General features: G+C 76.4%; 61 protein-coding genes (1 of these 61 running past the window's edge). 18 read left to right on the forward strand and 43 right to left on the reverse strand.

Annotated elements, in window-relative coordinates; genetic code table 11:
* Positions 1–102: 102 nt before the first annotated feature.
* From ACI79L_RS18470 to ACI79L_RS18535, 14 genes are all read right to left on the reverse strand, one after another.
* Positions 103–468, reverse strand: coding sequence for a hypothetical protein (locus tag ACI79L_RS18470; protein ID WP_456938175.1), 366 nt, complete (start codon positions 466–468; stop codon positions 103–105).
* 116 nt (positions 469–584) lie between these two features.
* Positions 585–1,550, reverse strand: a complete 966-nt coding sequence (ccsB, locus tag ACI79L_RS18475; RefSeq protein WP_456938176.1) for a c-type cytochrome biogenesis protein CcsB — start codon at positions 1,548–1,550, stop codon at positions 585–587.
* Complete coding sequence (gene resB, locus ACI79L_RS18480; protein ID WP_456938177.1) at positions 1,547–3,181, reverse strand: cytochrome c biogenesis protein ResB; 1,635 nt, start codon at positions 3,179–3,181, stop codon at positions 1,547–1,549. Before resB ends, ccsB begins: the two co-directional genes overlap by 4 nt.
* Positions 3,178–4,017, reverse strand: a complete 840-nt coding sequence (locus tag ACI79L_RS18485) for a cytochrome c biogenesis CcdA family protein (RefSeq protein WP_456938178.1) — start codon at positions 4,015–4,017, stop codon at positions 3,178–3,180. The genes resB and ACI79L_RS18485 overlap by 4 nt, the downstream gene beginning before the upstream one ends.
* Positions 4,018–4,596 carry a TlpA family protein disulfide reductase gene (locus ACI79L_RS18490; RefSeq protein ID WP_456938179.1) on the reverse strand — a complete coding sequence of 193 codons (579 nt, stop codon included), beginning with the start codon at positions 4,594–4,596 and terminating at the stop codon, positions 4,018–4,020.
* Positions 4,593–5,225: a histidine phosphatase family protein gene (locus tag ACI79L_RS18495; protein WP_456938180.1), complete on the reverse strand. Its 633-nt coding sequence runs from the start codon at positions 5,223–5,225 to the stop codon at positions 4,593–4,595. The genes ACI79L_RS18490 and ACI79L_RS18495 overlap by 4 nt, the downstream gene beginning before the upstream one ends.
* The gene (hemL, locus tag ACI79L_RS18500; protein WP_456938181.1) at positions 5,225–6,607 is read right to left on the reverse strand and encodes a glutamate-1-semialdehyde 2,1-aminomutase; all 1,383 of its coding nucleotides are present in this window, start codon (positions 6,605–6,607) and stop codon (positions 5,225–5,227) included. Before hemL ends, ACI79L_RS18495 begins: the two co-directional genes overlap by 1 nt.
* Positions 6,604–7,149: a hypothetical protein gene (locus ACI79L_RS18505; protein WP_456938182.1), complete on the reverse strand. Its 546-nt coding sequence runs from the start codon at positions 7,147–7,149 to the stop codon at positions 6,604–6,606. The genes hemL and ACI79L_RS18505 overlap by 4 nt, the downstream gene beginning before the upstream one ends.
* 13 nt (positions 7,150–7,162) lie before the next feature.
* Positions 7,163–8,161: a porphobilinogen synthase gene (gene hemB / locus ACI79L_RS18510; RefSeq protein WP_456938183.1), complete on the reverse strand. Its 999-nt coding sequence runs from the start codon at positions 8,159–8,161 to the stop codon at positions 7,163–7,165.
* On the reverse strand, positions 8,158–9,687 hold the full coding sequence (locus ACI79L_RS18515) for a uroporphyrinogen-III synthase (protein ID WP_456938184.1): 1,530 nt from the start codon (positions 9,685–9,687) through the stop codon (positions 8,158–8,160). The genes hemB and ACI79L_RS18515 overlap by 4 nt, the downstream gene beginning before the upstream one ends.
* 103 nt (positions 9,688–9,790) lie before the next feature.
* On the reverse strand, positions 9,791–10,741 hold the full coding sequence (hemC, locus tag ACI79L_RS18520; RefSeq protein WP_456938185.1) for a hydroxymethylbilane synthase: 951 nt from the start codon (positions 10,739–10,741) through the stop codon (positions 9,791–9,793).
* Positions 10,738–12,093 carry a glutamyl-tRNA reductase gene (locus ACI79L_RS18525; RefSeq protein WP_456938186.1) on the reverse strand — a complete coding sequence of 452 codons (1,356 nt, stop codon included), beginning with the start codon at positions 12,091–12,093 and terminating at the stop codon, positions 10,738–10,740. Before ACI79L_RS18525 ends, hemC begins: the two co-directional genes overlap by 4 nt.
* Positions 12,090–12,776, reverse strand: a complete 687-nt coding sequence (locus tag ACI79L_RS18530) for a redox-sensing transcriptional repressor Rex (RefSeq protein ID WP_456938187.1) — start codon at positions 12,774–12,776, stop codon at positions 12,090–12,092. The genes ACI79L_RS18525 and ACI79L_RS18530 overlap by 4 nt, the downstream gene beginning before the upstream one ends.
* A 231-nt stretch (positions 12,777–13,007) precedes the next feature.
* Positions 13,008–13,259, reverse strand: a complete 252-nt coding sequence (locus ACI79L_RS18535) for a glutaredoxin family protein (protein WP_456938188.1) — start codon at positions 13,257–13,259, stop codon at positions 13,008–13,010.
* A 301-nt stretch (positions 13,260–13,560) separates the two neighbouring features.
* Here ACI79L_RS18535 and ACI79L_RS18540 point away from each other — a divergent pair, with 301 nt between their 5' ends.
* The 3 genes from ACI79L_RS18540 to ACI79L_RS18550 all read left to right on the forward strand — a co-directional run bounded on the left by ACI79L_RS18540 (position 13,561) and on the right by ACI79L_RS18550 (position 16,583).
* A complete protein-coding gene (locus tag ACI79L_RS18540) occupies positions 13,561–14,277 on the forward strand; it encodes a sigma-70 family RNA polymerase sigma factor (RefSeq protein ID WP_456938189.1) in 717 nt (238 codons plus the stop codon).
* 118 nt (positions 14,278–14,395) lie between these two features.
* On the forward strand, positions 14,396–15,574 hold the full coding sequence (locus tag ACI79L_RS18545) for a DUF5667 domain-containing protein (RefSeq protein WP_456938190.1): 1,179 nt from the start codon (positions 14,396–14,398) through the stop codon (positions 15,572–15,574).
* A gap of 94 nt (positions 15,575–15,668) precedes the next feature.
* Positions 15,669–16,583 carry an HAD family hydrolase gene (locus tag ACI79L_RS18550; protein ID WP_456938191.1) on the forward strand — a complete coding sequence of 305 codons (915 nt, stop codon included), beginning with the start codon at positions 15,669–15,671 and terminating at the stop codon, positions 16,581–16,583.
* A 162-nt stretch (positions 16,584–16,745) separates the two neighbouring features.
* On the opposite strand, the gene ACI79L_RS18555 is transcribed toward ACI79L_RS18550, so the two are convergent.
* The 5 genes from ACI79L_RS18555 to proC all read right to left on the reverse strand — a co-directional run bounded on the left by ACI79L_RS18555 (position 16,746) and on the right by proC (position 20,579).
* A complete protein-coding gene (locus ACI79L_RS18555; protein ID WP_456938192.1) occupies positions 16,746–17,657 on the reverse strand; it encodes a lysophospholipid acyltransferase family protein in 912 nt (303 codons plus the stop codon).
* Positions 17,650–18,768, reverse strand: a complete 1,119-nt coding sequence (locus ACI79L_RS18560) for an NAD-dependent epimerase/dehydratase family protein (protein WP_456938193.1) — start codon at positions 18,766–18,768, stop codon at positions 17,650–17,652. Before ACI79L_RS18560 ends, ACI79L_RS18555 begins: the two co-directional genes overlap by 8 nt.
* 10 nt (positions 18,769–18,778) lie before the next feature.
* Positions 18,779–18,877, reverse strand: coding sequence for a 30S ribosomal protein bS22 (locus ACI79L_RS18565; RefSeq protein ID WP_012854759.1), 99 nt, complete (start codon positions 18,875–18,877; stop codon positions 18,779–18,781).
* A 286-nt stretch (positions 18,878–19,163) separates the two neighbouring features.
* Positions 19,164–19,508 carry a helix-turn-helix domain-containing protein gene (locus tag ACI79L_RS18570; protein ID WP_456938194.1) on the reverse strand — a complete coding sequence of 115 codons (345 nt, stop codon included), beginning with the start codon at positions 19,506–19,508 and terminating at the stop codon, positions 19,164–19,166.
* 252 nt (positions 19,509–19,760) lie between these two features.
* Positions 19,761–20,579 (reverse strand): pyrroline-5-carboxylate reductase, encoded by an 819-nt coding sequence (gene proC / locus ACI79L_RS18575; RefSeq protein ID WP_456938195.1) that lies wholly within the window; start codon positions 20,577–20,579, stop codon positions 19,761–19,763.
* 105 nt (positions 20,580–20,684) lie between these two features.
* On the opposite strand from proC, the gene ACI79L_RS18580 reads away from it, so the two are divergent.
* Positions 20,685–21,254 carry a type 1 glutamine amidotransferase domain-containing protein gene (locus tag ACI79L_RS18580; protein WP_456938196.1) on the forward strand — a complete coding sequence of 190 codons (570 nt, stop codon included), beginning with the start codon at positions 20,685–20,687 and terminating at the stop codon, positions 21,252–21,254.
* 27 nt (positions 21,255–21,281) lie between these two features.
* Here ACI79L_RS18580 and ACI79L_RS18585 read toward each other — a convergent pair whose 3' ends face one another.
* Together ACI79L_RS18585 and ACI79L_RS18590 are read right to left on the reverse strand one after the other, a co-directional pair.
* Entirely contained in the window at positions 21,282–22,154 is an 873-nt protein-coding gene (locus ACI79L_RS18585; RefSeq protein WP_456938197.1) for a hypothetical protein, read from the reverse strand.
* On the reverse strand, positions 22,154–23,098 hold the full coding sequence (locus tag ACI79L_RS18590; RefSeq protein ID WP_456938198.1) for a Ppx/GppA phosphatase family protein: 945 nt from the start codon (positions 23,096–23,098) through the stop codon (positions 22,154–22,156). Before ACI79L_RS18590 ends, ACI79L_RS18585 begins: the two co-directional genes overlap by 1 nt.
* Before the next feature lie 40 nt (positions 23,099–23,138).
* Here ACI79L_RS18590 and ACI79L_RS18595 point away from each other — a divergent pair, with 40 nt between their 5' ends.
* The 3 genes from ACI79L_RS18595 to ACI79L_RS18605 all read left to right on the forward strand — a co-directional run bounded on the left by ACI79L_RS18595 (position 23,139) and on the right by ACI79L_RS18605 (position 27,089).
* Positions 23,139–23,957 carry a hypothetical protein gene (locus tag ACI79L_RS18595; RefSeq protein ID WP_456938199.1) on the forward strand — a complete coding sequence of 273 codons (819 nt, stop codon included), beginning with the start codon at positions 23,139–23,141 and terminating at the stop codon, positions 23,955–23,957.
* 97 nt (positions 23,958–24,054) lie between these two features.
* Positions 24,055–26,232, forward strand: coding sequence for a bifunctional MFS transporter/dTMP kinase (locus tag ACI79L_RS18600; protein WP_456938200.1), 2,178 nt, complete (start codon positions 24,055–24,057; stop codon positions 26,230–26,232).
* Positions 26,233–26,237: 5 nt separating this feature from the next.
* On the forward strand, positions 26,238–27,089 hold the full coding sequence (locus ACI79L_RS18605; protein ID WP_456938201.1) for a class I SAM-dependent methyltransferase: 852 nt from the start codon (positions 26,238–26,240) through the stop codon (positions 27,087–27,089).
* Positions 27,090–27,120: 31 nt separating this feature from the next.
* On the opposite strand, the gene ACI79L_RS18610 is transcribed toward ACI79L_RS18605, so the two are convergent.
* Positions 27,121–28,134, reverse strand: coding sequence for a helix-turn-helix domain-containing protein (locus ACI79L_RS18610; RefSeq protein ID WP_456938202.1), 1,014 nt, complete (start codon positions 28,132–28,134; stop codon positions 27,121–27,123).
* 102 nt (positions 28,135–28,236) lie between these two features.
* Here ACI79L_RS18610 and ACI79L_RS18615 point away from each other — a divergent pair, with 102 nt between their 5' ends.
* Positions 28,237–28,434, forward strand: a complete 198-nt coding sequence (locus ACI79L_RS18615) for a hypothetical protein (protein WP_456938203.1) — start codon at positions 28,237–28,239, stop codon at positions 28,432–28,434.
* Positions 28,435–28,444: 10 nt separating this feature from the next.
* Positions 28,445–28,666, forward strand: coding sequence for a DUF3072 domain-containing protein (locus ACI79L_RS18620; protein WP_456938204.1), 222 nt, complete (start codon positions 28,445–28,447; stop codon positions 28,664–28,666).
* Positions 28,667–28,706: 40 nt separating this feature from the next.
* Here ACI79L_RS18620 and ACI79L_RS18625 read toward each other — a convergent pair whose 3' ends face one another.
* Together ACI79L_RS18625 and ACI79L_RS18630 are read right to left on the reverse strand one after the other, a co-directional pair.
* Positions 28,707–29,387, reverse strand: a complete 681-nt coding sequence (locus tag ACI79L_RS18625; RefSeq protein WP_456938205.1) for a winged helix-turn-helix domain-containing protein — start codon at positions 29,385–29,387, stop codon at positions 28,707–28,709.
* Complete coding sequence (locus ACI79L_RS18630) at positions 29,384–30,610, reverse strand: sensor histidine kinase (protein ID WP_456938206.1); 1,227 nt, start codon at positions 30,608–30,610, stop codon at positions 29,384–29,386. Before ACI79L_RS18630 ends, ACI79L_RS18625 begins: the two co-directional genes overlap by 4 nt.
* Before the next feature lie 219 nt (positions 30,611–30,829).
* Here ACI79L_RS18630 and phoU point away from each other — a divergent pair, with 219 nt between their 5' ends.
* A complete protein-coding gene (phoU, locus tag ACI79L_RS18635) occupies positions 30,830–31,483 on the forward strand; it encodes a phosphate signaling complex protein PhoU (protein WP_456938207.1) in 654 nt (217 codons plus the stop codon).
* Positions 31,484–31,664: 181 nt separating this feature from the next.
* Here phoU and ACI79L_RS18640 read toward each other — a convergent pair whose 3' ends face one another.
* From ACI79L_RS18640 to mshA, 5 genes are read right to left on the reverse strand one after another with little or no spacing between them, the layout of a single operon-like run.
* Positions 31,665–32,435: a phosphoglyceromutase gene (locus tag ACI79L_RS18640; protein ID WP_456938208.1), complete on the reverse strand. Its 771-nt coding sequence runs from the start codon at positions 32,433–32,435 to the stop codon at positions 31,665–31,667.
* Positions 32,436–32,440: 5 nt separating this feature from the next.
* Complete coding sequence (locus ACI79L_RS18645; protein WP_456938209.1) at positions 32,441–32,743, reverse strand: hypothetical protein; 303 nt, start codon at positions 32,741–32,743, stop codon at positions 32,441–32,443.
* Between the two features lie 18 nt (positions 32,744–32,761).
* Complete coding sequence (locus tag ACI79L_RS18650; protein WP_456938210.1) at positions 32,762–34,354, reverse strand: MFS transporter; 1,593 nt, start codon at positions 34,352–34,354, stop codon at positions 32,762–32,764.
* Positions 34,351–34,968, reverse strand: a complete 618-nt coding sequence (locus tag ACI79L_RS18655; protein ID WP_456938211.1) for a YbjN domain-containing protein — start codon at positions 34,966–34,968, stop codon at positions 34,351–34,353. The genes ACI79L_RS18650 and ACI79L_RS18655 overlap by 4 nt, the downstream gene beginning before the upstream one ends.
* A 29-nt stretch (positions 34,969–34,997) precedes the next feature.
* On the reverse strand, positions 34,998–36,284 hold the full coding sequence (mshA, locus tag ACI79L_RS18660) for a D-inositol-3-phosphate glycosyltransferase (RefSeq protein WP_456938212.1): 1,287 nt from the start codon (positions 36,282–36,284) through the stop codon (positions 34,998–35,000).
* Positions 36,285–36,410: 126 nt separating this feature from the next.
* On the opposite strand from mshA, the gene ACI79L_RS18665 reads away from it, so the two are divergent.
* On the forward strand, positions 36,411–37,199 hold the full coding sequence (locus tag ACI79L_RS18665) for an SDR family oxidoreductase (protein ID WP_456938213.1): 789 nt from the start codon (positions 36,411–36,413) through the stop codon (positions 37,197–37,199).
* A 42-nt stretch (positions 37,200–37,241) separates the two neighbouring features.
* On the opposite strand, the gene ACI79L_RS18670 is transcribed toward ACI79L_RS18665, so the two are convergent.
* The gene (locus ACI79L_RS18670; protein ID WP_456938214.1) at positions 37,242–38,243 is read right to left on the reverse strand and encodes a UDP-N-acetylmuramate dehydrogenase; all 1,002 of its coding nucleotides are present in this window, start codon (positions 38,241–38,243) and stop codon (positions 37,242–37,244) included.
* Between the two features lie 59 nt (positions 38,244–38,302).
* On the opposite strand from ACI79L_RS18670, the gene ACI79L_RS18675 reads away from it, so the two are divergent.
* Genes ACI79L_RS18675 through ACI79L_RS18685 form a run of 3 tightly spaced genes read left to right on the forward strand, consistent with a single transcriptional unit; the run spans position 38,303 to position 40,275 of the window.
* Positions 38,303–39,160, forward strand: a complete 858-nt coding sequence (locus tag ACI79L_RS18675) for a class I SAM-dependent methyltransferase (RefSeq protein WP_456938215.1) — start codon at positions 38,303–38,305, stop codon at positions 39,158–39,160.
* Complete coding sequence (locus tag ACI79L_RS18680) at positions 39,157–40,014, forward strand: spermidine synthase (RefSeq protein WP_456938216.1); 858 nt, start codon at positions 39,157–39,159, stop codon at positions 40,012–40,014. Before ACI79L_RS18675 ends, ACI79L_RS18680 begins: the two co-directional genes overlap by 4 nt.
* Positions 40,015–40,065: 51 nt before the next feature.
* On the forward strand, positions 40,066–40,275 hold the full coding sequence (locus ACI79L_RS18685) for a PspC domain-containing protein (RefSeq protein WP_456938217.1): 210 nt from the start codon (positions 40,066–40,068) through the stop codon (positions 40,273–40,275).
* Positions 40,276–40,297: 22 nt separating this feature from the next.
* Here the strand turns inward: ACI79L_RS18685 and ACI79L_RS18690 are convergent, their stop codons facing one another.
* The 9 genes from ACI79L_RS18690 to murD all read right to left on the reverse strand — a co-directional run bounded on the left by ACI79L_RS18690 (position 40,298) and on the right by murD (position 47,897).
* Positions 40,298–40,582 carry a DUF2516 family protein gene (locus ACI79L_RS18690; RefSeq protein WP_387988361.1) on the reverse strand — a complete coding sequence of 95 codons (285 nt, stop codon included), beginning with the start codon at positions 40,580–40,582 and terminating at the stop codon, positions 40,298–40,300.
* A 122-nt stretch (positions 40,583–40,704) separates the two neighbouring features.
* Positions 40,705–41,445: a hypothetical protein gene (locus tag ACI79L_RS18695; protein WP_456938218.1), complete on the reverse strand. Its 741-nt coding sequence runs from the start codon at positions 41,443–41,445 to the stop codon at positions 40,705–40,707.
* The gene (locus tag ACI79L_RS18700) at positions 41,442–41,966 is read right to left on the reverse strand and encodes a helix-turn-helix domain-containing protein (RefSeq protein ID WP_456938219.1); all 525 of its coding nucleotides are present in this window, start codon (positions 41,964–41,966) and stop codon (positions 41,442–41,444) included. Before ACI79L_RS18700 ends, ACI79L_RS18695 begins: the two co-directional genes overlap by 4 nt.
* Positions 41,967–42,054: 88 nt before the next feature.
* A complete protein-coding gene (locus ACI79L_RS18705) occupies positions 42,055–43,038 on the reverse strand; it encodes an asparaginase (protein WP_456938220.1) in 984 nt (327 codons plus the stop codon).
* The gene (locus ACI79L_RS18710; protein ID WP_456938221.1) at positions 43,038–43,607 is read right to left on the reverse strand and encodes an RsiG family protein; all 570 of its coding nucleotides are present in this window, start codon (positions 43,605–43,607) and stop codon (positions 43,038–43,040) included. The genes ACI79L_RS18705 and ACI79L_RS18710 overlap by 1 nt, the downstream gene beginning before the upstream one ends.
* Complete coding sequence (gene ygfZ / locus ACI79L_RS18715) at positions 43,604–44,713, reverse strand: CAF17-like 4Fe-4S cluster assembly/insertion protein YgfZ (protein WP_456938222.1); 1,110 nt, start codon at positions 44,711–44,713, stop codon at positions 43,604–43,606. Before ygfZ ends, ACI79L_RS18710 begins: the two co-directional genes overlap by 4 nt.
* On the reverse strand, positions 44,710–45,165 hold the full coding sequence (locus ACI79L_RS18720) for a Fur family transcriptional regulator (protein WP_456938223.1): 456 nt from the start codon (positions 45,163–45,165) through the stop codon (positions 44,710–44,712). The genes ygfZ and ACI79L_RS18720 overlap by 4 nt, the downstream gene beginning before the upstream one ends.
* A gap of 25 nt (positions 45,166–45,190) precedes the next feature.
* A complete protein-coding gene (locus ACI79L_RS18725; protein ID WP_456938224.1) occupies positions 45,191–46,537 on the reverse strand; it encodes a hypothetical protein in 1,347 nt (448 codons plus the stop codon).
* Positions 46,530–47,897, reverse strand: a complete 1,368-nt coding sequence (gene murD / locus ACI79L_RS18730) for a UDP-N-acetylmuramoyl-L-alanine--D-glutamate ligase (RefSeq protein WP_456938225.1) — start codon at positions 47,895–47,897, stop codon at positions 46,530–46,532. The genes ACI79L_RS18725 and murD overlap by 8 nt, the downstream gene beginning before the upstream one ends.
* A 129-nt stretch (positions 47,898–48,026) precedes the next feature.
* Here murD and nhaA point away from each other — a divergent pair, with 129 nt between their 5' ends.
* Both nhaA and ACI79L_RS18740 read left to right on the forward strand, forming a co-directional pair.
* Positions 48,027–49,376 carry a Na+/H+ antiporter NhaA gene (gene nhaA, locus ACI79L_RS18735; protein ID WP_456938226.1) on the forward strand — a complete coding sequence of 450 codons (1,350 nt, stop codon included), beginning with the start codon at positions 48,027–48,029 and terminating at the stop codon, positions 49,374–49,376.
* 344 nt (positions 49,377–49,720) lie between these two features.
* Positions 49,721–50,419: a hypothetical protein gene (locus tag ACI79L_RS18740; RefSeq protein WP_456938227.1), complete on the forward strand. Its 699-nt coding sequence runs from the start codon at positions 49,721–49,723 to the stop codon at positions 50,417–50,419.
* A 2-nt stretch (positions 50,420–50,421) separates the two neighbouring features.
* On the opposite strand, the gene ACI79L_RS18745 is transcribed toward ACI79L_RS18740, so the two are convergent.
* Positions 50,422–51,354, reverse strand: coding sequence for an NAD-dependent epimerase/dehydratase family protein (locus tag ACI79L_RS18745; protein WP_456938228.1), 933 nt, complete (start codon positions 51,352–51,354; stop codon positions 50,422–50,424).
* Positions 51,355–51,483: 129 nt separating this feature from the next.
* Between ACI79L_RS18745 and ACI79L_RS18750 the strand changes: the two genes are divergently transcribed.
* Positions 51,484–52,167 (forward strand): TetR/AcrR family transcriptional regulator, encoded by a 684-nt coding sequence (locus ACI79L_RS18750; RefSeq protein WP_456938229.1) that lies wholly within the window; start codon positions 51,484–51,486, stop codon positions 52,165–52,167.
* On the opposite strand, the gene ACI79L_RS18755 is transcribed toward ACI79L_RS18750, so the two are convergent.
* From ACI79L_RS18755 to ACI79L_RS18765, 3 genes are all read right to left on the reverse strand, one after another.
* On the reverse strand, positions 52,164–53,855 hold the full coding sequence (locus tag ACI79L_RS18755; protein ID WP_456938230.1) for a DUF885 domain-containing protein: 1,692 nt from the start codon (positions 53,853–53,855) through the stop codon (positions 52,164–52,166). The genes ACI79L_RS18750 and ACI79L_RS18755 overlap by 4 nt on opposite strands.
* A complete protein-coding gene (locus tag ACI79L_RS18760) occupies positions 53,852–54,388 on the reverse strand; it encodes an FABP family protein (protein WP_456938231.1) in 537 nt (178 codons plus the stop codon). The genes ACI79L_RS18755 and ACI79L_RS18760 overlap by 4 nt, the downstream gene beginning before the upstream one ends.
* Positions 54,389–54,454: 66 nt before the next feature.
* Entirely contained in the window at positions 54,455–54,601 is a 147-nt protein-coding gene (locus ACI79L_RS18765) for a hypothetical protein (protein ID WP_456938232.1), read from the reverse strand.
* 66 nt (positions 54,602–54,667) lie between these two features.
* Between ACI79L_RS18765 and ACI79L_RS18770 the strand changes: the two genes are divergently transcribed.
* Positions 54,668–55,046, forward strand: partial view of a DUF4184 family protein gene (locus ACI79L_RS18770; protein ID WP_456938233.1) — the 5' portion only. Its footprint extends 359 nt past the window's final position; only the first 379 of its 738 coding nucleotides appear in the window; the start codon lies at positions 54,668–54,670; the stop codon falls past the right edge of the window.

The following is a 55,046-nucleotide window of genomic DNA, read 5'->3' on the forward strand; positions in this document are numbered from 1 at the left end:
GTGCCCCCCCGCCCCCCCCCCCCCCCCCCCCCCCCCCCCCCCCCCCCCCCCCCCCCCCCCCCCCCCCCCCCCCCCCCCCCCCCGCCCCCCCCCGGTCCGGGGCTAGGCCGCGCGGCCGCCGAAGAGACGGCGCCAGCCGCGCGGGCCCGGCGGCTCCGGCTCGCCGTCCGGCCCGGTCCCCGGCACGGCGGGCACGACGTCGATGCGCGCGGTCGCCTCGGGGCCCTCGGTCGCGTCGGTCCCGCCCGGCTCGGTCCCGGTCGCCTCGCCGGCATCGTCCGCCCGGTCCAGCGAGCCCGGCCAGCCGAGCCCGCCGCCGGTCGTGGTGTCCCCCGGCCAGCCCAGGTCGCCCTCGGTCCCCTGCGCGGTGACGCCGGGCGCGTGCCGGGTCGCCGGGGTGCCGGCGGCCAGCGCGGCCGCCACGATCGGGTCGGTGCCGACGCCGTCGGCGGCAGTGTGCCTACCCACGGCGTCCCCCCGCGCGTGCAGTCATGCGCCCATCGCAACACGCCGGGGCGGGAACGCGCGCCCGCACCCCCTCACGCGAGTGAGGGGTGGGACGGGTGGGGCGGACGGGTCGCAGGTCAGTTGACACCGCCGTAGCTGTGCAACCCGGACGACACCATGTTCACGTACAGCAGGTTGAAGACCATGACCCCCAGGCCGACCACGTTCACCCACGCCGCGGGCCGGCCGCGCCAGCCCGCCGTCGTCCGGGCGTGCAGGTAGGCGGCGTAGACGACCCAGGCGATGAAGGCCCAGGTCTCCTTGGGGTCCCAGCCCCAGAACCGGCCCCACGCGCTCTCGGCCCAGATGGCGCCGGCGATCACCGCGAAGGTCCAGATCGGGAAGCCGAAGACGGCCGTGCGGTGCGCGACCCGGTCCAGCGTGGCGGCCGAGGGCATGCGCGCCACCAGCCGCGACGACGACGGGTCGCCGCCGCGGGCCTCGAACCGGCCGCGGACCAGGTACAGCACGCTCGCGATGCCGCTGACGAAGAACACGCCGAAACCGAGGATCGCGGTCGACACGTGCACGGCCAGCCAGCTCGACCGCAGCGCCGCCACCAGCGGGGCGCTCTCCACGTAGAGGAACAGCCCGATCGCGACCAGGCTGACCACGACGGGGGCGAGGACGAACAGCCCCAGGTGCCGCAGGCCCGGCGAGCGGACGGCGAGGACGAGGAAGGCCACGACCGCGACCAGCACGACCGCGACGGCGAACTCGTACATGTTGCCCCAGGGCAGCCGCTCGACGGCCAGGCCGCGGGCGACGAGCACCCCGGCGTGGGTGAGCGCCCCGAGGGCGGTGAGCAGCATCGCCACCAGGCCCCAGCGGCGCACCGCCGGCGGGTCGTCCGTGCCGGCCGGGGCCGCCTCGGCGGCCACCGGCTCGTCGACCGGGGCGCCGGCGCCGACCAGCGCCCGGGCGCGGGCGGGCCGGCGGCCGAAGGCCAGCTGGGCGGCGAAGGCGACGACGGCGAGCGAGTACAGGCCGACGCTGACGGAGAACAGGGTGTCCGACAGGCCGGACAGCTGGTCGGCGGTCACGCGGGTGTGCCTCCGGTCTCGGGTGCGCCCCCGGACGGGGCGCGGGTCGGGGCGCGGGCGGCGAGGGCCGCCCGCAGGTCGTCGGTCAACGCCGTGAAGCGCGGTGCGCCGTCGCCGCTGCCTCGAGTCAGTCCACCGACCTCGAGCACGGTACCGCCGTCGGCGGAGAGCCCGGTGGCGCGGGCGAAGACCCGCTCCCGGCGCAGCAGCAGCATCCCGAGCAGGCCGGCGAGCACCGCGATCGCCGCGGCGAGCACCCACACCTGCCCCGGGTCGTGCGAGAACTGCAGGGCGGCGAACTCCTTGTAGCCGGTGAAGGTCACCGTCGTCCCGTCGGGCAGCGTCAGCGACTCCCCGACCGACAGGTTGCCGCGGCCCACCTCGGTGAGCCGGCCGCGCTCGATCTGCGAGGCGTCGAGCGAGTAGACCGACTGCGGCAGGCCGGAGTCCAGGCCGAGGTAGCCCTCGTAGGCCACCACCGCCACCTGCGGCGCCAGCGGGCGCGGGTCGATCGAGGTGAGGACCCCGCCCTGCGTCAGGCCGGTCGGCGCGAAGAAGCCCTCCAGCGCGAACTGGTCCTCGGTGCCGGCGCCCAGGTCGGGCAGCTTGAGCGCGCCCTGGCTGCCCATCATCCGCTGGTCGCTGGGGAGGAACGGCGCCGAGACGTCGTCGATGCTGAACCCGTCGGGCCGGGTCACGGTGAACGTCGGGCTGAACCCGTGGCCGGTGACGTAGACCCGGTCGCCGTCGACCCGCAGGGGGTCGTTGACGCCGATCGTCGTCGGCCGGCCCTCCTCGCCGGGGGCGCCGTAGGTGATGTCGGCGGTGAACGAGGAGGCGGTGAGGTCCTGCTCGTAGGTGGCGCGGAAGTCGTCGAGCCCGACGCAGATCGGCGTCAGGTCGCTGCCCTCGACCAGCGCGCCGGAGGAGTGGGTGTCGTACTGCTGGAACGAGTTGCAGAACCGCTGGCCCTCGGTGACCAGGATGCTGCCCTCGTAGCCCCACAGCTTGCCGCCGGCCAGCGCCAGCAGCAGGCCGACCAGGGCCAGGTGGAAGACCAGGTTGCCGGTCTCCTTGAGCAGGCCCTTCTCGGCCGACAGCTCCTCGACCCCGTCCCGCTCGCGGCGCACCACGCGGTAGCGGCGGACCCGCAGCTCCTCCTCGACGACGTCGAGGGCGCCGGCGGCCGGCAGCGCGGTGGGCAGCGCCGCGGCGTCGGGGAGCCGGGACAGCCGGCGGGGCGCGGGCGGCGGCGGGGTGCGCAGCGCGCGGGCGTGCTCGAGCGCGCGGGGCAGCACGCAGCCGATGAGCGAGACGAACAGCAGCAGGTAGACCGCGGCGAACCACGGCGAGCTGAAGACGTCGAACAGGTAGAGCCGGTCGAGCAGCGGCGCGAGCGTCGGGTGGTCGGCGAAGTACTGCGCGACGTTGCTCTGCGACAGCGAGCGCTGCGGCAGCAGCGAGCCGGGGATGGCGGCCAGCGCCAGCAGGAACAGCAGCACGATCGCCGTGCGCATGGCGGTGAGCCGGCGCCACTGGCGCAGCACGAACCCGCCGGCGCGGCGGAGGCCGGAGGGCGGGGCCGGTGGCGGGGGCGCGGCGGCCGGGCGGGGCGGGGCGGTCGTCGTCACAGCGGCGCCGACTCCCCCAGCCCGGTGACGGCCAGCCAGGACCGCAGCCAGCCCATCATCTCGGTCCACGCGCCGGTGACCAGGAGCAGTCCGACCAGCACCAGCACCGCGCCGCCGAAGCGGGTGACCCCGCGGGCGTGCCGGCGCAGGAACGTCGTCGCCCCGACCGCCCACCGGGCACCCAGCGCGACCAGCACGAACGGCACGCCCAGGCCCAGGCAGTAGGCGACCGACAGCAGGGCGCCGCGGCCGGCGGTGGCCTCGGTGTAGGCCAGCGAGTAGACCGCCGAGAGCGCCGGGCCCAGGCACGGCGTCCAGCCCAGCCCGAAGACGACGCCGAGCAGCGGCGCGCCGGCCAGCCCGGCCGCGGGCCGCACCGACAGCCGGGCGGTGCGCTGCAGGAACGGCAGCCAGCCGAGGAAGCCGAGGCCGACCACGACGACGACCGCGCCCATCACCCGGGTGATGACGTCGTCGTACTGGACCAGCAGCCGGCCCAGCCCGCCGAACGCGGCGCCGGCGGCGACGAACACGACGGTGAAGCCGAGGACGAACAGCAGCGCGCCGAGCACCATCCGCCCGCGCGGCGTGCGCTCGTCGGTGCGGACGGCGGTGGCGGTGGCGCCCTGCCCGGTGGCGGTGGCGCCCTGCCCGGCGGGGGCGGGCGCGGGTGCCGGGCGGGCGCCGGTGCCGACCAGCCCGGTGACGTAGGACAGGTAGCCCGGCACCAGCGGCAGCACGCAGGGCGAGGCGAAGCTGACCAGCCCGGCCAGCGCGGCGACGACGGCGGCCACCAGCAGCGGGCCGTCGGTCACGAGCTCACGCACGCCGTCCACTCAGCTCTCCTCCCCGAGCAGCCGGTCGAGGACGGCGCGCAGGTCCCCCTGCGCCACCTCGCCCGTGTACACGGCGGCGACCCGGCCGTCCCGGTCCAGCACGATCGTGGACGGGATCGCGTTCGCCGGGTAGTCCCGGAAGGCCAGCGCGACCTCGCCGGCGGGGTCGTACAGCGAGGGGAACTCGATCCCCTGGCTGTCGACGAACGCCTGCGCGAACTGCTCGTCGGCCTCCTTGACGTTGAGGCCCAGGAAGGCCACGCCCCGGTCGCGGACGTCGGCGTAGACCTCCTGGAACGCCGGCGTCTCCACCCGGCAGGGCGCGCACCAGGAGCCCCAGAAGTTGAGGACGGCGACCTGCCCGGCCAGCTCGTCGGAGGTCCAGTCGCCGCCCCCGACCAGGGTGCCGCCGAAGGCGGGCGCGGAGTCCCGCTCGCCCTCGGGGATCACCTCGCCGGCCGGGGTGGCCGCGACGAAGCGGAACTCGCCGCCGTTGCTGACGTCGACGGCATCCGAGCCCGTCGAGCAGCCGGCCAGCAGGGCGACCGCCGCCAGCAGGGCGGTCAGGGCGCGCCTCATGCCCCGGGCACCGCGTCGGGGTCGGTGGCCCCGGCCGGCTCGGCGTAGGTGATGCCGGCGACCCGGTCGCCCTCGTAGGTCACCGACGTCACGCTGGCCAGCCCGCACTGCCGCCGGCGCGGGTCGTGCACGTACCGCTTCCCCTCCAGGTGCAGCCGCAGCGTCCAGATGGGCAGCTGGTGGCTGACGCAGACGGCGGCACCGCCGCGCGCGGCGTCGCGGGCGGCCTCGACGGCGAGCAGCATCCGCGCGGCGATCTCCACGTAGGGCTCGCCCCACGAGGGCCGCACCGGGTTGCGCAGCTTCCACCAGTCCCGCGGCCGGCGGACCAGCCCCTGGCCGCCGGCGACCGGCATCCCCTCGAAGGCGTTGCCGGCCTCGATCAGCCGCTCGTCGACGGTGACCGGCAGGTCCAGCGCCCCGGCGACCGGCTCGGCGGTCTGCCGCGCCCGCTCCAGCGGGCTGGACACCAGGTGCGTGACGCCGCGCCCGACGAGCCACTCGGCGGCGCGGCGGGCCATCGCCTCGCCGGCCTCCGACAGCCGGTAGCCGGGCAGCCGGCCGTAGAGCACCTTCCCGGGGTTGTGGACCTCCCCGTGCCGGAGCAGGTGGACGACGGTCGTCTCCATCAGGGCTGCAGCTCCTGGGCGTCCTTGGCGTCCGCGTCGGACGGGGCGTCGGCGGGGTCGGCGGCCGCGGCGGCGCGGGCGGCGGCGGGCAGCGCGTCCAGCACCCGCTCCACGGCCTCGTCGTCGAGCGCGGCGCTGACGAACCAGGCCTCGAACGCCGACGGCGGCAGGTACACGCCGCGGGCGAGCATCTCGTGGAAGAAGGCGCGGTGGGCGGCGGTGTCCTGGGTGCGGGCGTCGTCGTAGTCGCGCACCCGGCGCTCGTCGGGCACGAAGAAGACCGAGAACATCGACCCGGCCTGCTGCACCCGGTGCGGGACGCCGGCGGCGAACAGGGCCGCGCTGGCCGCGCCGCGCAGGGTGACCGCGACCCGGTCGCAGCGGGCGTAGACGCCGTCGGTGCAGTGCCGCAGCGTGGTGAGCCCGGCGGCGACGGCGACCGGGTTTCCCGACAGCGTGCCCGCCTGGTACACCGGCCCGGTCGGGGCCAGCTGCTCCATGAGGTCGGCGCGCCCGCCGAAGGCCGCGGCCGGCAGCCCGCCGCCCATGACCTTGCCGAAGGTGAACAGGTCGGCGTCGACGGGGTCGAGGCCGTACCAGCCCGAGCGGGACACCCGGAAGCCGGTCATCACCTCGTCGAGCAGCAGCAGCGCGCCGTGCTCGGCGGTGATCCGGCGCAGCTGCGCGTTGAAGCCGTCCAGCGGCGGGACGACGCCCATGTTGCCCGGCGCCGCCTCGGAGACCACGACGGCGATGTCGGACCCGCGCTCGGCGAACACGGCCTCGACGGCGGCGACGTCGTTGTAGGGCAGCACGATCGTGTCGGCGGCCGCGCCGGTGGTGACGCCGGGGGTGTCGGGCAGGCCGAGGGTGGCGACGCCGGACCCGGCCGAGGCCAGCAGCGCGTCGACGTGGCCGTGGTAGTTGCCGGCGAACTTGACCACCAGCGGGCGGCCGGTGGCGCCGCGGGCCAGGCGCAGCGCGGACAGCACCGCCTCGGTGCCGGAGTTGACCAGCCGCACCCGCTCGACCGGCCGCACCCGGGCGATGATCTCCTCGGCGAGCTCGAGCTCACCCTCGGTCGGCGCGCCGAAGGACAGCCCGCGGCGGGCGGCGGCGGTCACCGCCTCGACGACGGCCGGGTGCGCGTGGCCGAGGATCATCGGCCCCCACGACGCGACGAGGTCGACGTAGCGGCGGCCGTCGGCGTCGGTCAGCCAAGGGCCCTGGGCCTGCGCGATGAACCGCGGGGTGCCGCCGACGGCGCGGAAGGCGCGCACCGGCGAGTTCACCCCGCCCGGGGTCACGCGCTGCCCGCGGGCGAACAGGTCGGCGGAGACCGGTGCGCCGTAGTCGTACCGGGTCGTGTCCAGCGAGGTCACGGCCCCAGTGTCCCCCCGCCGCCCGGACGCCCGTCGAGGGCGTCGGGGTCGGCGTCGTGTGACCCTGCGCTCCCCGGCAGAGTGCTCCCCGGGACCGCGGCCAGCAGCGCGCCGGCGAGCGCGGCGGGGTCGCGGGTGGGCACGAGCACGGTCCGCCCGTCGGTCAGCCGCAGCGGCATCCCGGTGCGCCCGCGGGGCACCGACCAGCCGCCGCCCAGGACGGGGGCGCCGGCGTCCACGCCCGCCGTCCCCTCGCGCACCGCCCGCAGGTGGGCGGCGTCGACGTCGGTCAGGGGCACCCGCTCGCGGCCCACCGACAGCGCGCCGTCGGGACCGCCGCCGGCGACCCGCACCGTCCACACCCGCCGGGCCGCCGTGCAGCCGAAGGCCACGACGCCGAGCACCGCGACGACCGCGAGCACCCACAGCAGCGGCGGCACGTCCGGGCCGGGCAGCACGAGGTCCAGGACGGCGAGGAGCCCGAGGACCCCGGCGACCAGCCAGAACGGCCGCCAGGAGCCCCCGGGCTCGACGTAGCTCATCCGCGCGTGGACCTCAGCGGAGCAGGCGCGCGGCCTCGACCGCCCAGTAGGTGAGCACCTGGCCGGCGCCCGCCCGCCGGATGGCGGTGATCGTCTCCAGGATGGCGCGCTCCCGGTCGATCCAGCCGTTGGCCGCGGCCGCCTCGACCATCGCGTACTCGCCGGACACCTGGTAGGCGCTGACCGGGACGTCGACGGCGTCGGCGACCCGCGCCACGATGTCCAGGTAGGGCAGCGCCGGCTTGACCATGACGGCGTCGGCGCCCTCGGCCAGGTCCTGCGCCACCTCGCGCAGCGCCTCGTCGGCGTTGGGCGGGTCCATCTGGTAGGTCGAGCGGTCGCCGAACTGCGGCGCGCCCTCGGCCGCCTCGCGGAACGGGCCGTAGAAGCCCGAGGCGTACTTGGCGGCGTAGGCGAGGATCGGCGTCTCGGTGTGGGCGCTGGAGTCCAGCGCCCGGCGGATCGCCGCCACCTGCCCGTCCATCATCCCGCTGGGGGCGATGACGTGGGCGCCGGCCTGCGCCTGCGCGATCGCCACGGCGGCGTACCGGTCCAGCGTCGGGTCGTTGTCGACGACACCGGCCGGGGTGACCAGGCCGCAGTGCCCGTGCGAGGTGTACTCGCACAGGCACAGGTCGGCCATGAGCACCAGCTCGTCGCCGAGGTCGGCCCGCAGCTGGCGCAGCGCGACGTTGACGATCCCGTCGGCGGCGTCGGCCTGCGAGCCGACCTCGTCCTTCTCGGCGGGGATGCCGAACAGGATCAGCCCGCCGATGCCGGCGTCGGCCACCTCGTGCGCGGCCTTCCGCAGCGAGTCCAGCGTGTGCTGCACGACGCCGGGCATCGCGCCGATCGGCTGCGGCCGGTCGATGCCCTCCTTGACGAACACCGGCAGCACCAGGTCGGCCGGGGCCACCCGGGTCTGCGCGGTGAGCCGCCGCAGCGCGGGCGTCGACCGCAGCCGGCGCCCGCGCGCGAAGCCCGGGTTCGACCCGCCCTGCGGGGAGGTCACTCGCCCTCACCCTCCCGCTGCGCCTCGGCGTACTCCGCCAGCGCGTCGACCAGCGGCAGCACCGCGGCGGTCTCGGGCTGGACGTCGACCCGCAGGCCGAACTCCTGCGCGGTGGCCGCGGTCGCGGGGCCGATGACGGCGACGACGGTCTTCGCGTGCGGCTTGCCGGCGATGCCGACCAGGTTGCGCACGGTGCTCGACGAGGTGAAGCACACCGCGTCGAAGCCGCCGCCCTTGATCGCCTCGCGGACCGCGGCGGCCGGCGGGGCGGCGCGCACGGTGCGGTAGGCGGTGACGTCGTCGATCTCCCAGCCGCGCTCCTGCAGGCCCGCGGCGAGGGTCTCGGTGGCGATGTCGGCGCGGGGCAGCAGCACCCGGTTGATCGGGTCCAGCACGTCGTCGTACTCGGGGAAGTCGGCCAGCAGGCCCTCGCTGGACTGGGCGCCCGAGGGGACCAGCTCCGGCACGATGCCGAACGCGCGGACCGCCTCGGCGGTCTGTTCGCCGATGCAGGCGACCTTCACGCCGGCGAAGGCGCGGGCGTCGAGGCCGAGCTCGGTGAACTTCTCCCGGACCGCGCGCACCGCGTTGGCCGAGGTGAACACGATCCAGCCGTAGCGGCCGGTGACCAGGCCCTTGATCGCGCGGTCCATCTGCGCGGGGCTGCGCGGGGGCTCGACGGCGATGGTCGGCACCTCGACCGGCACCGCGCCGTAGGCGCGCAGCCGGTCGCTCATCTCGCCGGCCTGGTCCTTGGTGCGCGGCACCAGCACCCGCCAGCCGAACAGCGGCCGGCTCTCCCACCAGGAGAGCTTGCCGCGCTTGTCGACGGCCGCGCCGACGGTGGCCACGACCGGCCCGCTGACCGCGCCGAGGTCGGCGGTCTTCTCGGCCACGGCCGAGAGCTTCGCGGTCACGCTCTTCTGGCCGGTGCCCGAGCCGCCGGTGGTGACGACGACCGGGGTGCTGCCGGACAGGCCGCCCTCGACCAGCCGCGCGGCGGCGTCGGGCAGCTGCTCGGCGCCGCCCTGCAGCACCACCGGGGCGCCGAGGGCGTGCGCGGCGCCGGCCAGCGCGGGCAGGTCGACGGCGCCGTCGCGCAGGTCCGCGGTCAGCGAGGTGCCGCCGAGCGCGACGCCGGCGAAGGCCGGGACGGCGGTGGCGGGGGCGACGCCGGGGACGACGTCGAAGGGCACGGAGGTGCGGCCGACGGCGAGCACCTCCTTGACCACGGCGTCGGAGGTGAACGGGTCGCCGGCGACCAGCCGGACGACGACGTCGCCGGTCTTCGCCGCCGCGACGGCGCCCTTGGCGACGTCGGCCGGCTCGCCGCTCACGACGGTCGGTTCGACGCCGGGGCGGCTCGCGCGCACGGCGTCGAGGAGGGCGGCCGGCACGTCGGGGTCGACGTGCAGCACCGCGGCCTCGGCGATCGCGGCCGTGGCCCGGGCGGTGAGCATGCCGGGGTCACCGGGGCCGGCGCCGACGAAGACGACGCGGCCGGGGGTCTTGCGGAAGCGCGTCATCACGAGCTCCTGGTCCTTGTTGGTGTCAGGGCCCTGGGGAGGGCGTGGGTGGGGGTCTGGGGTGCCGGGGCGGTCTGCCCGGCGGGGGGACGGCGCCCGGGGGTCACCGGGCGGCCGCCATGAGCTCCGCGGCGCCGCGGTCGAGCAGGTCGGCGGCGAGGTCGCGGCCCAGCCGCTCGGCCTCACCGACCGGCCCGGTGACCGAGCCGCGGACGCCGTCGCTGCCGTCGATCGCGGTGACCGAGGCACGCAGGTACAGCTCGGCGCCGTCCTCGCCCTCGGCCAGCTCGGCGTGGGCGGCCACCGGGGCGCTGCAGCCGGCCTCGAGCGCGGCGAGCGTGGTGCGCTCGGCGAGCACGCAGGCGCGGGTGCCGGGGTCGTCGAGGGCGGCGAGCAGCTCCAGCGTCCGCTCGTCGTCGGCCCGGCACTCGACCGCGAGGGCGCCCTGCGCGGGGGCGGGCAGCACCTGCAGCGGGTCGAGGGTCTCGGTGACCGCGGCCAGCCGGCCCAGCCGGGCGAGCCCGGCGCGGGCGAGGACGACGGCGTCGAGGTCGCCCGGCACGACGCGCGCCATCCGGGTGTCGACGTTGCCGCGGATCGGCACGACCTCCAGGCCCAGGCCGAGCGCGCGCAGCTGGGCGACCCGCCGCGGGGCGCCGGTGCCGACGCGGGCGCCGGCCGGCAGCTCGCCGAGGGTCAGGCCGTCGCGGGCGACCAGCGCGTCGCGGGGGTCCTCCCGCGGCGGGACGGCGGCGAGGACCAGCCCGGGCTCGGGCGCGGTGGGCAGGTCCTTGTAGCTGTGCACCGCGACGTCGACGGCGCCCTCGAGCAGCGCCTGCCGGATCGCGGTGACGAAGACGCCGGTGCCGCCGAGCTGCGCGATGGCCGCGGCCGAGCGGTCGCCCTCGGTGCTGATGTGCACCAGCTCGACCGGCACGCCGCTGGCCGCGGTGATGGCGTCGGCGACGGTCTGCGACTGGGTGCGGGCCAGCTGGCTGGCGCGGGTGCCCAGGCGCAGCGTGCGGGTGGCGGTGCTCGTCGACGACGCGGTCATGCCACACCGCCGGGGCGCAGGTCGTCGGGGTCCACGGTGACCGCCTCGGCCAGCCGGGTGCCGTCCTCGGGCACCTCGGTGTCGATGCCGAGGCCGAACAGCGCCCGCAGCGCGTCGGCGTAGTCGACGCCGCCGGCGGTGGCGGCCAGCTCCTTGACCCGCACGGTCGGCTCGTGCAGCAGCTTGTCCACGACCCGCCGCACGGTGCGGGCGATCTCGCCGCGGGCACGGGCGTCGAGGTCGGGCAGCCGGGTGGACAGCCGCAGCAGCTCGGCGTCGACGACCTCGGCGGCCTGGCTGCGCAGCGCGGACACGGTCGGGGCGACGGCGGCGGCCTGCCGCTCGGCGCGCAGCAGCGCGGTCTCGGCCTCGATGAGCGCGTGCGCGGCGGACACGTCGTCGGCGGCGACCGGGCCGGTGCCCCCGGCGGCCGAGCGCTCGCCCTGCAGCAGCGCCAGGTCGACCAGGTGCACGCCGGGCAGCGCGGCCACGCCCGGGTCGACGTCGCGGGGCAGGGCCAGGTCGACGACGGCCAGCGGACGGCCGTCCCGGTCGGCCAGGGCGCCGGCGACGACGTCGGTGCCGACCACCAGGCCGGTGGCGCCGGTGCAGGTGACCACGACGTCGGCGTCGGCGACCGCCGCGCGCAGGTCGGCGAGTTCGGCGGTGCCGCCGTCGACCGCGGCGGCCAGGCGGGCGGCCGACTCCGGCGAGCGGCTGGCGACGGTGACCAGCGCGCCGCGGCGGGAGAGCGTGGTGGCGGCCAGCGCGCCCATCGACCCGGCGCCGACGACCAGCGTCGGGCGGCCGGCCAGCGGGCCGACCCGCTGCTCGGCGTGGTCGAGGGAGACGGTGACCAGGTTGGCGCCGGCGCGGTCGATGCCGGTCTCGGAGTGCACCCGCTTGCCCACGCGCAGCGCGTGCTGGGCGACCGGGTGCAGCGAGCGGCCGACCGTGCCCTCGTCCTGGGCGAGGGCGTAGGCGGCGCGCAGCTGGCCGAGGACCTGGGTCTCGCCGACCACCATGGAGTCCAGGCCCGCGGCCACGGTGAACAGGTGGGCGACGGCCTGGTCCTCGTAGTGGACGGTGACGTAGGGCGAGAGCTCCTCGACGGAGGCGCCGGCCTGGCGGGCCAGCACCCGGCTGACCTCGGCGACGCCGCCGTGGAAGCGGTCGACCTCGGCGAAGACCTCGACCCGGTTGCAGGTGGCCAGCACCAGCGCCTCGCTGACGTGGTCGCTCTCGACCAGCTCGTGCAGCGCCTTGACCTTGTCGTCCGCGCCCATCGCGACCTGCTCGAGCAGCGCGACCGGCGCGGTCTGGTGGCTGATGCCGACGGCGAGCAGGCTCATGCCATCCCCCCGGCGGGGGCGAGCCCGGTACCGAGCGCCGTGACCGGGGCGGAGCCCCGCTGCTTGTCGAGGAACGCGAGGACCTGCAGCTCGACGGAGAGATCGACCTGGCGGACGCCGACCCCTGCGGGCGCGGTGAGCGCCACCGGCGCGAAGTTCAAGATGCTCCTCACCCCGGCCCTGGTCAGCCGGTCGCAGACCCGCTGCGCCACCTCGGCCGGTGTCGCGATGACCCCGATCGTCGCCCGCGTGGCGGCGACGACCTCGTCGAGCTCCTCCATCGGCCGGACCGGCAGGTCGCCGATCCGCTGGCCCACCCGGGCCGGCGAGGCGTCGAACAGGCCGACGAACTCGAAGCCCCGGTTGCCGAAGCCCCCGTAGCCGGCCAGCGCCGACCCCAGGTTGCCGATCCCGACGAGGACGCACGCGTGCGCGCTCTCCATCCCGAGCACGGCCGCGATGCGGTCGCGCAGGGTGGCCACGTCGTAACCGACCCCCCGCACGCCGCAGGGGCCGAGGTGGGAGAGGTCCTTGCGCAGCCCAGCGGGGTTGACGCCGGCCGCCGAGGCCAGCTCGCCGGAGGAGACGGTGCCGCGGCCGCTGTCGGCGAGTCCGGTGAGCACCCGCAGGTACACGGCCAGCCGGGCGACGGTGGCCTCCGGGATCCGGGGCCGCGACTGCATCACGGGCCTACTCCACAGCGGTCGCGCCCGGGCGCCGGCGGGAGCCTGCGGGGGCGGACGACATCGGGGATCCGGGCGGTACACCCACCCGGCGACAGCCACGGTAACCGCTTGTGAACGCAGGAACAAAGTCCCGGGGACGGCCACGGGCCCCGGGCCAGCGCGGATGCCCGCGGCTGTGTCCGACACCATACCCGCCCGGGGGTTCCCCGACCCCTCCGAGTGGCCCGCTCAACCCATCCCGAGGTCCCGGCGCAACCGGGGGACGTCGACGGTGAAGTAGGAGTGCTCCCGGCCGTCGAGCAGCACCACCGGCACCCGGTCGCCGTACTCGGCCTGCAGCTCCGGGTCGGCGTCGACGTCGACCTCGCGGGTGGCGACGCCGGCCTCCCCGGCGATCCGCGCGAGCGTCTCGGCCGCGGTGACGCACAGGTGGCAGCCGGCCCGGGTGAGCAGCTCCAGCCGCACGGGGGTCTCGGTCACGGGGCACCTCCTGCGGGGCGGCGGCGGTCCCCCCGGCGAGGTACCGAGACGTACCGCACGGCCGGCCGACGTGGACGGTTCGCAGTGATGTTGTCACCATGTGAGAGGACCCGCAGGACAGCGGGACACCGCCGAGCCGGGAGGACCCCCGTCGGGCGAGCCGTCGCGGCTCGGCGGGCCGACGAGGAGGTCGACGTCCCGCATGCCGCAGTCGCGCCCGGTGGACGAGCGGTCGTCCGCCGTCCCGGCGGGGCGGCGGCCCAGTCCGCGCCCCCGCCCGACGCCGTACCCGCGCGCCAGCGTGGAGGATGCACCGGCGGAGCCGAACGTCGTCGTCGACCCCGGGGCCGCCGACCCCGAGGCCGCCGCTCCGGAGGCCGGCTCTCCCGACGCCGTCGCGGAGCCGCCCGAGGAGGACGAGGGCGCGCTCGCCGAGGAGCTCGCGGCACTCGGGGAGGACCTGCCGGACGACCGGGTCGACGTCTGGGACCTGGTCCGGCAGGCGCAGGCCGGCGACGCCGAGGCGTTCGGCCGGCTCTACGACCACTACGTGACGCTGGTCCACCGGTACGTGCTGCACCGGGTGGGCGACCGCGCCCAGGCCGAGGACTTCACCAGTGAGACCTTCGTCCGCGCGCTGCGGCGCATCGACTCGCTGTCGTTCCAGGGCCGCGACGTCGGCGCGTGGCTCGTGACGATCGCCCGCAACATCATCCGCGACCACGTGAAGAGCAGCCGGTTCCGGCTGGAGGTCACCACCGCGGACATGCGCGACGCCGACCAGGCCACCGACGGCCCCGAGGACGCCGTCGTGTCCCGGCTGACCAACGAGCAGCTGCTGGCCTGCATCCGCCAGCTGGGCAGCGAGCAGCAGGAGTGCATCTCGCTGCGGTTCCTCCAGGGGCTGTCGGTGTCGGAGACCGCGGCGGTCATGGGCAAGAAGGACGGCGCGGTCAAGGCGCTGCAGCACCGGGCGGTGCGGCGCCTGGCCGGCCTGCTGCCGGAGGGGCTGCGGTGACGCGCGGGACCCCGGGCGGGGGACCCGCCGTTGTTACCCGCGGGTACGCCGTAACGGGCCGCGGGCTGCGTCGTTGCCCCGGTCGACCGAGCACCGACCGACCGACCGGAGGCCCCAGGTGAGCGCCGAGCACGACGCCGCGGGAGCGACCCGCCGGACGTCCGTGCAGCAGCGGGAGGCGGCCCTCGAGGACCGGCTCCGCGCGCTCGCCCTGGACCTCGACGACGAGCCCGCGCCCGACTTCCGCGCGGCCACCCGCGCCCGGCTGGTCGCGATGGCCGCCGTCCGCTCGCCGGAGCCGGAACCGCGCCGCGGCCTGGCCCGGCTGCGCGCCGCCCGGCCGGCACCCGGCCGCCCGGCGTGGCGGTCCCGGCTGACCGCCGGGATCGCCGGCGCGGCGCTCGCGGTCACCGCGCTCGGGTCCCTGGTCGCGCTGTCCACCGACGCCGAGCCCGGCGACCCGCTCTACGCCCTCAAGCGGGGCACCGAGCAGACCCAGCTCGCGCTGGCGGGCGACGAGCGCGGCCTGACGCTGCTGGAGTTCGCCACCACCCGGCTGCAGGAGCTCGGTGACCTCGTCGAGGACGGCGGGGGTACGCCGCCGGCCGACCTGGTCGTCGACACCCTCGCCACCATGGACGCCCAGACCACCGAGGGCGCCGCCCTGGTGCTCACCCAGGCCGTCGCCGGCCGCGACACCGCTCCCCTGGCGGTGCTCACCGGCTGGGCCGACGACCAAGGCTCCGGCCTCGCCGGCCTGCAGGGCGCGCTGCCCGCGGACGCCGGCAGCGCCGCCACCCGCTCGCTCGGGGTGGTCTCCGAGGTCGGCACCCGCGCCGCGGAGCTGCGCACCGCGCTCGCCTGCCCGACCGGCCCCGCCGTCTCCGGTGCGGACCGGTTCGGCCCGCTGCCCGCCTCCTGCGGCGCCACCCCGGCGTCCCCGCCGGCCGGCTCCGGGACCACGGCCCCCGCACCGGCCGGCCCCGGCACCCCGGCCCCGGGCCGGCCGACCGCGCCGTCGGTGCCGTCCGCCCCGTCGTCGGCCCCGGCGCCCTCGAGCGCGCCTCCCGCGCCCTCCACCGGCAGCGGCCCGGCGGCGCCGACCGGCTCCGGGGGCGGGAGCACCCCGACCGGCACCGCGCCGACGACGGCCCCGTCCTCGCCCGGTGGCGGGCTGCCCCTGCCGCCGCTCCCGCTGCCCGGGGGCGGCGGTCAGCCGTCCGCGCCGTCGACCACCACGCCGCCCCCGGTCCTGGACACCCCGCTGCCGATCTGCCTCTGGCCGATCCTCTGCTGAGGTCCCGGTCCGGGTCCGGGGCCCCGGCGGGCGGCCGATAAGGTCGGTCGGGTACCGCCCCAGGGCGGAGGGATCACCCCAGGGGAGGGAGCCCGTGCCGGGTCTGCCGTTCCGCGGCCGCCGCAGGCAGGACGGCGGAGCGCCGTCCGAGGAGGAGATCCGCGCGCACGTCGCCGGCGCGGCGTCCGCCGCCGCCGCGGAGGTCGAGCCGGTCCCCGCCGTGGTGGCCGACCGCACCGCCGCCGCGTTCTTCGACGTCGACAACACGATGATGATGGGCGCCTCGCTGTTCTGGTTCGCCCGCGGCCTGGCCTCGCGGAAGTACCTGACCTCCCGCGACATCGCCCGCTTCGCGTGGCAGCAGGCCAAGTTCCGCGTCGCGGGCAACGAGAGCGCCGGCGACATGCACACCATCCGCGAGACCGCGCTGGCCTTCGTCGCCGGCCGCACGGTCGCCGAGATCGTCGACGCCGGCGAGGAGATCTACGACGAGCTGATGGCCGACCGGATCTGGTCGGGCACCCGCAACCTCGCCCAGCAGCACCTCGACGCCGGCCAGCGGGTGTGGCTGGTCACCGCGACGCCGGTGGAGCTGGCGCGGATCATCGCCCACCGGCTGGGGCTCACCGGCGCCCTGGGCACGGTCGCCGAGGTGGTCGACGGCCGCTACACCGGCCGGCTCGTCGGCGAGCTCATGCACGGCGAGGCCAAGGCGGAGGCGGTGCGGGCGCTGGCCGAGCGGGAGGGCCTGGACCTCAGCCGCTGCACCGCGTACAGCGACTCGGCCAACGACCTGCCGATGCTCACCCTGACCGGGACGGCGGTGGCGGTGAACCCCGACACCGAGCTGCGCGCGGTCGCCCGCTCCCGCGACTGGACCGTCCGCGACTTCCGGACCGGCCGGAAGGCCGCCCGGATCGGCGTCCCCACCGTGGCGGCCGCGGCGGTCACCGGCGGCGTCGTCGGTGGCGCGGTCGCCCTCCGCCGCCGCAACGCCTGGCCCTTCTGATCCGTCGGCCGCCGGCCGACACCGCGGCCACGTGCCCGGAAGGACCTCGCTGCCCCCCGCCCCTCGCACGCTCGGCGCGGGCCCCTGCACCGACGCCGATCGACGCGTGGAGCCCTTCCTGCCGCTCGGTCGCGGGAGCCTCCGGCCCCCACTCCTCGCGGGTCAGGAGAAGACGGACTTGCGCTGCAGGAGCAGCTGGTAGATCGAGTGCTGGATGGTCTCCCGGACCTGGTCGGTCAGGTTGAACACCAGCATCGGGTCCTCGGCGGCGGCCGGGCCGTAGTGCTCGGTCTCGATCGGCTCGCCGAAGGCGATCAGCCACTTCGACGGCAGCGGCACCAGCCCGAGCGGGCCGAGCGCGGGGAAGGTCGGCGTCACCGGGAAGTACGGCAGCCCCAGCAGCCGGGCGAGGGTCTTCGCGTTGCCGACCATCGGGTAGATCTCCTCGGCGCCCACGATGGCGCAGGGGACGATCGGCTTGCCGGTGCGCAGAGCCGCCGTGACGAAACCGCCCCGGCCGAACCGCTGCAGCGTGTACCGGTCGCGGAACGGCTTGCCGATCCCCTTGAACCCCTCGGGGAAGACGCCGACCAGTTCGTCGGCGCACAGCAGCCGCTCGGCGTCCTCGCTGCAGGCCAGCGTGGCGCCGAACTTGCGGGCCAGGGACCCGACGAAGGGCAGGTCGAAGACCAGGTCGGCGCCGAGCAGCCGGAACCGCCGCTGCGCCGGGTGGTCGTCGTGCAGCGCCACGGTGGCCATCAGCGCGTCGACCGGCACCGTGCCGGAGTGGTTCGCCACCACCAGCGCCCCGCTGTCGGTGGGCACGTTCTCGATGCCGTGGGTCTCGACGCGGAACCACCGGTTGAACAGCGGCCGCAGGACCGGCAGGAGCACGTGGTCGGTCAGGTCGGTGTCGAGGCCGAACTCGTCCGTCTCGTACTCGCCGGTCAGGCGGCGGCGGAGGAACTCCAGGCCGCCGGCGACCTGCTCGTCCCAGCTCGGGTCCGCCGGCGGCGGGACGTGCGGCCGGCCGTCGTCGTCGGGGCGCAGCCGGATGACGCGGGCCTCAGGCATCGCGCACCGCCCGCAGTCCCGGCGGGGCCGGCGCGGGCCGCAGCCGGCCCTGCACCGTCGTCCCCACGGAGGAGGCGACCGACCCGGCCCGCGCGACCAGCCCGCGGGCCTGGTCGGTCACCTCACCGACCAGGGTGGGCGGGACCACCGGGGGCACGGTGCGGGCGTAGTCGGCCAGCGCCTCGGCGGTGGTGTAGCGGGGGGTGTAGCCGAACTCGGTGCGCAGCACGGTCGTGTCCACGACCCGGCCGAAGTTGAGGAAGCGCATCTGCTCCGGGGAGTAGTCGACGTAGCCGAAGCGGCGGGTGAGCCGGCCGAGGGAGCCCAGCGCCGGCGAGGGCACCGGCAGCTGCAGCCGGCCCAGCCGGCGGATGACCTGGGACAGCAACAGCGTGCCCTCTCCCCCGACGTTCACCGTCCCCGCGAAGTCCCCGGTCGTGGCGCGGGTGAGGACGCCGAGGGCGTCGTCCTCGTGCAGCAGCTGCACGCGGGCGTCGTAGCCGAGGGCGGTGGGGACGACGGGCATGCGCAGGAACCCGCTGAGCACCGAGTCGATGCGCGGGCCGATGAAGTTGGTGAACCGCAGGACGGCGACCCCGACGTCGGGACGGCGGCGGGCGAAGGACCGCACGTAGCCCTCGATGTCGAGGCTGTCCTTGGCGAACCCGCCCGAGGGCACCCGGCGCGCCTGCATCGCCTCGGTGAAGACGGCGGGGTCGCGCGGGGAGGCGCCGTAGACGGCGCTGGTCGACTTGAGCACCAGCCGGCGGACCGAGGGCGCGCGCTGGCAGGCGGCGAGGAGCTGCATCGTCCCGATGACGTTGAGCTCCTTCATCGGCCCCCGCCCGCCGGCACCGGCGGGTGTGGAGCTGATGTTCATGTGGACGACGGTGTCGACCGCCGCGGTGCTGATGACCTTGCCGATCAGCGGGTTGCGGATGTCGGCGCGCACGAACTCGGTGCGGCCGAGGCGGCGGAGCAGCTCCGCCGACGGGGGGACGGTGTCGACCCCGATGACCCGGTCGATGGACGGGTCGCGAGCGAGCTCGGCCGCCAGCGCACCACCGAGCCACCGGCTGACACCGGTGACGAGGACGACGGCAGGCGGCACGAGCGTCAGCTCACTTCTTGTTGCGACGCTGCACGCGGGTCTTCTTGAGCAGCTTGCGGTGCTTCTTCTTCGCCATCCGCTTGCGGCGCTTCTTGATGACCGAACCCATGTCCTGCTCCCGACGTCGTTGCCGCGTGTCGCGCCGGGGACCGCTGGTTCGGAACCGGACGCCACGCGAGTGTGGATCAGCTCGTGTGCGACGGCTCCGGCTGGGGCCGGGGTGTCGCTCGGCGCCCGAGCCTACCCGGCGCCCCCGCGGCGACGCTGCCGCGGGAACCGGGCCGGACGGAACTCACCCGGGATGGCGGGCGGGGACGCCTCGTGAGGTGCTGGAACGGCCGCCCTCCGGAGTCCCGCGCCGAGCGTGCGAGGCGCGGGGAAGGGTGGTCCTCAGATCAGGCGATGTCGGTGTAGGCGTCGCGCAGGTAGTCCTGGACGGCGCGCTCGGGGACGCGGAAGGAGCGGCCGACGCGGACGGCGGACAGCTCGCCGGCGTGCACGAGGCGGTACACGGTCATCTTGGAGACGCGCATCATGCTGGCGACCTCGGCGACGGTCAGGAAGGTGACCGCGGCGCGCGGCTGCGGGACGGACGGGCGACCGACGGGCATGGCGGCGGGGTGGGCCGGGCCGACGGGGCGCGCGACGGCAGCGGCGGCCGGCATCGGGCGGGCCATGGGCCGCGGGCCGGGGACGGCCGGGCGGACGTAGGCGGCGTTGGTGCGCTGGGGCATGGTCATGATCAGCTCTCCGGACCTAGCACGCGTCGGGCGTCGGCTTCCCCACCGACTACGGGACACGCACGTGCTGACACAGAGAGTAGGGGGACCCGCGTGACAGAAGCGATGGAAGAAACGAACACGGGGAACGGTCCGTCCCTGTCAGAACTACACCTATGCAACTCGCTTCACAGCCGTGTCGGCGCGTCTCCACGTGGACGTGTCGACACGATCACGCAGCGTCCCCCCGCACCGGTTCCGACCGGGTTACCGTCACCGGCTCCCGTCGGTCCGGCCGAGCTCCACCGAGCGCCGGGCGGCCGCCTCGATGGCCGCGATGAGCGCCGAGCGGACCGAGTGCCGCTCCAGCTCCCGGATGCCGGCGATGGTCGTGCCGCCGGGGCTGCTCACCGCGTCCCGCAGCTGCGCCGGGTGCTCCCCCGACTCGCGCAGCATCACCGCTGACCCCAGCGCCGTCTGCACCACCAGCTCGGTGGTCAGCGCCCGCGGCAGGCCGAGCAGCACCCCGGCGTCGACCATCGCCTCGACGAGGTAGAAGAAGTAGGCGGGCCCGCTGCCGGACAGCGCCGTCACCGCGTCCTGCTGGTACTCGGGCACCCGCGCCACCCGGCCGACGGTGGACAGCAGCGCCTCGGCCTCGTCCAGCTCGGCCTCGCCCGCCGACGCCCCGGCCGACAGCACGCTCATCCCCTCGTCGACCAGCGCCGGGGTGTTCGGCATGACCCGCACCACCGGCACGCCGGACGGCAGCGCCGCCTCGATCGTGGCGGTGGAGATCCCGGCGGCGATGCTCACCACCAGGTGCCCGGGGTCCACCGACGGCGCCAGCCGCTCCAGCAGCGCCGGCAGGTCCTGCGGCTTGACCGCCAGGAGCAGCACCCGCGCGCGGGCGGCCGCCTCCTCGATCCCGACGACGTCGATGCCGTAGCGGGTGGCGAGCTCCCGGCCCCGCTCCGGGTGCCGCTCGCAGACGACGACGCCGTCCGGGCCCTGCCTCTTCACCAGCCCGGCCAGCAGCGCCTCGCCCATCTTCCCGCCGCCGTAGACCGCCAGGCCCTGCCGCTGTGCCATCCCGTTCTCCCAGCTCTCGGTGTGCGCCGGACGCCGCATCGACCCCGCGTCGGACGGTAGTGCGCGCGGGTGTGCCGTCTCCCGGTGCCGGGTAGCCGCGCCCGCATGGCAGGAGAACTGGACGGGATGAAGGTGGCCGTGCTCGCGACCGACGGCGTCGAGCAGGTCGAGCTCGAACGGCCGTGGCAGGCGCTGGAGGACGCCGGGGCCGAGCCGGAGCTGGTGTCGCTGGACGGCGGCAGCATCACGATGTACCAGCACATCGACAAGGGCGACACCAAGAAGGTGGACACGACCGTCGCCTCGGCCGACCCCGAGGACTACGCCGCGCTGGTCCTGCCCGGCGGCGTCATCAACGGCGACTTCGTCCGGGCCGACGCCGACGCCGTCGCGTTCGTGAAGGCGTTCTTCGACGCGGACAAGCCGGTCGCGGCCATCTGCCACGCGCCGTGGGTGCTGGCGGAGGCCGACGTCGTCCGGGGCCGGCGGATGACGTCGTGGCCGTCGCTGCAGACCGACCTGCGCAACGCGGGCGCGAAGTGGGTCGACGAGGAGGTCGTCGTCGACGGCAACCTGGTCACCAGCCGCAAGCCCGACGACCTCGACGCGTTCGCCGCGGCGATCGTCGAGCAGTTCGGCCAGGCCGGCGCCGAGGAGGACGACGAGGACGAGTGATGTGCGGCCGGGCTGCCCGGCGGCACCTCAGGTGCCGGCGAGCAGCCCGGCGGCCGGGGCGATGGTGAGCAGCGTCCCGGCGAACACGAGGACGGCGACCAGCCGCAGTCCCGTGGGCTCGCGGCCGGTGCGCTGCCGCCAGGCGCCCACGCCGGCGACCAGGCCGGTCACCGCGAGCGGGGCGAGGACCACCGCGACCTGCGGCACCTGCTCCCAGACGACGGTGGCCAGGAAGTAGATGCCGACGCCGGCGGCCAGCGCCAGGACCAGCTCGCCGGCGAAGCGCAGCCAGGCCAGCGCGCCCTCCTTGGCGCCCAGCGGCTCGTCGAGGACCTCGGTCTCCCCGGCGCGGGTGACCGGGATCGGGCCGGTGGCCGGGGCGGGCCCCGCCGCCGAGGCGCCGGGGACACCCGGCTTGCGGGAGGGCCGGATGCCCGGGATGGCCGCGGTCGACGGCTCGGCCGGACCGCGCCCGTCCTCGGCCGGCGCCCCCGCGACGCGACCGGTGTCCCGGGTCCTCCTGGCCTTCTCGGCGGCCTTCTCGGCGGCCTTCGCCGCGGCCTTCTCGGCCCTGCCCGCCTTCTCGACCCTGGCGGCCGCCTTCTCCGCGGCCCGGTCCCGGGCCTGGCGGCCGGTGTCGGCGACCGGCCCCGTGTCGCGGGACAGCCGGCCGGTCTCGGAGACCCGGCCGGTGTCGCCGGCGCGGCGGCCGGGGTTGGGCGCGTCCTCGGCGTCGGGGTCGCGGCGGCGCTGCTTGATCGGGATGTCGCCGGTGTCGCCGCGGCGCCGGCGCACGCTGCGCGGGGCCTCGATGCCCGCCTCGCGCAGGATGTCGGCCAGCGGCCGGCCGCCGGTCTCCGGACCGCGCCCGGAGTCGGGGTCCCTGCGGGGCTGTGCCATCACGCGCCTCCCAAGGAGTCCAGTCGCCGCAGGATGACGCCCTCGCGCAGCGCCCACGGACAGATCTTGACGGAGGGTAGATCCAGCGCCTGCATGGCCGCCTGCGCCACCACGGCACCGGCCGGCACCTGGTGGGCGCGGTCGGGCGACACGCCGCGCAACTCGGCCAGGCTGCGCGCCTCGATGCGGGACACGAAGCCGATCAGCTGGCCGAGGCCGTCGAGGGTGAGCTCGCGGGCCACCCGCAGGCCGGCCGAGTAGGGCGCCGCGCCGGTCAGCCGGGCCAGCGTGCGGAAGGTCTTGCTCGTCGCCGCTACCAGGTCCGGCGCGCCGGCGCCGCGCAGCTTCTTCGCCGCCGGCTTGAGCACGTCGGCCGCGTGCTCGCCCAGCGCCTCCAGGGCCGCGAGGTCGGGCCGGCCGCCCTCGGCGGCGTCCTGCAGGAAGCGGCGGGTCATCCGGCCGGCGCCCAGCGGCACCGACAGCGCGACGTCGGGGTCCTCGTCGACGCCGCTGGCCAGCTCGAGCGAGCCGCCGCCGATGTCGAGGACCAGCAGCCGGCCCGCGCTCCACCCGTACCAGCGGCGGACGGCGAGGAAGGTGAGCCGGGCCTCCTCCTCGCCGCTGGTCACCTGCAGCTCGACGCCGGTCTGCGCGCGGACGCGGTCGAGCACCTCCATGCCGTTGACCGCCTCGCGGATGGCCGAGGTGACCAGCGCGAGGACCTCGTCGCAGCCCTGCTCCTCGGCCCGCCGGCAGGCCTTGCGCACGGCGGTGACCAGCGCCTTCTCCCCGGTCTTGGAGAGGACGTCGTCCTTGCCGACGTGCTCGGCCAGGCGCAGGACCGCGCGGTCGTCGTACGTCGGGGTGGGGTGGCCGCCGCGGTGGGCGTCCACCACGAGCAGGTGGACGGTGTTCGAGCCGACGTCCAGCACCCCGAGCCGCATGCGGTCAGTCTGCCGGTCGGGCCGTCCCTAGGCTGGACCGGTGCAGGACGTACCGCCGGAGGTCGACCCGGACTTCGCCCGCGAGTGGATCGAGTTCCCGGACCCGGCCGACCCGCGACACGTCGTCCGCGCCGACCTGACCTGGCTGTCCTCCGCCTGGACCTGCGTGTTCGGCCGCGGCTGCGCCGGCGTCGTCGAGGGCCGGGCCGACGACGGCTGCTGCAGCCACGGCGCGTTCTTCAGCGACGAGGACGACCTCGCCCGGGTGACCGCCGCCGTCGCCGACCTCACCGACGAGGACTGGCAACTCGCACCGCTCGGCCGCGGCGCCTGGACCGAGGAGGACAGTGCCGACGACGTGGCCCCCGAGGAGGGCGGCGTCCGCTCGCTGCGCACCCGCCTGGTCGACGGCGCCTGCGTCTTCCTCAACCGCCCCGGCTTCCCGGGCGGCACCGGCTGCGCGCTGCACCGGATGGCGCTGCGCGAGGAGCTCCACCCGCTGCTCACCAAGCCCGACGTGTGCTGGCAGCTGCCGGTGCGCCGCGAGCAGGAGGAGGTCGAGCGGCCCGACGGGACGACGGTGCTGGTGAGCACGATCGGCGAGTTCGACCGCCGCGGCTGGGGCCCGGGCGGCGCCGACCTGCACTGGTGGTGCACCGGCTCGCCGGCCGCGCACGTCTCCCCCGAGCCGCTGGTGGTCACCTACGCCGCCGAGCTCACCGCCCTGCTCGGCCCGGCGGCCTACGCCGAGCTGCGCCGGCTCACCGAGGCCCGGCTGGACCTCGGCCTGGTCGCCCCGCACCCGGCCAGCCCGGCGCCGGTACCCCTCCCCCTGCCGCGGCTGCGGCCCGGCGGCTGAGCGTCACCCCCCTGTCCGAGGTGCGGCGGAGGCCGGATCGACACCGCCCGCCACTACCCTGCTGGGGACGACCCGCGACGACCGGACGGCGAGGACTGTGAGCGACGGACAGGCGGCGGGCCCCCGCGCGCGCCCGGCGGGGTCGTCGGCCAGTGGGCGGGCACAGGAGAACGCGCTGCTCGTCCTCCTGCGCATCCCGGTGTTCCGCCGCATGTGGGCGGCGATCACCGTCTCCAGCCTCGGCGACTGGCTGGGCCTGCTGGCCACCACGGCGATGGCCCAGCAGCTCACCCGCGACCAGTCGCTCGGCGTCCAGGGCGCGGCGATCTCCGGCGTCATCCTCACCCGGCTGCTGCCCGACCTGCTCCTCGGCCCGATCGCCGGCGCGCTGGCCGACCGGCTCGACCGGCGCACCACCGTCGTCGTCGGCGACCTGCTGGCCTGCTCGCTGTACCTGTCGATCGCCTTCAGCTACGAGCTGACCTGGCTCTACGTCGCGCAGTTCCTCGTCGAGGCGGTCGGGCTGTTCACCAACCCGGCCAAGCAGGCCATCTGGGTGGCGATCGTGCCGCGCGAGCGGCTGGCCGTGGCCAACCAGGTGTCGCTGTTCAGCGTCTACGGCGCGGTGCCGGTCGCGTCGCTGCTGTTCGCCCTGCTGTCCACGGCCGCGCGGGTGTTCCCCGGCAGCGGCGGGGCCGGGGACGCGCGGACGGCGATCGTCGTCGCCCTGGTGTTCAACTCGGCGAGCTTCGCGCTCTCGGCCACCACGGTGTTCCTGTCCCGGCGGCTCATCCCGCGGACGCCCGTCGACCGGCAGTCGTCGTCGAACGTGTTCTCCCTCGTCGTCGAGGGCGTCTCCTTCCTGCGCGGGCAGCCGCTGATGCGCGCGCTGTACGTCGGCGTCATCGGCGCGTTCGGAGCCGGCGGGCTGATCATCGGCGTGGCGCAGCTCTACATCGCCACCCTCGACGCCGGTGCCGCCGGGTACGGCGTGGTGTTCGGCATCGTCTTCACCGGCCTGGCGCTCGGCATGCTGGTCGGGCCGCGGATCCTGCCCACGATCCCGCGGCGCAGCCTGTTCGCCCGCTCCATCGGCCTGGCCGGGATCGCGCTGCTGGCGATGTCCCTGCTGCAGGACTTCGTCCTCGCCACCATGGCGGCGTTCCTCGTCGGCCTGTTCGCGGGGATCTCCTGGATCATCGGCTACACGCTCATCGGCTTCGAGGTCGAGGACCGGCTGCGCGGCCGGGTGTTCGCCTTCGTCGTCTCCTCGGTGCGCATCGTCCTGCTGCTGTCGGTCGCCGTCGGCCCGGGCCTGGCCGGCCTGCTCGGCAACCACGACCTGCGCGTCGGCGAGCTGATGCTCAGCCTCACCGGGCCCGGTCTCACGCTGCTGATCGGCGGCGTCCTCGCGCTGCTGGTCAGCGCCTACGCCGTCCGCCAGGTCGTCCCCCGCGGCCGGCCGGGCACCCGCCCGCGCGACGTGTTCCGGCTGCTGTGGGGCAGCTCGGACATCCTGTCGGCCTCGGCCAGCGGCACCGGCCTGTTCGTCGTCGTCGAGGGCGCCGACCGCGACCTCACCCGCCGCTACACCGCCGAGCTCGCCCAGGTGCTGCGCGACTGCGGCTGCCCGGTGGTGGCCACGCACGAGCCGAGCGACACGGCGCTGGGCCGGCAGGTCCGCACGCTGCTCTACCCGCCGGCGCCCGAGAAGGCCGGCGCGACCGACGGCGAGGGCCACCCGGTGGCCGCCTACACCGCGGCGCTGCTGGCCGCCGCCGACCGCGCCGAGCACGTGGCCACGGTCATCCGGCCGGCGCTGCAGCGGCGCGAGGTCGTGGTGTGCAACCACTACGTGGACACCTCGATCGCCTTCCACGGCGCGGGGCAGGGCCTGGACGCCGACCGCATCTTCCGCACCTCGCTGTGGGCCACCCGCGGCCTGCTGCCCGACCTCACCGTGGTCGTCGACTCCCCCGTCACCGCCGGTCCCGCGGGCGCCGACGCCGGCGCGGTGCGCGCGGCGTTCCTCGCCCAGGCCGACGCCGCACCCGACCGCTACGTCGTCGTGCCCGGCGAGCTGCTGGGCACCGACGGCGGCCCGGACGGCGACGGGCTGGTCTCGACGGCGGTGCGGCGGAAGATCACCACGCTGGTCACCCAGCGCTACCCCGAGCTCGGCGAGCGCGCCGACGGCGCCTCCGGGGCGGCCGACCCGCCGGTCGGCGCGGCGCGGACCGGTACCGGGGGGATCGCCGGAGGCTCCGTAGGCTGACCGGCGTGAGCGCCCCGGTGAGCCCCGGCCCGGTGACCTGGACCCCCGAGGACACCGAGGCGGTCGGGTGCTGCCTGTGCGGCGTGCCCGGCCGGCTCGTGCACGACCTCTCCCCGTTCGGCGTCGTCCGCTGCCCGTCCTGCGGCCTGGTGTTCATCAGCCCCCGGCTGCGGCCGGAGGCGCTGCAGCGGCTCTACGACGACGTCGGCTACTTCGAGGGCGGCGTGTACGGCGGCGCCGTCGACGGGGCGGCGCAGGAGCCGCGCCGGTTCGACCCCGCGATGCTGCTGCAGCGCACCTGGACCGCCGGGCGGCTCGCGCTGCTCGACCGGGTCCGGGGCCGCGCCGCCGGCGGCCGGCTGCTCGAGGTCGGCGCCGGCTACGGCCTGTTCCTCGACGCGGCGCGCCGGGCCGGCTGGCAGACCAGCGGGGTGGAGCTGTCCCGCACCGGCGCGAAGCACGCCACCGAGGTGCTGGGGCTCGACGTGTTCTGCGGCCAGCTCGCCGAGGCGCCGCTGGAGCCGGGCTTCGACGTCGTCTGCGCGTGGGACACCGTCGAGCACGTGCCCGACCCGCTCGACTTCTGGCGCACCGCCCGCTCCCTGGTGGCCGACGACGGCGTCGTGCTGTTCTCCACGCCCTACGTCTCGTCGCTGCCGGCGCGGCTGCTCGGCACCCGCTGGTGGACGCTGAAGCCGGCCGAGCACATCTGGCACTTCACCCCGCGCACCCACGCGATGCTGCTGGCCCGCGCCGGGTTCGCGCTGACGCAGGTGGTCCGCAGCCCGCTCGCGCCGAGCAACGCCGGCCGGCTGGACTCCCTGGTCGGCGTCGCGCGCCCCGTCCCCCTGGGCTGACGCGGCCGGGTCTCCTGGACGGCGGGGTCCTCTAGGCGGCGGGGTCCTCGCCCGCCGGGACGAGCTCGACCCGGGCGCCGCCGGTGCGGAAGGTCTGCCGGTACGCGCGCGGCGAGACGCCGCGGCGGCGGCTGAACTGCTCGCGGAACCCGGCGGCGGTGCCGAAGCCGACCAGCCGGGCGATCTCCTCCACCGGCGCGTCGCTCTCCTCGAGCAGCGTCTCCGCGGCGGCGAGCCGCTGACCGAGCAGCCACGCGTGCGGCGTCGTCCCGGTGGTGGCCTTGAAGCGGCGGGCGAAGCTGCGCGGGCTCATCAGCGCGCGGCGGGCGAGCACCTCGACGCTGATGTCCTCGGCCAGGTGCGCGCGGGCCCAGTCCAGGACGAGGCCGAGCAGGTCGTCCTCGCAGCGGGCGACCGGCTCGTCGATGTACTGGGCCTGCCCGCCGTCGCGGTGCGGCGGCACGACCATCTCGCGGGCCAGGGCGTTGGCCGCCGCGGCACCCCACTCGCGGCGGATGAAATGCAGCAGCGCGTCGACGCCGCTGGCGGTGCCGGCGCCGGTGATGAGGGTGCCCTCGTCGACGTAGAGGACCCGCGGGTCGACGTCGACCTGCGGGTAGCGGGCGGCCAGCTCCCCGGCGTAGCGCCAGTGGGTGGTGGCCCGCTTGCCGTCGAGCAGCCCGGCCGCCGCGACGACGAACGCGCCCGTGCAGTGGCTGATGATCTGGCCGCCGCGGGCGTGCACGGCGCGCAGCGCGTCGATGACCTCCGGCGGCACGGGCGCGGAGAGCTTCTCCCAGGCGGTGACCAGGACGACGTCGGAGACGGCCAGCCGCTCGAGGCCGTGCTCGACGTAGAGGGTCAGCCCGGTGTCGGTGCGCACCATCCCCGGCCGGTCGGTGACGATCGCGAAGTCGAAGCGGGGCATGCCGAAACGGCGGTAGTCGTAGCCGAAGACCTCGGCGGCGACGCCGAGGCCGAAGGCGCCCAGGACGCCGTCGCCGGCGAGCAGGCTGACGACGAGCGGGCGGTCGGATCCGGTCACGCCGACATCATGGCAGGAAAGACGCGGTCCATGTCACCCCTGCCACTCGTCCCGGGTGCGGCTCCGGAGCACGCTCGTCCCATGTTGCTGATCACCTGCCCCGTGACCCGGACTGACGAGCTGGTCGCCGAACGGCGCATCCGGTCGGTCGCCAACCACCCGACCCACATCGCGATGGCGGTCGAGTGCCCCGCCTGCGGGAGCGTGCACGTCTACCGCACCGGCCGGCGCTGGGAGGCCGCGCGCGCCGCCGGGGCCGGACGGGCCGCTCGGCCTGCGGCGGAGCTCACCCACGCCTAGCATCGAACACATGAGCGAATCGAACGCGAACACCGGCCAGGCCGGCGACCCGACCGCCGCGAAGGACCCGTCGGACTGGGTGACCGGCGACGAGCCCGCCACCGGGGCGCAGAAGAGCTACCTGCACACGCTGGCCCGCCAGGCCGGCGAGGACGTGCCGGAGGACATCACCAAGGCCGATGCGTCCCGGAAGATCGACGAGCTCCAGGAGGAGACCGGCCGGGGTCAGTGACCCCGGCCGGCCCCGGCCCGGTGAGGTGCCGGCCCTCCGGCTACTGCTCGAACTTGTAGCCCAGGCCCCGCACGGTCACCAGGTGCTTGGGGTTGGCCGGGTCGGGCTCGATCTTGGCGCGCAGCCGCTTGACGTGGACGTCGAGGGTCTTGGTGTCGCCCACGTAGTCCGAGCCCCAGACGCGGTCGATGAGCTGGCCGCGGGTCAGCACCCGGCCGGCGTTGCGCAGCAGCAGCTCGAGCAGGTCGAACTCCTTGAGCGGCAGGGCCACCGGCTCGCCGTCGACGGCGACGACGTGCCGCTCGACGTCCATCCGCACCGGGCCGGCCTCCAGCGCGCCGTCGGCGGGGGCGTCGACGTCGCCGCGGCGGCGCAGCACCGCCCGGATCCGGGCGACCAGCTCGCGCGCCGAATAGGGCTTGGTGACGTAGTCGTCGGCGCCGAGCTCCAGACCCACGACCTTGTCGACCTCGGAGTCCTTGGCCGTGAGCATGATGATCGGGACGTTGCTGCGGGAACGCAGTGCCCGGCACACCTCGGTGCCCGGCAGGCCGGGGAGCATGAGGTCGAGCAGGACGACGTCGGCGCCCGCGCGGTCGAACTCGGCCAGGGCGTCGGGGCCGGTGGCGGCGACGACCGCCTCGAACCCCTCCCGCCCGAGCATGTACGACAGCGCGTCGGAGAAGGACTCCTCGTCCTCCACCACGAGCACTCGGGTCATGACCGTCCTTCCTGGAGGACCGGCGCGGCGCCAGCGGCCGCACCGGGAGCTTCGCGGCGGTCCTCGACCGCCAGGGGGATGCGCAGCGTGAAGGTGGAGCCGAGGCCCTCCTCGCTCCACACGCTGACCGAGCCGCCGTGGTTGCTGGCCACGTGCTTGACGATCGCCAGGCCCAGGCCGGTGCCGCCGGTGCTGGTGGCCCGCGACTGGTCGACGCGGTAGAAGCGCTCGAAGACCCGCTCCCGGTCGGCCCGCGGGATGCCGATGCCGCTGTCGGTGACGGCGATCTCGGCGAACCCGCCGCGCGCCCGCGCCCCGACGGCGGTCTTCGTGTTCTCGGGGCTGTAGGCCACCGCGTTGGCCAGCAGGTTGGTGACCGCCGTCGTCAGCTGGGCCTCCACACCCCGCACGACCAGGCCGTGGGCCCCGCCGACGGCGATCGTGATGCCCTTGGCCGCCGCGGCCAGGCCGGTGCGGTCGACGGCCTCGGCCAGCACCCTGTCGACGTCGACGGGCACGAGCTCGGGCAGCGGCTCGGCGCCCTGCAGGCGGGACAGGTCGATGAGCTCCCGCACGAGCCGGGCCAGCCGGTCGGCCTCGTGCGCCATCCGCGCGGCGAAGCGCTGGACGGTCTCCGGGTCGTCGGCGGCGCCCTGCATGGCCTCGGCGAGCAGGCCCAGCGCACCGACCGGCGTCTTGAGCTCGTGCCCGACGTTGGCGACGAAGTCGCGCCGGACCGCCTCGACCCGGCGGGCCTCGGTCACGTCCTGGAGGACCAGCGCCACGGGGCCCGGGACCGCCGAGGGGGCGACCTCGCCGGGCGGGGTGTCCAGCCGGACGCCGTGCGCCCCGACCAGCCGCGTGCCACCGCCGACGACCTCGCCGGGGAGGGTGACGTCCGAGCGCCGGTGCCCGCGGCGGCGGACCTGCTTCACGAGGTCCTGCAGCGCGGGGACGACGAGTCGCCGCTCGCGGACGATGCCGAGCCCGCGCGCGGTCGGGTTGGCCACGATGACGGCGTCGTCCTTGTCGAGCAGGAGGACCGCGGGGTCCATGAGGTCGAGCAGCCGGCGGGCGAGCAGCGCCTCGGAGGGCGCGTTCCGGGCGTCGTCGTCGCCGGGGCGCTCGGTCCCGTCGGCGGGCCGGCGGACGAGCAGCACGACGACGGCCGCCAGGACGGCGCCGACGACGAAGCCGGCCACGAGGGCGACCAGCGTGCTCACGGGGCCGATGCTAGGCCGCAGCCGGACCCGGTCATCCCCCGTGTGAGTGGTGGCGCAACCGGGTAGGCCGACTGTTCACGCTGGGGTGCCCCCACGTTCACCGATCGGGCCCGTCCGGTGTCTCCTCACCCCCTACCCTCGAACCGTCAGGACGGCGCACCGACCAGATGGTGTCCGGCCGGCGGCACCCGGTGGACGGCCGGCCGACGAGGAGGACCCGTGCGCGAGCACTACCGCGAAGAGCTCGAGGACATCAACCACTGCCTGGTGGAGATGGCCAACTCGGTCGGTTCGGCGATGAACAAGGCCACGACCGCGCTGCTCGACGCCGACGTCGCACTCGCCGACCTGGTCATCGCCGGCGACGAGCACATCGACGCGATGCGCGAGAGCATCGAGGAGCGCTGCTTCACCCTGCTGGCCCGCCAGCAGCCGGTCGCCACCGACCTGCGCACGGTCACCACCGCGATGCGCATCGTCGGCGACCTCGAGCGCATGGGCGACCTCGCCGTCCACGTGGCCAAGCTCGCCCGGATGCGCTTCCCGGAGTCCGCCGTCCCCGCCGAGGTGCGGCCGATCTTCCTCGAGGCCGGCCACGTCGCGCAGAGCCTGGTCACCCAGGTCGGCGCCGTCATCGCCAAGCTCGACGTCGAGGGCGCCGCGCAGCTGGAGAAGGACGACGACCTCATGGACCAGCTGCACCGCCAGCTGTTCACCGAGCTGCTCAGCCCCGGCTGGACGCACGGCATGGAGTCGGCCATCGACATCACCCTGCTCGGCCGCTACTACGAGCGCTTCGCCGACCACGCCGTGAGCGTCGCCCGCCGGGTGGTCTTCCTCGTCACCGGCGAGCGGGACATGCAGGGGGTCTGACCGCCCCGCACACGCGCGAGGGCCCCCACCGCAGCCTGCGGTGGGGGCCCTCGCTGCACATTCGTCGCCCTACCGGGCTCCCACCGCGACCACGTGCCGCGTCAGTTGCGCGGAGCACCGACCGTGCTTCCTCGCGGAGGCCTCCGGCCCCCACTCGTCAGCACGAGCTCGCTGTCGCTCGCTACTTCTTGCCCTGGTTCTTGACCGCCTCGATCGCGGCCGCGGCGGCCTCGGGGTCGAGGTACTCCCCGCCCGGCTTGACCGGCCGCAGGTCGGCGTCGAGGTCGTAGCGCAGCGGGACGCCGGTGGGGATGTTCAGCCCGACCACCTCGTCCTCGCCCATGCCGTCGAGGTGCTTGACCAGCGCCCGCAGGCTGTTGCCGTGCGCGGCCACCAGCACGGTGGCGCCGCTGCGCAGGTCCGGCACGATCGCGTCGTACCAGTACGGGAGCATCCGGACGACGACGTCGGCCAGGCACTCGGTGGCCGGGCGCACCTCCGGCGGCAGGAAGGCGTAGCGGGGGTCGGCGTCCTGCGAGAACTCGCTGCCGGCCTCGATCGGCGGCGGCGGGGTGCTGTAGGAGCGCCGCCAGGTCATGAACTGCTCCTCGCCGTACTCGGCGAGGGTGGCCGCCTTGTCCTTGCCCTGCAGCGCGCCGTAGTGCCGCTCGTTGAGCCGCCACGAGCGGCGCACCGGGATCCACTGCCGGTCGGCGGCGGCCAGCGCCAGCTCCGCGGTGGTGATCGCCCGCCGCAGCAGCGAGGTGTGCAGCACGTCGGGCAGCAGGCCGTGCTCGGCCAGCAGCTGCCCGCCGCGGGTGGCCTCGGCCCGGCCCTTCTCCGACAGCTCGACGTCCACCCAGCCGGTGAACAGGTTGGCCTTGTTCCACTCGCTCTCGCCGTGGCGGAGCAGGACCAGGGTGCCGGGTGCGTTCTCCGCAGACGTCGTCACACCGGTCATCCTGCCAGCAGCGGCCAGAGCACCCACGCCTCGTACAGCACCGGCGGGACCAGCCCGAGCAGCAGCCACGGGCTCCGCACCCGGCGGGCGGCCCCCCACCGCACGGCGGCGACCAGCGCCACGCTGCAGGTCAGCGCGACCGCCAGCCACAGCGCGGTGGCGGCGACGTCGACGACGAACAGCTGCGCCAGCACCAGCTGCACCGCGCACAGCAGCAGCGGGTAGACCAGGCCGGACGCGGCGACCACCCCGATCAGCGCGCGGCCCAGCCGTTCCTGCGCGGCGGGCGGCTCCTGCACGCACCCACGCTAGGCCCGTCAGGTGGCCCGTGTGCCCGTCTCGCGCCGCCCGGGCAGCCACACCAGGACGACGACGGCGGCGACCGCCGCGGCCGCCGCGGTCCCGACGGCGGTCAGGTGCATCGCCGCGACGAAGGCGTCACGGGCGGTGTCGGTGAGCGCGTCGGCGGCCGCGGCGAGCTCGGTGTCCCCGGCGGCCCGCGCCTCGTCCGCCGTCGCCCCGGCCGCCTCGAGGGTCGCCGCGATCGAGGTGCTCGCCTCGTCGCGCAGCCCGGCCGGCAGCACGTCGACGGCGCCGCGGACGTTGGCCGCGTACGCGGTCGCGAGCACCGAGCCGAGGATCGCGACGCCGAGCGCCCCGCCCACCTGGCGGACGGTGTTGTTCACCGCCGCGCCCGCGCCGGCCTTCTCCCGCGGCACCACCGACATGATCGACTCGGTGGCCGGGGCCATCACCGCGCCCATGCCCAGCCCCTGCACGGTCAGCGTGGTGAGCAGCAGCCACAGCGGCGCGGCCTGGTCGAGCAGCTGGAAGCCCAGGAACGACAGCGTGATGAGCCCGAAGCCGGCCGCGCAGACCGCCTTGGCGCCGAACCGCTCGGCCAGCCGGGAGCTGCGCGGCGCCATCACCGCCATGCCCAGCGCCACCGGGATGAGCGCCGCGCCGGACTGCAGCGGGTCGTAGCCGCGCGCGCCCTGCAGGTAGTAGACGAGGTAGAACGTGGCGCCCATCAGGGCGAAGAAGTTCAGGCCGAGCGCGGCGGCGGCCGCGGAGAACGCCGGGTTCCGGAACAGCGAGACGTCGAGCGCGGGGTGCGTGGAGCGCCGCTGCAGCCAGACGAACAGCACCATGAGCAGCGCGCCGCCGACCAGCGGGACGAGCACCCCCGGCGTCCCCCAGCCCACGCCCGAGCCGCCGTGGATGATCCCGTAGACCAGCCCGGCCAGCGCGGCGATCGACAGCAGCACGCCCGGGACGTCGAGCCGGCCGGGGTCGGGGTCCCGCGACTCGGGCACGAACGCGAGCGTGCCGAGGACGCCGACCAGGGCGACCGGCACGCCGATGAGGAAGATCGCGCCCCACCAGAAGTGCGTCAGCACCAGGCCGCTGGCCAGCGGGCCGCCGGCGACGGCGAGCCCGGCGGTGGCCGCCCAGATGCCGATGGCGCGGCCGCGCTCGCCCGGCGGGAAGACGTTGGTGATGACGGCGAGCGTCGTCGGCTGCACCGCGGCCCCGCCGACGCCCATGACCGCCCGCCAGGCGATGAGCTCCAGCGGGCTGTCGGAGAAGGCGGCCAGCACCGAGCCGCCGGCGAAGACGGCCAGCCCGATCAGCAGCACCCGGCGGCGGCCGATCCGGTCGCCGATGACGCCCCAGGAGAACAGCAGCCCGGCGAAGACCACGATGTAGGCGTCGACGGCCCACTGCAGCTCGCCCTGGGTGGCGCCGAGCTCCCGCTGCAGCGTCGGGATGGCGACGTTGAGCGTGGTGTTGCCGGTGATCACCACGAGCAAGCAGACGGTCATCGTGGCCAGCACCCACCACCGCCGGGCGTAGCCGGGGCGCTCCTCGACGGCCGGCGCCGCCGCGGGCCGCCCGGTGGTGGTCATCCCCCGCCGTCCGCGGTGGACGCTCCCCCGCCGTCGGCCGGGCGCTCGGTCCGGCCCTGCTGGGCGAAGGCGGCGAAGGCCTCCAGGTTGCGCAGCGACTCGCCGCGCTTGACCCGCCACTCCCACTCCCGGCGGATCGAGGTGCCGAAGCCGATCTCGAGCATGGTGTTGAAGTGGTCGTCGGCGTAGCTGAGGACCGCGCCGAGCAGCCGGTCGAGCTCCTCCGGGGTCACCGCGGCGTGCGGGACGCGGCCGGTGAGGTAGACGTCGCCGACCCGGTCGATCGAGTAGGCGACGCCGTACATGCGCGCGTTGTGCTGCAGCAGGTAGGTCCACAGCTGCTCGCGGTTCTCGTCGGGCTGGCGGCAGACGAACGCCTCGATCCGCAGCGCGTGCTCGCCGACGATGAGCCCGCAGACCGTCTTGAGCTTCTTGGTGCCCGGGAGGTCGACCAGCCAGCGGCCGGGCGCCGGGTGCTCGTGCACCAGGTCGGCCTCGCGCAGGGTGCGGTCGATGACCGCGTCCAGGGCGGCGACGACGTCGGCGCGGGTGGTGGGCGCCTCCCCGATCCCCTCGCTGACCGCGCCACCTCGTTCCCCGGGCCCCTCGTTCACCGGGCCACCTCGTTCACCGGGCCCCTCGTTCACCAGGCCACCTGCGTCCCGGCCACCGGCCGCAGCGAGCCGAGCGCGCGGCTGCGCCGGGCGGCGGCGGCCATCTCCGCGGCGGCCGAGGAGTAGGCGGCCACCAGCGAGTCGGCGGTGCGGTCCCAGGAGAACGCCGCGGCGTGCCGGCGTGCGCCGGCGCCCATCAGCTGCCGGCGCGCGAGGACCGCGCGCACCGCCGCCGCGTAGGCGCCCGGGTCCCGCCCGTCGACCAGGACGCCGGACACCCCGTCGCGGACCGCCGTCCGCAGGCCGCCGACCGACGCGGCGACCACCGGGGTCCCGCAGGCCTGGGCCTCGAGCGCGACCAGGCCGAAGGACTCGTTGTGGCTGGGGACGACGGCGACGTCGGCGGCGCGGTAGTGCAGGGCCAGCCGGTCCGGCGGCTGCGGCGGCAGGAAGCGCACCAGGTCGGCGACGCCCAGGTGCGCGGCGAGCTCCTCGAGCTGCCGCGGCGCCTCCAGGCCCGACCCGCTCGGCGCCCCGACGACGTGCACCCGCAGCCGGGAGCGCAGCGCGGGGTCGTCCTCGAGCATCCGGGCGGCGGTGGCCAGCAGCAGGTCGGGCGCCTTGAGCGGCTGGATGCGGCCGACGAAGGTGAGCACGACGGCGTCGGCGGGCACGCCCAGGGCGCGGCGGGCGGCGGCGCGGTCGCCGGGGGTGAACCGGTCGAGGTCCACGCCCGGGGGGACGACGAGGGTGCGGCGCGGGTCGGCCCCGTAGTGCTCGACGAGCTGGTCGGCCTCCTCGTCGGTGTTGGCCACCAGCCGGTCGGCCTCGGCGACCACCTGCTCCTCGCCGATGACGCGGGCGCGCGGCTCGGGCCGGTCGCCGTCGGCCAGCGCGGCGTTCTTCACCTTGGCGAGGGTGTGCGCGGTGTGGATCAGCGGCACGCTCCACCGGTCCCGCGCCAGCCAGCCGACCTGGCCCGAGAGCCAGTAGTGCGAGTGGACGACGTCGTAGTGGCCCGGCTCGTGCTGGGCCTCCTCGCGCAGCACGCCGGCGGTGAAGGCGCACAGCTGGCCGGGCAGCTCCTCCTTGCCCAGGCCCTCGAACGGGCCGGCGCTGACGTGCCGCACGGTCACGCCCGGGCTCATCTCGACCACCGGCGGCAGGTCGCTGGAGGTGGCGCGGGTGAAGACGTCGACGGCGATGCCGCGGGCGGCCAGCCGGCGGGAGACCTCGACGATGTAGACGTTCATGCCCCCGGCGTCGCCGGCGCCGGGCTGGTCGAGCGGGCTGGTGTGCACCGAGATGGTCGCCACCCGCCGCGGCGCGCGCGGAGGGAGGAGGCGGCGAGCAGGCACCCACGACCTCCCGCCTCGCCGCCCCGGGTGCCGGTGCGGCACCCCTGTCGGCTCTCCATCCTGCAACAGGGTCAGGATGACCACATGACCGGTGTTGCCGAGATCTCCTCCTCCGGCCCGCGTCCGCTGCCGGGGACCGGCCGCACCGCCGTCGTCACGGGCGCCTCGAGCGGCATCGGCGCGGCCACCGCGGCCCGGCTGGCAGAGGAGGGCTTCGACGTCGTCGTCGGGGCCCGGCGGCTGGACCGGCTGACCGGGCTCGCCGAGCGGATCGGCGCCCGGGCGCTGCCGCTGGACCTCACCGACCCGGCGTCGGTCGAGGCGTTCGCCGCCGCCCTGGACCGCGTGGACGTGCTGGTCAACAACGCCGGCGGGGCGTTCGACGCCGCGCCGGTGGCCGAGGCCGACCTCGACTCGTGGGCGCGGACCTACGAGGTCAACGTGCTCGGCACCGTCCGGCTGACCAAGGCGCTGCTGCCGAAGCTCGTCGCGTCCGGCGCCGGCGACCTCCTGTTCATGGGCTCCACGGCGGGGTTGGTCTCCTACGAGGGCGGGGCGTCGTACACGGCGGCCAAGCACGCGGTGCACACCCTGGCCGAGACGCTGCGGCTGGAGCTGTACGACCAGCCGGTCCGGGTCGTGGAGATCGCGCCCGGGATGGTCAAGACCGAGGAGTTCACCCTCAACCGGGTCGGCGACCGCGAGCGGGCCGAGTCGGTCTACCGCGGGGTGCGCCGGCCGCTGGTGGCCGAGGACGTCGCCGACTGCGTCGCCTGGGCGCTCACCCGCCCGCACCACGTCAACGTCGACCTGCTCGTCGTCCGCCCGCGCGCCCAGGCCGCCCAGCACAAGGTGCACCGCGAGGACCTCTGAGCCGGACGGGCGCACCGCGGCGCCGTCCGGCCGCCACGGGGCCTACAGGCGGGTGGGCTCCGGGACCAGCGTGACGCCGAAGCGCTCGCGCACCGCCGCGACGACGCGGTCGGCGAAGGCCAGGAGCTCGGCCGCCGTGGCGCCGGGCTCGGTGGTCAGCGCGAGGCTGTGCCGCGACGACGTCCCGACCCGGCCCTCGCGGGTGCCGCGGCCGAAGCCGGCCGACTGCACCAGCCACGCGGCGCTGAGCTTGACCAGCCCGTCGCCGGCCGGCCAGCTCGGGCAGCCGGGCACCGCCCGCTCCGCCGGGACGACCGGGTTGGTGAAGAACGACCCGGCGCTGCGGGTGTCGGGGTCGGCCGGGTCCACGACCATCCCCTTGCCGCGGCGCAGCTCCAGCACCGCGGCGCGGACGTCGGCCAGCGGCGCCCGCCCGCCGAGGTCCACGCCCAGACGCTTGGCCAGCTCCGCGTAGCCCACCGGCCGGGACAGCGGCCCGGCGTCCAGCGCGAAGGTCACGGTGAGGACGACGAACCGGCCGGGCTCGCGCTTGAGCCGGCTGTCGCGGTAGCCGAAGCCGCACTCGGCGTTGGTCAGCGTGCGCTCGCGCTTCTCGGCGCGGTCGTAGACCCGCACCGCGGTGATCGTCTGGGCGACCTCCTGGCCGTAGGCGCCGACGTTCTGCACCGGGGTGGCGCCGGTCGAGCCGGGGATGCCCGACAGCGCCTCCATGCCGGCCAGCTCCTGCGCCACGGTGAGCGCGACCAGGTCGTCCCAGTCCTCGCCGGCCTGCACCTCCAGGACGTCGCCGCGGCGCTCGACCCCGCGGCTGCGCACCGCGACGACGTCGCCGGCCCAGCCCTCGTCGGGCGCGACCAGGTTCGAGCCCCCGCCGAGCACCAGCAGCGGCCGCCCGGCCTCGTCGGCCTCCCGGACGGCCGCGACCAGCTCGGCGGCGTCGGTGACCTCGACCAGCTGCTCGACGGGCCCGCCGATGCCGAGGGTGGTCAGGTCGGCGAGACGGGCGTCGGAGCGGAGGAGCACCAGCCCACGGTAGCCGCGGCGCGCGAGCCTGCCGGGCAGGGCGACTACCCTCGGGGCCGGTGAGCGACGGGGGCAGCGGGCACAAGCGCCGGGCGAACCTGGCGCCGCGGAAGGCCCACCCCCGGCTGGCCGCCGGCCGCGCGCGGGCGCTGGGCCTGCCCACGCGGGGCACCACCAACGCCAACCGGCTGCGCCGGGTCGACCGCTGGCTGGTCGCCACCCAGGTGCCGCGGCTGCGCGACGCGGCCCGCCCGCTGGTGGTCGACCTGGGCTACGGCTCCTCGGCGGTCACCACGCTGGAGCTGGCCGACCGGCTGGGTCCGGAGGTCCGGGGGCTCGAGGTGGTCGGCCTGGAGATCGACCCGGCCCGCGTCACCGCCGTCGCCGAGGACCGCGACCCGCCCCGGGTAGACTTCCGGGTCGGCGGGTTCGAGCTGGCCGGGCTGCAGCCGGTCCTGGTGCGGGCGTTCAACGTGCTGCGCCAGTACGACGAGGCGTCGGCCGCGCGGGCGTGGGAGACGATGTGCGCCGCCCTGGGCCCCGGCGGGCTGCTGGTCGAGGGCACCTGCGACGAGTGGGGACGGCGGGCGACCTGGGTGGCCCTGGACGCCGACGGGCCGCTGACGCTCACGCTGGCCGCGCGGGTCGCGGACCTCGAGCGCCCCTCGGACCTCGCCGAGCGGCTGCCCAAGGCGCTCATCCACCACAACGTCCCCGGCCGGCCGGTGCACGACCTGCTGCGCGCCCTGGACGCCGCGTGGGCCGCGGCGGCGGGGCTGTCGACGTTCGGGCCGCGGCAGCGCTGGGCCGCCGCGGTGCAGGCGCTGGCCGGCGACGGCTGGCCCCTGGTGGGGAGCAGCCGCCGCTGGCGGCACGGCGAGCTCACCGTCCGCTGGTCCGCGGTCGCGCCGACGTGAGGCGTCCCCGGCCCGAGGTGCTCCCGCCCGGCCCCACCGAGGTCGACGGCGGCACCGCCGAGCTGCTCGGCGACGCCGACCGCGACGGCTCCTGGGTGCTGATGGTCGACGGCACGCCGCAGTCGCACGTCGACCTCGACGACCCCGCGCACCTGGAGTTCGAGTACGTGCGCCGGATGGGACACGTGCTCGACCTCGCCGCGCCGGAGGGCGAGCCGCTCGACGTCGTCCACCTCGGCGGCGGCGCGCTGACGCTGGCCCGCTTCGTCGCGGTGACCCGCCCCGGCTCGCGGCAGCGGGTGGCGGAGCTCGACCAGCGGCTCACCGACCTGGTCCGCGCCCACCTGCCGCTGCCCCGCGGCGCCCGCGTGCGGGTGCGGGCCGCCGACGCCCGCGCCGGCCTGGCCGCGCTGCCGACGGCGAGCGCCGACGTCGTCGTCAGCGACGTCTTCGCCGGCGCCCGCACCCCCGCCCACCTGACGACGGTCGAGTACGCCGCCGAGGCGCACCGGGTGCTGCGGCCCGGCGGGGTGCTGGCGGCCAACGTCGCCGACGGCCCGCCGCTGCGCTTCGCCCGCGGCCAGGTGGCCACGCTGTGCGCCGTCTTCCGGCACGTCGCCCTCCTGGCCGAGCCGGGCACGCTGCGCGGACGGCGGTTCGGCAACCTGGTGGCGGTGGCCTCCGACGCCGAGCTGCCGGTGGCCGGGCTGACCCGGCGCTGCGCGGGCGACCCGATGCCGGCGCGGGTGGTGGCCGGTCCCGACCTCGCCCGGTTCACCGGGAGGGCGCAGCCGGTGCACGACGACGGCGCCGTGCCCTCACCGGAGCCTCCCCCAGGGGTCTTCGGGCGCTGACCAGGGTCTTCCCCGATGCCCGGGACGGCCGCCCGCGCCTAGTGTCGGGTCATGACGTACCCCGCACCGGCTCCGCGCCGTCTCGCCCGCGACACCCAGAACAAGATGATCGCCGGCGTGTGCGCCGGGATCGCCCGCCGCTACGGCATCTCCGTCGGCGCCCTGCGGCTGGCGTTCGTGGTCTCGTGCATCCTGCCGGGGCCGCAGTTCATCGCCTACCTCGTCCTGTGGGTGCTGATGCCCGCGGACGACCGCTGGTGACCCGCCGTCCCGGCGGGCCGGCTCACCAGCTGCTGTTGCCGCGCTGCACGCCGCGGACCGCGGGCCGCACGTCGACCAGGTAGACGACGGTGGCGATCACCGCGGGCAGGCCGAGGAAGGTCATCGGCCCCTGCAGGTAGATCACCACCGCGGCCAGCGCGGTGATCGCCGCCCAGGCCGGCTTGCTCAGCTTGCCGGCGGCGACGTAGCCGGCGGCCGGGCGGATGACGGCGTCGACGAACGCCCAGGCCGCGACGGCCAGCAGGACCAGCCGCAGGCCCTCGAGAACGGCCCAGTCGAACCCCATGCCCGGAGGGTACCCGCCGGGACGCGGTCACGGCCTCCTCCGCGGGGGACGTCTCACCCCCGGAGACGCGACAGGGCCCCGGAGCGCGGTGGCAGCTCCGGGGCCCTGGCCGGGCACCGAGGTCAGTCGGTGGTCTTGGCGGTGCGGGTGCGGGTCACGCGGGTCGAGGTGCCGGTGGCCTTGCCGCGGGCGGCGGTGGTGCGCTTGGCCGGCTTGCGGGCGGCCTCGGCGGTCGCCTCGTCGGTGACCTCGACGCCCTCCTCGATGGCGGCCTTGGCCTGGTCGGCGGCCTGGTCGACGGCCTCCTCGGCCTTGGCGGCGGCCTTGGTGGTCTTCGAGGCGGCCTTCTGGACCAGCGAGGTGACCTCGTCGGAGGCCTCGTTCACGGCCTCGGCGGCCTCCTCGATGACCTCCTCGACGGCGTCCTCGACGGTGTCGACGGCCTGCTCGGCGCGGACGACGAAGCGGCGGAAGCCGGGCTGGCGGCGCAGCTCCTGCAGCACGTCGGCGCCGCGCTCGGCCAGCTGCTCGATGGTCGTGGTGGCCTGGGTGCGGGCCTGCTCGACCAGGGTCGAGACGGTGCTCACGACCGCGTCCGGACGGACGGCGCCGGCCAGCTGACGGCCGTTGGCGCGGGCCTGGGTGACGGCCTCGCGGGCGCGGTCGGCGGCCTGCTCGGCGCGGGTGCGGGCCTCCTTGGTGGCCAGGTCGACCTGGACCTGGGCCTCACCGGGGAGGGTGCGCAGCGAGGCGAGGACGGTGCGGGCCTGCTCGACGGCGAGGTCACCGGCGCCGACGGCGACGAGGAACTGACGACGGCCGCGCTCGGCGACCTGCTCCAGCAGGGTGGTGGCGGTGCTCATGCGGACTCCTTGGAGGGGGTCGGGTCGGATCCGGGCGTGGCGCCCGGGACGGTGCTCGGGGCGGTGGTGCGGGTCGCCGCGTACTCGCGGACGTAGGTCTCGTACAGCTCGACGAGCACGGCCTTGTGCCGCTCGGAGAGCTGGTCGTCGGACCGGATGGCCGCGACCGTGTCGGGGTTGCCGGCCCGCCGGTCGAGGATGCCCGCCTGCTCGTAGAGCGACTCGGCGGAGATCTTCAGACCCCGGGCGATGGCGGCGAGGATCTCCGCCGACGGCTTGCGCAGCCCCCGTTCCACCTGCGACAGGTAGGGGTTGCTCACCCCCGCGGTGCGGGCGAGCTCGCGCAGGGACACCCGGGCGGCGCTGCGCTGCTCCCGGATGTACTCCCCGACCTGCGAGCGCACCGCCGAGACCTGCTGGGCCTCGGCCGCGACGGTCTCCGCGACGCTGCCGGCGAGCTGGTCCACCTTCTCGCGGACCGACCTCACCTGACCGCTCACGAACTCGCCGGGGGTCTGCACGTGTACGACGCTAACCACGGGTGCTAGCAACTGCAAGCGCAGGAGCAAGCACCCGGGCGTGAGTCCGCTCACACCCGGCGTGTCGCCGTCAGCCGGCCAGCACCGCCGAGGACCGGATCTCGCCGACGACGCCGTCGCCGCCGGTCACGGGCGTGACCGACCAGCGGGCGAGCGCCTCGGCGTCCACCCCGAGCCGGCGCAGCGCGGCGGCGAGGACGGGCGCGCGCCCGCGGTCGCCGCCGTCGTCGAGCTTGAACGCGACTGCACCGCGACCGGGCAGCGCGGCGACGTGCACGCCGTCGGCCCCGCCCTTGACCAGCAGCCCGGGGACGGCGGTCATGAGGTCGGTGTCGTCCCGGCCGGTGCCGGCGACGTACCAGGGGTGCGCCCGCACGGCGTCGGCCACCGCCCGCTCCGGGCTGCCCGACGGGGCCTCGACCAGCGAGCCGACGCCGCGCGCCAGCCCGGTCAGGGACAGCCCGTGCTGCGGCGCGCCGCACCCGTCGACGACGACGGCGGCCACCTGCTCGCCGGCCGCGTCGGACAGGCGGGCCTCGATGGCCTGCTGCAGCGGGTGGCCCGGGTCGAGGTAGCCCTCCGTCGGCCAGCCGGCGGCGACGCAGGAGGCGAGCATCGCGGCGTGCTTGCCCGAGCAGTTGAACGCCAGCCGCTCCGGCTCGCGGCCGGCGACCGTCCAGGCGGCGCGGGTCGGCTCGTGCCCGGGCAGGGCCGCCGGGCAGCCCAGCGCGTCCGGGCCGAGGCCGGCGGCGGCGAGCACGGAGGCGGCGAGGTCGCGGTGGCCGTCCTCGCCGGCGTGCGAGCCGGCCGAGATGGCCAGCTCCTCGCCCGAGCGCGGCTGCCAGCCGGCCGCCAGGTAGGCCGTGGCCTGCACCGGCTTGTTCGACGAGCGCGGCAGCACCGGCCGGGCCACGTCCCCGGCCGACCAGCGCACCTGCCCGTCGGGACCGACGACGACGACCGCGCCGCGGTGGACGGACTCCAGGAACCCGGAGCGCCAGACCTCGACCAGGACCGGCGCGTCCGGCCAGGCGGCGGTGGACACGTCGCCCATCAGTGCCGGCCCTCGTCCGCGAGCAGGGCGGCGACGTCGGCCTCGCCGTTGCGGTACCGGCGGGCCAGCTCGCCGGCGAGGGCGTCCATCACCTGCTGGACGCCGCGGCGCCGCTCGGACAGCGAGCCCTCGGCGGCGGCCAGCGCGCGGGCGGCCCGCTCGAGGTCGGCGTCGTCGAGGTCGGGGACGGCGGAGAGGTCGACGTCGGGGGTCAGCGCGTTGACCCAGGACTCGTACTCCTCGGGCGCGGCCGGCTGCACCGTCTGGTGCCGGCCGAGACCGTGCGCGGGGCCGCGGCCCTTCTCGGCGAGGATCTCGGGCAGCAGGTCGACCAGCGAGCGCCCGTCGTGCTCGGCGCGGCGCTGCAGCTCCCGGCGGACGATGTCGAGCCGGCCCTGCAGCAGCCGCCGCGTGTAGGAGAGGTTGACCTCCTCCTGCTCGGCGCGGCGGCGCAGCCCGCGCACCTCGCCCATGGGGCGGGACTCCACGCCCACGAGGAATCCAGGGTCGAGCAGCACGTCGACGGCGGCGCCGCCGGCGGGGGTCGGGCCAGAGCTTGCGGAGGTCACCGCCCGATGGTGGCAGACCGCACCGCGCGGACCCGGTCGCGGGCCGCGGCCCGGGTGTCGTCGAGCCCGGCCGGGGCGTCGTCGGGGTCCACGGCGGCGCGCGACCCGCCGACGGCGAGCTCGGCCCCGGGCGCCACCGACTGCTTGACCAGCGCGAGCGCGACGACGCCGAGCTCGTGGTGGCGCACGACCGTGCCGGTGCGGCCGACCTCGCGGGCGCCGGAGGTCACCGGCGTCCCCGGGACGGGCAGGTCCTCGCTGACGCCGTCGAGGTGCAGCAGGACCAGCCGCCGCGGCGGGCGGCCGAGGTTGTGCACCCGCGCGACCGTCTCCTGCCCGCGGTAGCAGCCCTTCTCCAGGTGGACCGCGGTGGTCAGCCACTCCACCTCGTTGGGGATGGTGCGGTGGTCGGAGTCGACGCCCAGCCGCGGCCGGCGGGCCTCCACCCGCAGCGCCTCGTGGGCGTCCAGACCGGCGAGCCCGGCGCCGGCCGCGGTCAGCGCGTCGGCGCGGGCGGCGAGTTCGGCGCGCGGGACGAGCAGGTCGAACGCCGTCGCGCCGCCGTCGCCCAGGGGCGGCATCCGGCGCACCCAGCCGCCGTCGGGCAGCGCGGCGACGGCGTAGGGGCCCTCCGGCGCCGGCAGCCCGGCGGCGGCGAGCACCTCCGGCGCGCGGGGGCCCACCAGCGACAGCAGCGCCCAGTCGGCGGTCACCAGCGCGGGCTCGACGCGCAGCATGAACCGCATCCGGTCGAGGAAGGTGTGCAGCGCCGCGCCCGTGCCCGGCTCGACGTCGGCCCAGGTGGTGCCGGCGAGCTCCGCGAGGACCAGGTGGTGCTCGACGTGGCCGTGCGGCGAGAGGACCAGCGCCTCGGTGCCGGTGCCGTCGGCCAGCCGCTCGAGGTGCTGGCTGGTGAGGCTGTGCAGCCAGGTGAGCCGGTCGGCGCCGGGGACGGTGAGCACGTCGCGGTCGCTGCGGTCGACGAGCCCGGCGCCCTCGGCGAGCAGCCGCTGCTCGCGCAGCGGGTCGCCGTAGTGGGTGGCCACGGTCGCGCCCTCGGCGACGACGGCGCCCGCCCGCGCGGCGAGCGGTGAGGTGGTGGTCATGCGTTCTCCGTCCCGGCTTGCCTGCATCGGCGGCACGTGCCCGACAGCGCCACGTGCCCCACGTCCAGGGTGAAACCCAGGTCGGCGGCCAGACGTTCCGCGGCCGGCTCCAGCAGCGCCGGGTCGGCCGAGGAGATCTCCCCGCAGGTGGCGCAGACCACGTGCAGGTGGGGGTGCTCGGAGGCGTGGTAGACCGGCGCGCCCTTGGCGACGTGGGTGTGCCACACCAGTCCGAGCCGCTCGAGCAGCTCCAGCGTGCGGTAGACGGTCGAGGTGTCCGGCGCCGCGCCGCCGGGCCCGGCGGCCTCGCGCAGCCGGGCGCCGATCGCCTCGGGGGTGGCGTGGTCGAGCGCGGCGACGGCGGCCAGCACCTGCTGGCGCTGCGGGGTCAGCCGCAGCCCCTGCGCCCGCAGCCGCTCGGCCAGCGGCGCGGGACCGTGCTCGGTCGTCACGGCAAGGAGGGTAGTTCCGGGCGGGCTACGCGACGGCGCTGCGGGCGTCCGCCAGCACCCGCCGCAGGGACTCGAGGTACCGCTCGGGGATGGCGTGCTCACCGCGCGGCGGGAGGAACCGCGCGACGGTCGCGCCGGTCACCTCCGCGGCTGCCGCGGCCTCGGCGCCCAGCGCCCGCACCACCGGCTGGTCGCCCCACGACCGGCTGGCCGCCAGGTGCGCCATCGCCGCCGCGCTCTCGGCCCGCTCGCCCACGCAGTCGAACGGCTTCTCCGTGGCCCAGAGCCTGCGGAACCCGTCGGCGAGGGCGACGTCGGCCAGCGGGTTGCCGCCGAACACCTCCCGCGCCTCGTCGGGGGTCAGGAAGACGGCGAAGCAGAGGAAGGTGAACAGGCACTTGTCGCAGTGCAGGCACCAGCGCTGCGCGGCCTGCCCGCCCAGGTGCCTCTGCGTGTACGAGCGGTTGCAGCTGAGGATGTCGGCCTTCAGCGGCAGCGCCGCGACGGCGGCCACGGTGGCCAGCTCCGACAGCTGCCGGGTGAGGCTGAAGTAGCCGGCGCCGACCTCGGCGGCGGCCGCGGCGAACAGGCGCTCGAACTCGTAGGACTTCGAGTACTGGTGGTTGACGCTGGCGCCGTCGATGGTGAGCGTCTCCTCGTCGGCGGAGCGCTCGTTGGCGAACACCACGGGGTCGTGGCCGCCGAGGACGGCGACCAGCGTGGCGATCGAGGAGTTGATCGCGGTCACCGGCACGTGCCCGTTGAGGCCGCCCTGCGCGGTCCGCTCGGCCAGCAGCGGGTCCAGCCTGCGGCGGACCTCGACCAGCGGGACGCCGGCCGCGCGGGCGACGTCGCGCTGCGCGCCGGTGGGGTTGATCGCCAGCGCCGTCCCGTCGGGGATCACGACGAGCGCGAGCGCGGAGTCCTTGCCGCCGCCCACCGGCAGCAGCGCGCCGCGCCCACCGCCGCCCGGGACCGGGCCGGGCTCGCGGACCTCGGCGTCGAACTCGACCCGGTGCGGCACCGGCAGGTGGTTGACCGCGGCGAACTCGCCGAGCCCGTGGGTGTAGGCGGCCCGGGCCACGGCGAGCTGCGCGGCGGTGACCGGCCGCTGGACCGTGACCCGGCCGGGCGCGGCCAGCTTGTAGTAGCTGGTGCCCATGACCAGGTGCACCAGGTCCAGCGCGGCCTCCACGGCGGCGTCGAGCTGCGGGGACGCGGGGCCGGTCAGCAGCGCCGGGTCGAGGGTGAGCCGCTCGGTGAACTCGTCGTCGCCGAGCCGGTAGGTGAAGGCCGCCTCGCCGGTCGCGCGGTCCAGGGACCGGCCGGCGACGACGAAGGTGCCGACCTCGGCGACGCCGTCCTCAAACACCGTGGACGCGGTCGGCGCCGGCGTCGACGAGGATCTGCTCATAGGTGGCTGCCAACTCCTCGAAGTCGCGGAAGCGGTTGTAGCTGGGGGCGCCGGGCGAGAGCAGCACGACGCCGCCCGGGGCGGTGCCGGCGATCGCCGCCGCGACCGCCTCGGCCAGCGACGCCGTCTCGGTCAGCCGCACGGCGGTGCCGGCGGCCGCCCGGCGGACGTCGTCGGCCAGCCGGGCCCCGGTGTCGGGGACGGTCACCAGGGCGACCTCCTCCCGACGGACCACCAACGTCGCGGCCAGGCCCGTGTAGTCCAGGCCCCGGTCCTGGCCGCCGGCGATGAGCGTGACCGGCCGGCCGGCCAGCGCGTCGAGCGCGGCCAGCACCGAGACGGGGGTGGTGCTCAGCGTGTCGTCGACGAAGGTGACACCGCCGAGCGTGGCCACCGGCGCGAGCCGGTGCGGCAGGGCGCGGAAGGCGGCGACGGCGCCGGTCACGGCGTCGGCGGTGGCGGCGAGGTCCAGGCCGAGCAGGGCGCAGGCGGCCAGCGCGACCTCGACGTTGCTGCGGTTGTGCGCGCCGGGCAGGTGCACCGGCTGCACGGCCTCGGCCAGGCCCGGGGGCAGCACGTCGGCGGGGTCGACCAGCTGCGCGGCGTCGAGGTACCCGGCGGCCAGCGGCCGCGCCTGGGCGCTGACGACGACCGAGCGCTCCGGGCAGGAGGAGAAGACGCGCAGCTTGTCGCGGTAGTACGTCTCGACCGACCCGTGCCAGTCCAGGTGCTCGGGCGCGAGCGAGGTGAGCGCGCCGCGGCCGGCGAAGTCCGGGACGGCGGCGGCCTGGTAGCTGGAGACCTCGACGACGAGCGTGCGGTCGCCGACGCCGTCCAGGACGTCGAGCAGCGGGGTGCCGATGTTGCCGGCGTGCACGGCCGGGCGGCCGGCGGCGGTGAGGACCGCGGCGGCCAGCGCACTGGTCGTGCTCTTGCCCTTGGTGCCGGTGACGCAGAGGACGGGGACCCCGCGCGCGGCGGCCTCGGCGAGCGCGACACCGGTGCCGGTGGTCACGAGCGTGCGGTCGGCCAGCGCCCGGGCGTCCTCGCGGTAGGGGCTGATGCCCGGCGAGCGGACGACGACGTCGCAGCCGGCGAGGTCGGCGACCTCGGCGGTGGCGGTCACGCCGTCGGGCAGCGACGCCGGGTCGACGGGGCGGCTGTCGGCGACCAGCACCGACGCGGCGCCGGCGGCGCGGGCCGCGGCGACCGCGGCCCGCCCCTCGCGGCCGTGGCCCCAGACCCCGACGCGCCGGCCGGCCAGCTCCGCGAGCCGGAGGGACCGCTCCCGCGGGGGCGGTGCCGGGCGGGGGTCCACGGCGCCCACTCTACGGACCGGCCCCGTGCACGGACGGCGACGACGGGGCCGCCGGTAGGGTGGCCGCCAGGTGTGCCGGGAAGTCTGGTCGGCGGCGTCGTACCCGACCCCTCCCCCAGGAGCCGCCCGATGAGCACCCCGCACGGATCCACCCCCGTCTTCGGCCGCGGCTCGTGGACCGAGACCAGGCGCATCGCCGACGTCCTGCGCAAGGAGACCGTCGGCGGCGTCCTGCTGCTGATCGGCACCGTCGTCGCCCTGGTGTGGGCCAACTCGCCGTGGGCGGAGTCCTACGCGACCCTGCGCGACACCCGCGTGGGGCCGGCCTCCCTGCACCTGGACCTGACGCTGGGCACCTGGGCCGCCGACGGCCTGCTGGCGATCTTCTTCTTCGTCGCCGGGCTCGAGCTCAAGCGCGAGTTCGTGGCCGGTGACCTGCGCGACCCGCGCCGGGCGGCACTGCCGGTGGCCGCCGCCGTCGGCGGGATGGTCGTGCCGGCGGTGCTCTACGTGCTGGTCAACCTGGGCGGAGGTGACGCCCTGCGCGGCTGGGCGATCCCGGTGGCCACCGACATCGCCTTCGCCCTCGCCGTCCTGGCCGTGATCAGCACCCACCTGCCCAGCGCGCTGCGGACGTTCCTGCTCACCCTCGCCGTGGTCGACGACCTGCTGGCGATCACGATCATCGCGGTCTTCTACACGACGTCGCTGGCGGCCGGCTGGCTGGCGCTGGCCCTCGTGCCGCTCGCGGTCTTCGGGTTCCTGGTGCAGAAGCGGGTCCGCTCCTGGTGGCTGCTGCTGCCGCTGGCCGTGCTCACCTGGGTCCTCGTGCACGAGTCCGGCGTGCACGCCACCGTCGCCGGTGTGCTGCTCGCCTTCACCGTGCCGGTCGTCCGCAGCGAGGCGGCCGGTGGGCCCGGCGCCGGCCCCGGCCTGGCCGAGCACCTCGAGCACCGGTTCCGCCCGATCTCGGCCGGCTTCGCCGTCCCCGTCTTCGCCTTCTTCGCCGCCGGGGTCACCGTCGGCGGGCTGTCCGGCCTGGTCGAGTCGGTCGGCGACCGGGTGACGCTGGGCATCGTCGTCGGGCTCGTCGTCGGCAAGGTGGTCGGCATCGTCGGGGCCAGCTGGCTGGTCACCCGGTTCACCCGCGCCGAGTTCGCCGACGACCTGGGCTGGCCGGACCTGATCGGCATGGCGCTGCTCGGCGGCATCGGCTTCACCGTCTCCCTGCTCATCGGCGAGCTCGCCTTCGGCACCGGCAGCGAGCGCGACGACCACGTCAAGGTCGGCGTGCTGGTCGGGACCCTGCTGTCGGCACTGCTGGCCACCGTCGTCCTCCGGCTGCGCAACCGGCGGTACCGGCGGATCTACGAGCTGGAGCAGATCGACGCCGACGAGGACGACATCCCCGACGTCTACCAGCGCGACCCCGACACGCCTGGCGCTCCGGGGCTGCGCAGGGGTTCCGCCGACGGCTGAACAACGTCGTTGCCGACCCCGGAACTGCGACGTACCGTCGAGGTACACGAGAGGGGAGGTGGTCCGAACAATTGATTTCTTATCGGACTCGTGAGGTGGCTGTCCGCTAGCCGCCGTCCAGATGGGCCGCCCGTTCGGAGTGGAATCCGAACGACGGCATGATCGCCCGTCCGTCGTACGGCGGCGAGCGAGAACCGGACAGTCACCCGACCCCCGGGCTGCCGACACTTGTCCAGTCGGCCCGTGCGCTGCCGCCTCCCGAGGTGGCGCCGCGGAGCGGCCCGGGGGTTGTCCGTCCCTGGGCACGGACCGGCCCAGCGCGCTGAGGGGGAGGAACGGCGGCCGTGCAGACCGCTGGGCGTTCCGCGCAGGCCGGCCGCTGGGTCGCCGAGGCCGTCCGCGCCGCTCCCCCCGACACCGTGGCCGCGCTCCTGCCGGCCCGCTTCCCCGCCTACGCCCGCGTCTTCCACCCCGCCGTCCGCTACGACGGCGACGTCGACGTGCACGTCCGGTGGGACGAGGTGGCCGCGGCCAACGGCACCCGCGCGCACCGCCTCATGCAGTGGCCCGGCGTCACCGGCTCCTGGGAGTACCTCGGCGAGGCCGACCAGCCCGGGCTGTGGAACGACGCCCCCGCCGAGGGCCACCTGGTCGCGCACGTCGCCCGGGAACTGGCCGCGGTCCTCGGGGACCAGACCACGACGCCGGGCGAGTGCTGGTTCGGATGGGACGACGGCGGCGCCGCCGACCTGCCCCGGCTGCGCCTGCCCCGCGCCGACCTGCTGCTGACCCGCGGGCCGGTGGAGCGGGCCGCCGGCAACTTCGCCCCCGAGCCGTACGAGCAGAGCGCCGCGCTGTGGTGGCCGGCCGACCGCGCCTGGTGCGTCGTCACCGATCCCGCGCTCACCAGCACCTACGTCGGCGCGGGGGTGGCCGCCGTCGACGCGCTGCTGGCCACCCGGCTCGAGGTGGCCCCGGCGGGCCCCGCCGACCCGGTCACGCCGGACAGCGACCCGGTCAACGCCGTGCTGCCGCGGGGCTGAGCTCAGGCCCGCGCGGGCTCCGGCGCGCCGACGGTCGCGGCGACCACCTCGTCCCACGGCGTGGCGGTCAGGCCGAAGGCCGCGGTGGTCGCCGTCGCGTCGACCACATACTCCCGGTCGAACTGGTGCCGCACGTCGAGGACCTCCCGCATCACCGGCGAGAACACGCCGGCGGCGCGGAGCACCGGCCACGGGATGCCGCTGACCGGCCCCGGCTCCCGGCCCATCGCCCGCGCGAGGTCGCCGAGGGCCTCGCGCTGGGAGCGGGGCGGCGTGCTCGGCACGTGCCAGGCACGGCCCAGCGCCCGCTCGTCGGTGCCGAGGGTCGCCAGCGTGGCGGCGACGTCGGGCAGGTACGCCCAGCTGCGCGGCGCGTCGGGGTCCCCGACCACCCAGGCGCGGCGGCCGCGGCGCAGCGCCGGGAGCTGGCGCACCAGGTGCGACTGCGCAGCCGGCACCTGCGGCCCGACGAAGTCCGCGGCGCGGGCCTCGGTCATCCGGATCCGGCCGGCCTCGTGCGCGGCCAGCGCCTCGCGCCACATGGCCACCCGGACGCGGCCCTTGGTGTCGGTGGCGGCGAGCGGGCTCTCCGGCGTCATCGGCGCGGTGGGCCGGCCGTAGACGTAGAGGTTGGCCATCGTCACGAGCACCGCCCCGGTCCGCTCCGCCGCGGTGAGCAGGGCCGCCGCGACGGGGGGCCAGTCTGTGGTCCAGCGGTGGTAGGCGGGGTTGACCGCGTTGTAGAGGGCGGCGGCGCCCTCGGTGGCGGCGGTCAGCGCCGCGGCGTCAGCGGCGTCCACCCGGCGGTGCTCGACCGCGCCGGTGGAGGTGCCGCCGCTGCGCGACAGCACCCGCACCCGGTGGCCGCGGGCGGCCAGCAGCTCCGCCGTCGTCGTGCCCACCGGGCCCTTGCCGACGATCACGTGCAGTGCCATGGCGATCTCCTCGTCGCTCCGGCGAGAGCAGTGCTCTCGTTCGGGGACGACGCTCTCCCATCGGGTGGGCGACTGTCAAGAGCGGTGCTCTCTCTTGTGTGCGCCGCTCTTGCCGGGGAGCATGGCGGGGTGCCCACCGCCCGCGAGCGCGTCCGCGCCGAGCTGACCGCCGAGATCACCGAGGCCGCCCGCCGTCAGCTGGCCGAGGTCGGGGCGGCCGGGCTGTCGCTGCGCGCGGTGGCGCGGGAGCTGGGCATGGCGTCGTCGGCGGTCTACCGGTACTTCCCGAGCCGCGACGACCTGCTGACCCGGCTGATCATCGACGGCTACGACGCCCTCGGGGAGGCGGCCGAGGCCGCCGACGACCCGGCCGCGGCGCCGGAGCGGCGCTGGGCGGCGGTGTGCGCGGCGGTGCGCGACCGGGCCCGCGCGCACCCGCACGAGTGGGCGCTGCTGTACGGCTCCCCCGTGCCCGGCTACACCGCGCCGCGCGACACCGTCCCGGCCGCGTCGCGGGTCGGCGTCGTCCTCGGCCGCGTCCTCGGGGACGCCGCCCGGGCCGGCCGGCTGCACGGGCACGGCGGTCGCGTGCCCGGCCTGCTCGGCGACGTGGCGGTCGAGATCCTGGGCCAGGACGCCCCGGGCATCGACGACGCCGTCCGGGTGCGCGCCCTGCTGGCCTGGAGCGCGCTGTACGGCACGGTCAGCTTCGAGCTGTTCGGCCACCTCGCCGGCTCCGTCGAGGACGCCGACGCCTACTTCGAGCGTGCGGTGGCCGAGCTGGCGGCGTTGGTCGGGCTGATCGCCGGCTAGAGGACCGCGAGCTCGGCCTCGAGGTCGTCGAGGCCGAGCGAGCCCTGCGACAGCGCCGCCATGTGCCAGGCCTTCAGGTCGAAGTCGGCACCGCGCGCCCGCTGGGCCGCCGCCCGCCCGGCCAGCCAGGCGCGCTCACCGAGCTTGTAGCTGATCGCCTGCCCGGGCAGCCCCAGGTAGCGGACCAGCTCGCTGTCGAGGAACGCCGGATCGCTGCCCAGGTGCTCACCGGCGAACGCCCGCGCGAGCTCCGGCGTCCACGGCTGCCCGCGGTGCCCGGCCAGCACGCCCTCGGCGTCCTCGGGGACCGGCAGCCGCAGGTGCATGCCGATGTCGATGACCACCCGGATCGCGCGCAGCTGCTGGGCGTCGAGGTAGCCCATGCGGGCGCCGGTGTCGGTGAGGTACCCGAGCTCGTCCATGAGCCGCTCGGCGTACAGCGCCCAGCCCTCGACGTTGGCGCTGACCGAGCCCAGCGACGTCTGGTAGGTGGACAGGTCGCCGGAGACGTATGCCCACTGCGCCAGCTGCAGGTGGTGGCCGGGGACGCCCTCGTGGTACCAGATCGACACGAGGTCCCAGAGCGGGAACCGCTCGCGGCCCAGCGTCGGCAGCCAGGTGCGGCCGGGCCGGGAGAAGTCCTGCGCCGGGCGGGTGTAGTACGGCGCCGCCGCGCTGCCGGGCGGCGCGATCATCGCCTCCACCCGGCGCACCGGCTCGGCGAGGTCGAAGTGCGTGCCGTCGAGGGCGGCGATCGCCTCGTCCATCATCGCCTGCAGCCGCTGCCGGACGGCCTCCACGCCGTCGACGGCCGGGCCGTGCTCGCCGAGCCACGCCATGGCCTCCTTCGGCGAGGCCCCCGGCCGCAGCGCCTGCGCCTCGGCCCGCTGCTCGGCCAGCAGCCGCCGGTGCTCGGCCCAGCCCCAGGCGTAGGCCTCCTCCAGGCCCTGCCCCGCGCCGAGGTCCGAGCCGTTCCACCGGCGGGCGGCGACGGCGTAGCGGTCCCGGCCGACGGCGTCCGGCGTGCCCTCCGCCCGCGGGAGGTACTCGTCGCGCAGGAAGTCGCGCACCTCGGCCACGGCGGCGTCGGCCGCGCGGGCCGCGGCGTCGAGGTCGCCGCGCACGGCGTCGGGGCCGGAGGCGGCCAGCCCGCCGAAGAACGGCCCGGTCAGCCACTCGCCGAGCTGGCCGACGACGGTCGAGACCTGCCGCGGGGCCACGAACAGCCCACGCCGGGCGCCCTCGCGCAGGGTGTCGAGGTAGCCGCGGTAGGCCTCGGGCACCCGGGCCATCCGGCGGGCGACCACGCCCCAGTCGTCGTCGGTCGCCGTCGGCATGAGCAGGAAGACCTGGCGGGTCGAGTGCACCGGGCTGAACAGGTTGGACAGCGCGCGGAAGCCCTCGCCGGCCTCGTGCGCGGCCAGCTCGGCGCCCAGCCGCTCGCGCAGCAGCCGGGCGCAGCGGCGCTCGATCGGGTCCTCGTCCAGCGCCGGGTCGGCGGCGAGGACGGCGTCGAGCTCGGCCAGCGTGGCGCGGGTGAGCCCGGCCTCGGCCTCGAGGCCGGCGGGGCTGGGGTCGGGCAGCCGGTCGTCGCCGGGCCGGGTGCCCAGCGACGTCGCGACGATCGGGTCGAGCTCGCAGACGGCGTCGACGTAGCGGTCGGCCACCTCGCGGGGAGTGGCGCTCACCGCAGCCGCTCCAGCCGGGCCGACATGGTGGGCCGCAGCGGCGTGTCCGCGCCGGCGCGGTCGACGGCGTACATGAGCGCCCCGTCGACGATCCCGTACAGCCGCACGGCGCGGGTGGTGTCCGGCGCGTCCTGGGTCCGCGCGACGACGTCGGTGGTGAGCTCCCAGCTCGTCGTCGTGCGGGCGCGGCCGACGTACAGCTCGAGCACGCCCTCGGCGCTGGTCACCAGCAGCTCGACGTCGTCCTCGCCGCGCGGCCGCCAGAAGCCGGACTCGCGGGACGCGGGGCCCTCGACCCGGCCGTCGTCGCCGATCAGCCAGGTGCGGGACTCGTAGGCGAGGAAGTCGCGGCCGTCGTGGGCGAAGCGGATCCACTGGCCGAAGCGCCGGTCACCGGCGTCCCCGCCGGCGAGCACGCCCTCGCCGTGCCACTCCCCCAGCAGCGGCAGCACCGACAGCAGGCCGTGCGCCACCTCGGGGCCCTCGCGGACGTCGACGGTGTCGGCGACGGGCAGTTCGGTCGGGCCGGTCACCGGCCGGCGTCCCGGGGAGACATGCCCGCCACCGTAGCCCGGCCGCGACCTGCGCTCCCGCGGCGGTCAGCGCCCGCGGGCGGGCCGCCCCGGCGGCGACGGCGGCACGCGGCGGGACCGCTCGGCCGGCCGCCGGGCCAGCCGCCGGGCGGCGAGGCCGCACGCGACCACCAGGAGCACGGCGAGCGCGACGAGGACCCAGGCGGCGACCACGACGCCACGGTAGGCACCCGCCCGGCGCCGCGCCGCGGGACCCGCCGCCGCGGGCAGGATGGCGCCGTGCCGTTCACGGGAAGCCACCCCGCCGCGGTGCTGCCCCTGCTGCGGACCGGCCTGCCCGCCTCGGCGCTCGTCGCGGGGAGCCTCGGCCCGGACCTGCCCTTCTACCTGCCGGTCGACCTCGGCGTGCGCACGCACACCGCGCTCGCCGTCGTCAGCACCGACGTCGCGCTGGGGGCGCTGCTGTGGGCGCTGTGGCACGGCCTGCTGTCCCAGCCGGCGCTGTCCCGGGCACCGCGCGCCCTGGCCGCCCGGCTGCCGGCCGCGGCGGCGCCCGGGCTGCGCCGGCGGCTGCGCTCGCCGCGGCAGGCCCTCCGGGTCGTCGCCGCACTGGCCGCGGGCGCCGCCACGCACGTCGTCTGGGACGCGTTCACCCACG

Source organism: Geodermatophilus sp. SYSU D00684, from assembly GCF_054050455.1.

Excerpts from the sequence above, each read along its gene's own strand:
- ACI79L_RS18490 (WP_456938179.1), bottom strand. The coding sequence starts at position 4,596 with ATGAGGCGCGCCCTGACCGCCCTGCTGGCGGCGGTCGCCCTGCTGGCC.
- ACI79L_RS18495 (WP_456938180.1), bottom strand. The coding sequence starts at position 5,225 with ATGGAGACGACCGTCGTCCACCTGCTCCGGCACGGGGAGGTCCACAAC.
- ACI79L_RS18505 (WP_456938182.1), bottom strand. The coding sequence starts at position 7,149 with ATGAGCTACGTCGAGCCCGGGGGCTCCTGGCGGCCGTTCTGGCTGGTC.
- ACI79L_RS18515 (WP_456938184.1), bottom strand. The coding sequence starts at position 9,687 with ATGACGCGCTTCCGCAAGACCCCCGGCCGCGTCGTCTTCGTCGGCGCC.
- hemC (WP_456938185.1), bottom strand. The coding sequence starts at position 10,741 with ATGACCGCGTCGTCGACGAGCACCGCCACCCGCACGCTGCGCCTGGGC.
- ACI79L_RS18525 (WP_456938186.1), bottom strand. The coding sequence starts at position 12,093 with ATGAGCCTGCTCGCCGTCGGCATCAGCCACCAGACCGCGCCGGTCGCG.
- ACI79L_RS18530 (WP_456938187.1), bottom strand. The coding sequence starts at position 12,776 with ATGCAGTCGCGGCCCCGGATCCCGGAGGCCACCGTCGCCCGGCTGGCC.
- ACI79L_RS18555 (WP_456938192.1), bottom strand. The coding sequence starts at position 17,657 with ATGCCTGAGGCCCGCGTCATCCGGCTGCGCCCCGACGACGACGGCCGG.
- ACI79L_RS18565 (WP_012854759.1), bottom strand. The coding sequence starts at position 18,877 with ATGGGTTCGGTCATCAAGAAGCGCCGCAAGCGGATGGCGAAGAAGAAG.
- ACI79L_RS18570 (WP_456938194.1), bottom strand. The coding sequence starts at position 19,508 with ATGACCATGCCCCAGCGCACCAACGCCGCCTACGTCCGCCCGGCCGTC.
- proC (WP_456938195.1), bottom strand. The coding sequence starts at position 20,579 with ATGGCACAGCGGCAGGGCCTGGCGGTCTACGGCGGCGGGAAGATGGGC.
- ACI79L_RS18580 (WP_456938196.1), top strand. The coding sequence starts at position 20,685 with ATGGCAGGAGAACTGGACGGGATGAAGGTGGCCGTGCTCGCGACCGAC.
- ACI79L_RS18585 (WP_456938197.1), bottom strand. The coding sequence starts at position 22,154 with ATGGCACAGCCCCGCAGGGACCCCGACTCCGGGCGCGGTCCGGAGACC.
- ACI79L_RS18590 (WP_456938198.1), bottom strand. The coding sequence starts at position 23,098 with ATGCGGCTCGGGGTGCTGGACGTCGGCTCGAACACCGTCCACCTGCTC.
- ACI79L_RS18620 (WP_456938204.1), top strand. The coding sequence starts at position 28,445 with ATGAGCGAATCGAACGCGAACACCGGCCAGGCCGGCGACCCGACCGCC.
- ACI79L_RS18625 (WP_456938205.1), bottom strand. The coding sequence starts at position 29,387 with ATGACCCGAGTGCTCGTGGTGGAGGACGAGGAGTCCTTCTCCGACGCG.
- ACI79L_RS18650 (WP_456938210.1), bottom strand. The coding sequence starts at position 34,354 with ATGACCACCACCGGGCGGCCCGCGGCGGCGCCGGCCGTCGAGGAGCGC.
- ACI79L_RS18665 (WP_456938213.1), top strand. The coding sequence starts at position 36,411 with ATGACCGGTGTTGCCGAGATCTCCTCCTCCGGCCCGCGTCCGCTGCCG.
- ACI79L_RS18685 (WP_456938217.1), top strand. The coding sequence starts at position 40,066 with ATGACGTACCCCGCACCGGCTCCGCGCCGTCTCGCCCGCGACACCCAG.
- ACI79L_RS18690 (WP_387988361.1), bottom strand. The coding sequence starts at position 40,582 with ATGGGGTTCGACTGGGCCGTTCTCGAGGGCCTGCGGCTGGTCCTGCTG.
- ACI79L_RS18695 (WP_456938218.1), bottom strand. The coding sequence starts at position 41,445 with ATGAGCACCGCCACCACCCTGCTGGAGCAGGTCGCCGAGCGCGGCCGT.
- ACI79L_RS18705 (WP_456938220.1), bottom strand. The coding sequence starts at position 43,038 with ATGGGCGACGTGTCCACCGCCGCCTGGCCGGACGCGCCGGTCCTGGTC.
- ygfZ (WP_456938222.1), bottom strand. The coding sequence starts at position 44,713 with ATGACCACCACCTCACCGCTCGCCGCGCGGGCGGGCGCCGTCGTCGCC.
- nhaA (WP_456938226.1), top strand. The coding sequence starts at position 48,027 with ATGAGCACCCCGCACGGATCCACCCCCGTCTTCGGCCGCGGCTCGTGG.
- ACI79L_RS18745 (WP_456938228.1), bottom strand. The coding sequence starts at position 51,354 with ATGGCACTGCACGTGATCGTCGGCAAGGGCCCGGTGGGCACGACGACG.